The sequence below is a fragment of the Streptomyces sp. NPDC058534 genome, from assembly GCF_042717365.1.
Taxonomy (GTDB): Bacteria; Actinomycetota; Actinomycetes; order Streptomycetales; family Streptomycetaceae; genus Streptomyces.
The window spans coordinates 198556-253899 of record NZ_JBHXNW010000001.1; the positions used below are offsets into that span (position 1 = coordinate 198556).

Sequence of the window (55344 nt, forward strand, 5' to 3'; positions counted from 1 at the left end):
GGCCCCGCGCATCGGGCTCTCGCCCCAGCTGCCCACCACGATCACCCGCGCCGCGTGCCGGGCGGCCGCGGTGATCAGGGCCTGGGCGGGCTTCTCGTCGATGATCTCGACCGTGGTCGGCACCCCCGCCTCGTCGGCCGCCTCCACGGCATGGCGGAGCGCCGTCCGCCCCGCCTCCACCAGCGCCTCGTGGTGGGAGCCGTACTCCTCGCCCATGGCCCCGGGGGCCGCGGCGCCGTAGACGAGCACCAGGGGCTCGCCGAACGCGGCCGACACCTCCACCGCGACCCGCAGCGCGCGCACGGCGCCGGCCGACTCGTCGTACCCGAGGACGACCGACATCTCAGCTCTCCTTGTCCCTCAGGGGCTCGGGGCCGGCCACACCGGGCCGCTCCGACCAGAACGCGGGCGACACGAACCGCCACACGAGCATCACGACCACCCCGACCAGGGCGATGCCGATGCCGATGACCAGCGGGGGACCGAGCCCCAGCCAGGACACCCCGCTGTAGGAGTTGGCGGGATCGGCCATGTCGATCACGGACTCCACCAGCAGCCAGATCAGCAGCCCCGCCCCGACCAGCGGCCCCAGCCCGATCAGCAGCAGGTTGCGCAGGCTCTCGGTGAGCCGGCGCCGGTAGTACACCGCGCAGGCGATGCCCGTCAGGGCGTAGTAGAACGCGATCAGCAGCGACAGCGCGGTGAGCGAGTCGAAGAGGGCGTTCTCGCTGATCTGCCGGACCACGAGGTACCAGACGATGGCGATCCCGGCCACCCACCAGGTGCTCACGTGGGGTGTCCGGTAGCGCGGGTGGATGCGGCCGAAGCGGGCGGGCAGCGCCTGGCGGCGGGCCATGGACAGCGCCGTGCGCGAGGCGGGGATGATCGTCGTCTGGGTCGAGGCCAGCGCGGACGTGGACACCGCGAGCAGCACCACCCAGTCCCAGCCGCCCATGGCCTCACCGGCCAGCAGCGCGAAGATGAACTCCTCTTCCCCCGCGTTCTCGGAGAGGAACAGCGGCCCGGCGTACGCCACCACCGCGAAGCCGACCGCCACGTACGTCACCAGCAGCACGACCGTCGACCACACGGCGGCCCGGCCGGGAGCGGAGGCCGAGTCCCTGATCTCCTCGGTGAGGTTGACCGCCGACTCCCAGCCCCAGTAGATGAACACCCCCAGCAGCAGCGCCGCCGTCAGGGGCGCGCCCCCGGAGCCGAAGGGGTTGAGCCATTCGGCCGACGGCCGGACCGAGGCGAGGGTGCCCGTGTCGGCGTAGACCCGGTACAGCGCCACCACCGCGAAGGCGAGCAGACAGGCGACCTGCGCCAGGATCAGCACGTTCTGCACCCGGGCCGACAGCTCGGTGCCGATCACGCACACCCCGGTCATCACCAGGATGAGCAGCACGGTGAGCAGCTGCCGCACGAACTCGTTCTCCGCCCAGCTGTCCAGCCCGACGGTGAGCAGCCCGAAGGTGACGGCGACGTCCGCGAGCGAGCCGACGACCAGCACGCCGGTCATGGCGATGGCCCAGCCGCCGAGCCACCCGGACCACGGACCCATGGCCCGGGTGACCCACGAGAAGGTCGTCCCGCAGTCCTGGTCGACCTTGTTGAGGTAGTAGAACGCGGAGGCGATCAGCAGCATCGGCACGAAGGACGCGAACATCACGCCCGGCGCGTAGATCCCGACCAGCGCGACGACGGGGCCGATGACCGCCGCCAGCGAATACGCCGGTGAGGTCGCGTTGAGTCCGATGACCAGGGCGTCGACGAAGCCGATCGCGTTGGCCTTCAGTCCGGCCGGGCGGTCGGCGTCTCCCTCGGTTCCCTCGGTGGTGGTGGCCATGGCCCCTCGCTCCGGTGTGCGGGCGTCGGCCGGACAAGGGAATTGTCCCGCTCCCTACCAATATGAAGTGGTTGGGGGTAGATCTCATCCGGACGACGCCCACGGAGCCCCGGCGGGGCCCGGAGGGGGCCCGTGGGGGCTCCGTGGGGGCCCGTGGGGGCTACTCCACCTCGGCCACCGCCTGCGCGAACTGCGCCCGGTACAGCCGTGCGTACGCCCCGCCCGCCGCGAGCAGCGCCGTGTGAGCGCCCTGCTCGACGATCGACCCGTTCTCCATCACCAGGATCGTGTCCGCGTCCCGGATCGTGGACAGCCGGTGCGCGATCACGAACGAGGTCCGCCCGTGCGCCAGTTTGGCCATCCCCTTCTGGATCAGCACCTCGGTACGGGTGTCCACCGACGACGTCGCCTCGTCGAGGACCAGGATCACCGGGTCGGACAGGAACGCCCGCGCGATGGTGATGAGCTGCTTCTCACCGGCGCTCACCCCCGCGCCCTCGTCGTCGATCACCGTGTCGTAGCCGTCGGGCAGCGTCCGTACGAACCGGTCGGCGTGCGCGGCCCGCGCCGCCTCCTCGATCTCCCCGCGGGTGACCTCCCGCGCCGCCCCGTACGCGATGTTCTCCGCGATGGTGCCGCCGAACAGCCAGGTGTCCTGGAGCACCATGCCGATGCCGGCCCGCAGCTCGTCCCGGGACATCTTCGCGATGTCCACGCCGTCCAGCGTGATCCGCCCGCCGGACACCTCGTAGAACCGCATCAGCAGGTTGACCAGGGTCGTCTTGCCGGCCCCCGTCGGTCCGACGATGGCGACGGTGTGCCCCGGCTCCACCTTCAGCGACAGGTCCTCGATCAGCGGCCTCTCCGGGTCGTACCGGAACGACACCTGCTCCAGCGCCACCCGCCCGCGCAGGTCCTCGGGCCTCGCACCCGGGATCGGGTCCGCCGACTGCTCCTCGGCGTCCAGCAGCTCGAAGACCCGCTCCGCCGAGGCCACGCCCGACTGCACCAGGTTCGCCATCGACGCGACCTGCGTCAGCGGCATGGAGAACTGCCGGGAGTACTGGATGAAGGCCTGCACGTCACCGATGGACAGCGAACCCGAGGCCACCCGCAGGCCGCCCACCACCGCGACCAGCACGTAGTTCAGGTTGGACACGAACATCATCAGCGGCTGCATGATGCCGCTGTTGAACTGCGCCCTGAACCCGGCCTCGTACAGCTCCTCGTTCTGCTCGGCGAACTGCTGCGCCGACTCCTCCTGCCGCCCGAACACCTTCACCAGCGCGTGCCCGGTGTACATCTCCTCGATGTGCGCGTTCAGCTGCCCCGTCGTACGCCACTGCCGCACGAACTGCGGCTGCGACCGCTTGCCGACCCGCGTGGCCACCACGAACGACAGCGGCACGGTCACCAGCGCGACCAGCGCGAGGATCCAGGAGACGTAGAACATCATCGCCAGCACGCCGATGATCGTGAGCAGCGAGTTGATCAGCTGGCCCATCGACTGCTGGAGCGTCTGCCCGATGTTGTCGATGTCGTTGGTCGCGCGGCTCAGCACCTCGCCGCGCTGCCGCTTGTCGAAGTACGACAGCGGCATCCGCGACAGCTTCGTCTGCACGTCCTCGCGCAGCCGGAACATGGTGCGGTTGACCGCCCGGTTCACCAGCCGGGTGGCCACCGCCATCAGCAGCCCGGCCACCGCGAACACGGCCAGCGCCAGCAGCAGCACCTGGCCCACGGCGTGGAAGTCGATGCCCTGGCCCGGGGTGAAGTCGGTGCTGCGGAGCATGTCGGCGACGTTGCCCTCACCGCGCTCCCGCATGCTGTCCAGCACCTGTTCCTTCGTGGCGCCGGACGGCATGTCCCGCCCGACGATGCCCGCGAAGACCAGGTCGGTGGCCCGGCCGAGGATCTTCGGCCCGACCACGTTGAGGCCGACGCTGACGACCACGCAGCCCAGCAGCGTGAAGAGGGTCGCCCGCTCCGGCCGGAACCGCGCGACGAGCCGCTTGCCCGACCCCTTGAAGTCCATCGAACGCTGGTCGGGGCCGCCCCCGGCCATCATGCGACCCGCAGGCCCGGCCATCAGGCGGCCTCCGCTTCCGTCAGCTGGGAGAGCACGATCTCCCGGTAGGTCTCGTTGTCCGTCATCAGCTCGTGGTGCCGGCCCACGCCGACCACCCGCCCCTCGTCCAGCACCACGATCCGGTCCGCGTCCCGGATGGTCGCCACCCGCTGCGCGACGATCACCACGGTCGCCTCGGCCGTCTCCCGGCCCAGCTCGGCCCGCAGCGCCGCGTCGGTGGCGTAGTCGAGCGCGGAGAAGGAGTCGTCGAAGAGGTAGATCTCCGGGCGCTGGACCAGCGTCCGGGCGATGGCGAGCCGCTGCCGCTGGCCGCCCGACACGTTGGTGCCGCCCTGCGCGACCGGCGCGTCAAGACCGCCCTCCAGCTCGGTGACGAACTCCCTGGCCTGCGCCACCTCAAGGGCGTGCCACAGCTCCTCGTCCGTGGCGTCCGGGTTGCCGTACCGGAGATTGGTCGCCACGGTGCCCGCGAAGAGGTACGGCTTCTGCGGCACCATCCCCACGATCCGGGCCAGCACCTTCGGATCGACGGTCCGTACGTCCACCCCGTCGACCAGCACCGCCCCGTCGGTGGCGTCGAAGAGCCGGGGGACCAGCCCGAGCAGGGTCGACTTGCCGCTGCCGGTCGAGCCGATGACGGCGGTCGTCTCGCCCGGCCTGGCGACCAGCTCGATGTTCCTGAGCACCGGCTCCTCGGCCCCGGGATAGCGGAAGCCCGCCCCGCGGATCTCCAGATGCCCGTGCCGGCGCAGCTCGGTGACCGGCGCGAGGGGCGGCACCACGCTGCTCTCGGTGTCCAGGACCTCCTGGATGCGCTCGGCGCACACCTCCGCGCGCGGCACCATCATGAACATGAAGGTGGCCATCATCACGGACATGACGATCTGCATCAGATAGGCGAGGAACGCGGTCAGGTCGCCGATCTGCATCCCGCCGCTGTCGATCCGGTGGGCGCCGAACCACACCACGGCGATCGACGACAGGTTCACCACCGTCATCACCACCGGGAACATCAGCGCGAGCAGGTTGCCGGTGCCCAGCGCCACCTCGGTGAGGTCGGTGTTGGCCTTCCGGAAACGCTGCTGCTCGTACTCGTCCCGCACGAAGGCCCGGATCACGCGGTTGCCGGTGATCTGCTCGCGCAGCACCCGGTTGACCGTGTCCAGCCGCACCTGCATCGCCCGGAACAGCGGGCGCAGCCGCCGCACGATCAGCGTGACGCAGACCGCCAGCACCGGCACGACCGCGACCAGCACCCCGGTCAGCGGCACGTCCAGACCGAGCGCCATCACGATGCCGCCGACGCACATGATGGGCGCCGACACCATCAGCGTGAACGTCATCAGGGCCAGCATCTGGACCTGCTGCACGTCGTTGGTCGTCCGGGTGATCAGCGAGGGCGCGCCGAAGTCGCCCAGCTCACGCGCCGAGAAGGACTGCACCCGGTCGAAGACGGCACCCCGCACGTCCCGGCCGAGGGCGGCCGCCGTACGCGCGCCGTAGTAGACGGCGCCGATGTTGCACACCACCTGGGCGAGGGAGATGCCGATCATCAGGGCGCCGTAGCTCAGGATGTAGCCCGATTCCCCCTTCACGACACCGTTGTCGATGATGTCCGCGTTCAGGGTCGGCAGGTACAGCGACGCGCAGGTCTGCAGGAACTGCAGCGCCACCAGCAGGGCGATGGGTTTCTTGTAGGGGCTGAGGTAGGTCCGCAGGAGTCGTATGAGCACGCTGGGTCTCTCGGGTCGGCGACGGGGGGCGGGTGGTTGCCCCTGGCCCCTATCGTCGGACACTCGACCGGCGTTACCTCAACCGATTAACCCAAGAGCGCGGCAAATTCCGGCCTACGAGCGCCAGGGCGCCCCGCTTCAGGTACGCAGCGCGCCCGCTTCAGGTACGCGGCGCGCCCCGCGTCAGGTACGCGGCGCGCCCGCCTCAGGTGCGCAGCGCGCCCGGATGGGTCTGCTCGCGCACCGAGACGAACTGCTGCCGCACGGCCTGCCCCACCGCCAGCTCCTCGCCCGGCTCCAGCACCTGGGCCACCGCGCCCTGCCAGACGGGCGGGGTGCGCGGGTCCAGCGAGCCCTGGGACGCGCCCAGCGCCCAGGCCGCCTGCCGCGCCGACCCGATCGCCGCGTAGTCCGCGGGCTGCGGCACGACGACCTGCGTCCCGAACAGCGCGGGCGCCGACGCCTGCACGGCCGGCAGCTCGGCCGCCGCGCCCAGCAGGAACACCCGGCGCACCTCCACGCCCCGGCCGCGCAGCACGTCGAGGGCGTCGCCCAGACCGCACAGCATCCCCTCGAACGCGGCCCGCGCCAGGTGCTCCGGCCGCATCGACTCGCGCCTGAGGCCCGCGAGGGTGCCGGCGGTGTGCGGCAGGTTCGGCGTCCGCTCACCCTCCAGATAGGGGAGCAGCACCAGCCCGTGCGCGCCGGGCGTCGACTTCATCGCCAGCTCGGACAGGCTCTCCAGGTCCGGCACGCCGAGCAGCTCGGCGGCACCGCGCAGGGTCCGTACGGCGTTCAGGGTGGTGACGACCGGCAGGTGCATGCCGGTGGCGTCCGCGAGGGCGGTGATCATCCCGGACTGGTCGACGAGCGGCTCGGTGTGCACGGCCATCACGGACCCGGACGCGCCCAGCGACACCACCGCGTCGCCCAGCCCGATGCCGAGCCCGAAGGCGGCGGCCTGGGTCTCGCCGGTACCGGCGGAGATCAGCAGCCCCTCCGGTGTCGTACCGGCGGCCTCGGCCGGGCCGATCACCTCCGGCAGCATCACCTGGTGCCCGAGCGCCAGCTCGACCAGATCGGGTCGGTAACCGCCGCTTGCCGCAGACCAGTAGCCGGTCCCGGAGGCCCCGCCCCGGTCGGTGGTCCGTCTCGTCGGCCGCCCGAGCAACTGCCACACCAGCCAGTCGTGGGCCTGGAGCAGGACGGCGGTGCGCGCGGCGGCGTCCGGCTCGTTCCGCGCCAGCCAGCGCAGCTTCGTCACCGGCTGCGCGGCCTGCGGCACCGAGCCCACGGCCTGCGCCCACGCCTCACGACCGCCGAGCCCGTCGATCAGATCGGCCGCGGCCACCTGTGCGCGCTTGTCCCCGCCCACCATGGCCGGGCGCACCGTGTTGCCCTGCGCGTCCAGCGGCACCACGGAGTTGGCCTGCGCCGACACGCCGATGGCCTGCACGCCTTCGAGCAGCCCGCCGCCGGCCGCCTCCCCGAGGGACAGCAGCCAGGCCTGCGGATCGACGTCTGCGGGCCGGCCTCCGCCCTCGGGGCTCTCCAGCGGGTGCGGCGCGTAGCCCTGGCGCAGCACGGCGCCCGTGTCCGAATCGCAGACGACGATACGAGTGAAATCGGGCGAACTGTCCAACCCGGCGACTATCCCCATGCCCGAAATTCTGCCGCACGGGGAGCGGTGTCCGTACCCGGTGGGGGCACGGTGGTGACAGGAGCCTCAGGTGTTGCTGGTGCCCCAGTCGTCCGGGCCTGCGCCGTTCGCGCTGCGTTCGCGCAGGGAGCGGACCCGCTGGGCCACCGAGTCGGGCATCCGGTCACCCACCTTGTCGCTCACCACGTGGTACGCCTTGTCGGCGAAGTGCCTGCCCTGCTGGGCCGCCGACTCGGCGGTGTTGCGCACCGCCGGGTTCTGCGCGACCTGCCGCGCGGACTTCCGCAACTGCTCGTAACGCTCCCGCCCGGCCTTCGTGCCGAGCACGTAACCCACCGCTAGTCCGACGACGAACGTGAGCCGGTAACGCATGGCTGCCACCCTTCTCTTCGCTGGCTCCGAGGTGCCGGAGAGTACCGATTGGCGGAGCACCCCCCTGCTTGCGCTAATGTATGTGTCGCAGCGAGCGCGCGCCCCCTGGCGAATACCCAGGCCGACGCGTTCGATGCGACACGAGACTTTCCTCGGTAGCTCAATTGGCAGAGCAGCCGGCTGTTAACCGGCAGGTTACTGGTTCGAGTCCAGTCCGAGGAGCTCGGTCCTCCGTAGCTCAATTGGCAGAGCAGCCGGCTGTTAACCGGCAGGTTACTGGTTCGAGTCCAGTCGGGGGAGCACGGTGAACGAGGACCCCTCAGGGGTCCTTTTTCATGTCTCCTTCCATGTCCCGGGAACCACGCGGCACGCCGCGGAGTCCTCAAGGTCATGAAGGCGTCGCGGCAGCCGACCATCCGAGGCAGGAGATCGTATGAGCGGCTATGCTGCGGCAGACGGCGCGCACAACGTACGCGACACGCCGTTACGGGGCGGTAGCTCAGCCGGTTAGAGCAGCGGACTCATAATCCGTCGGCCGTGGGTTCGAGTCCCACCCGCCCCACGATGCGCAGGTCACGGAAACGTTCTGACTTGCGGAAACGTCTCTTCGGGTGCCCGCGTGAGGGACTTTCGCCCTACGGAGTGACCCCGTTGGGCGTTACTTGGGTAGACGCCTGGGTCTGCGGTTGTCCTTGGGGCTGTGAGCTGCGGTGATGCTCCCGCGGTCGCGGCAAAGCGGGGGCGAGCCGACGTATGTCTGTGTGGGAGAGGTTGCGGGCATAGCCAACAGTGATGTCCCCCCCCGTGCGCGCACGGCCACACCGGCCCCGGACTTCACCGGCCGCGTGATCCGCCGGCCGGCCACGCCCGTGCATGCTGTCGGCGCTCCTGGACCCCAGGACGGTGGCCGGCTGGGGATCACCTCCCCTCGCGGCGCGCGGGAAGGGTTCTGAACCCGTCAGGGGGGCGGGCCAGTTGCTGTCTGCCCGCCGTGGGTGGGGCCGACTTCGATGTCGGAGTGGTACCAGCGGAACCTGCCACAAACACGCCCGCGCTATTGCTCGCATGCTGCCGCGCACGTGGACGGTAGGGCCGTCGGGCCTCCGAGAGCAGTCGATCCGCGGTTGAATACCGGTGTGGCACGGAAAGTGGTGGGGTTCGGCGAGGACGATCTGCGGGCGGTGGCCGGGGCTCGCTCCTTCGAGCGGGGGCTGGGGTATCTGGACGCGGTGAGCGGTCTGGAGGTGGGGGAGAGCTCGGTCACCGCCGTGGTGCACGGTACGGATGTCTACGAGGTGGAGCTCACCCTTGGCGGGGATGACAGCCCCCCCTCGGGATGGTGTGACTGCCCCTACGGGCAGGAGGGGAACTTCTGCAAGCACTGTGTGGCGGTGGGGCTCACCGTGCTGCGGCGGGCGAAGACGATCCCGCATCAGCGGGCCGCCGCACGGGCACGAGCATCCGGCCTGGAAGCGTGGCTCACGGCACTGTCCCGGGACGAACTCCTGGCGCTGGTGCGGGAGCAGATCGCCGAGGACCGTGGGCTGCGTCGGCGCCTGGAGCTGCGGGCGGCCGCCGCTTGCTCCGATCTCGGTACGGTCCGCGAGCGGGTCCTGGCGCTGATCGATCTGCGGCCTTTCGCCCGGTACGAGTACGCCGATGCCCCGGGGTATGCGCAGCAGGTGGCGGAGGCGGCGGCCGCGCTGTGCGCCCTGACCGCCGACGGCCGGGCGGCGCAGGCGGTCGGTCTGGCCGAGGAGGCGATCCGGGTGCTGGGGGAGGCGTACGGGGAGATCGACGACTCCGACGGGGTGGTGGGGGAGGCCGCCGCCGCGGTGGCTGAGGTCCATCTGGAAGCGTGCGCGGTTGCGTGTACCGATCCGGAGCACCTGGCCGAGTGGCTGGTCGGGCAGGTGCTCGGCGACGGCAACGACGTGACGGACCTGGACCCGCTCGACTACGCCGAGGTGCTGGGGTCGAGCGGGCTGGCCCGACTGCGGCAGTTGGCGGCCGAGGCGCGGCGGCGCAGGCCGTCCGGCTGGGCGGAGCGGTATCTGATGGAGCGCCTGGTCGAGGCGGAGGGCGACGTCGACGCGTTGGTCGCTCTGTACGCGCAGAACCTCGACCCGTCCGGTGCCACGCATCTGCGCATCGCCGAGGAGCTCGAATCGGCGGGCCGCGTGGACGAGGCGCTCACGTGGGCGGAGCGCGGAATTCGGGACCGCGCCGCCGAGACGTACATCGACGGTCGCCTCGTCGACTACGTGTGTGCCCGTTACGCGCAGGCGGGGCGGCCGGTTGACGTGGTCGGCGTGCGCCGGGACCGGTTCCGTGCCGAGCGGTCCCTGGCCGCCTACCAGCAGTTGCGCTCTGCCGCTCAGGCGGCGGAGTGCTGGGAGACCGAGCGCGTGGCCGCGCTGGCCGCTCTGAGGGAAGACGTCCGTAGTGAGCGCGGCGGCTGGTACGGCGGGCCCGTGTTGATCGACGCGCTGCTTGATGACGGCGATGTGGACGCCGCCTGGCGCGAGGCCGCCGGTCTCGCTGACGACCGGCAGTGGGAACAACTCGCCGACCTGTCGCGCGAGACGCGTCCGGCCGAGGCGCTCGCGGTCTACCTGCGGCTGGTCGAGCGGAGGAAGGAACCGACCGGCGACCGTGCCTACGAGCACGTGGCGCGGCTGCTGCTGCGTGCCCGTGACTGCCATCGTGCGCTGGGGACGCAGGAGGCGTTCACCGTGTATCTCGCCGGCCTGCGGGCGGAACTGAGACGCCGGCGCAAGCTGATGAGCATCCTCGACCGGTACGGGCTGTGAAGGGGGTGCGGGCCCGGTGCCCGCTCACCACGTGCCGGGCGGCGCTTCTCAGTCCCTGAGGTCGATCATCCGTACGGGCTGTCCGGTCGTACGGGCGATCGTCTCGAAGTCGCGGTCGTAGTGAAGCAGAGTCAGCCCCGCTTCTTCCGCGGCGGCGGCGATCAGCAGGTCGACGGGACCGGCACTGCGGTGCTCGCCCTTGGCGGTGAGCAGTTCCTGGACGACGCGTGCGCGTCGATAGATGCCGTCGGGCACGGGGCACCAGGCGTAGTGAGCGTTCAACGTGCGCTTCACACGCTCCCGGTCCGCCGCCGAGCGGGCTGAGTAGAGGACTTCCAGTTCGGTGATGTCGCACAGGGCGACGAGCCCCGCTGCGATCCTGTCGTCCCACTCGGCCGTGGTCCGGCCGAGGAGGACGCGGGCGAGGGCGGAGGTGTCGATCAGGTAGTCGGCGACGGTCACTCGTCCGCTCCTGCGTCGCTGACGCCTTCCGGCCCACCGGTGGGCCGGTACGTGCTCTTGTCAAGGAGGATGTCGATGTCCAGGGCGCCTTCTGCGACCAGTTCGCGGGCTTCTCCGAGGGCGCGCAGTCGCCGGTAGCGGGCGGTGACCTCCCGCAGGGCGGTGTTGATGGTGTCGCGCTTGGTCGTGGTGCCGAGCTCCTTGGCGGCGTCCTCCAGTGCCTCGTCGTCGAGATCGATCACGGTACGGCTCATGGCGCCCCCTTATGTATACAGTGTCGTATGTCAATATACATGATCAAGTATGTCTCGTGGTGTGCGTTACTCGTCCGAGCAGCCCAGCGCAAGGATGCGGCCGAAATTGCCGCTGCGGGGGTCTCATCGGGAAGAATGCCAGGACGATGACGTCACGCCCTGCCGAACCGGACCGCGTCCGCCCCGCCGAGGCCGCCGTAGCCGCGGAGTCCTCCACAGCGACCTCGTACGCTCCCTTCGCCCACCTCACCGCGCCCAACGCCGTCCTCTACCGCCAGGTGATGCGCGTGTTCCTGGCGGCCAAGGAGCGGTTCGCGGTGCATCTGCGGCCCGAGGACGTGCACGCCGCGCTGCCGCCGGAGCACCGCCCCGCCGACCCGGACGCCGTCGTCAAGGCGCTGGACAGCCTCGTCGGGTGGGGCAATCTGCGGGCGGACCCGGACACCTCCCGGGTCACCGCGGTCGAGGACTTCTACCGCAAGCGGTTCATCTACCAGCTCACGCAGGCCGGCGAGGCGGCCGAGCAGGCGCTGTCCGCGTACGACGAGGCGCTGGGGCGGCGCGGCGCGCTGCAGGCGGTGGCGCTGCACGACATCGTCACGCAGATGCGCGCCCTGCTCGTGATCGCCGCCGAGGACGAACCGGATCCGGCCAAGGCCCACCTGGCGCTGTCCACACTGACCGGCCGGTTCGAGGCACTGGCGGAGAACGCCCGGGCGTTCATGGGATCGCTGCAGCGCACCATCGACCTGCATGGCGTCGAGGTCGAGGTGTTCCTCGCCTACAAGGACCGGCTGATCCAGTACCTGGAGCGGTTCATCCAGGACCTGATCACCCTCGGCGGGCGGATCGCCCTGCTCATCGGCGAGTTGGAGGAGCAGGGCCGGATCGGTGTGCTGCTGCGGCTGGCGGCGGTGCGGGAGGCGGCCGACGCCGCCCCGGACGAGGCGGAGAGCGCCGAGGCGCGGGGGCAGGCCCGGTGGGCGGCGAAGTGGGTGGGCCTTTCCGCCTGGTTCGTGTCCGCCGACGGCCGTGAGTCCCAGGCCCGGCTGTTGCGCGGTCGCGCCCTTGGGGCAATCCCGCAACTCCTCGCAGTCGTAAGGCAATTGAACGAGCGGCGGGCGGGGCGTTCGGACCGGTCGGCGGACTTCCGTGCCCTGGCCCGCTGGTTCGCCGAGGCCCCCGACGACGCGGCGCGGCACCGCCTGTGGCGCGCCGCGTTCGGTCTGTACCACGCCCGGCATCTCAGCGTCGACGCCGACACCCTCGCCGACCGCGCGGCCCGCCCGGTGGCCGCGTCTACCTCGTGGGGCGAGGCCGAGCCGCTGCGGATCAGCCCGCAACTGCGCCGCACTGGCAGCTACGAACGGCGTGGCAAACCCCGCAGGGTGCAGGACCGCTCCGAACAGCGGCGGCAGCTCGCCGAGATCGCCGCCAAGCAGGCGGAGGAGATCAACGCCGCCCGCGCCCGGCTGGCGACGGACGGTATCACCCGGCTGTCCGCGCTGGGAGAGCTGGACCCGGTGGCCTTCGGCCTGTTCCTGCGGCTGCTCGGCGACGCCCTGGCCACCTGGCGGCCCGGCATGACGACGACCGCCGCCACCAGCAACGACGGCACGATGGAGATCCGGCTGACCGCGCTGACGGACGGTACGGCGGCCGAGATCCGCACCCTGGGCGGGGTGTTCCGTGGCCCCGATCACCTCGTCGAGATCATCGCCCTCACCACCGGCACCCCCGTACGGGAGGCCCGATGACCACACCCCTGGGCGAGGTTCTGGACGGCCGGCGCACCGCCGAGTTCCACAAGGCCGCACGCGCCCTGCTGAAGGAGCCGCTGCTGCTCGCGCACGGCCCGGACGCCGACGCCTACCGCCTGGTCAGGCAGTACGCCGCCGAGCTGAGCGACTGGTTCGACCGCAACACCGGCTGGTCGCTGCGGGTGGACGCGGAGGCCGCCCGGCTGCGCAAGGTGCCCGGTACCCTGGCCGACGCCACCCACCCGGCGCGCGAGGCGTCCCGCGCCGGTGCGCCGTTCACCCGCCGCCGCTACGTACTGCTGTGCCTGGCGCTCGCCGCGCTGGAGCGCGGGGAGGCGCAGATCGCGCTCGGCCGCCTCGCCGAACAAGTGGTGCTGGATGCCGCCGATCCGCAACTGTCCGCCGCCGGGGTGGAGTTCACGCTGGAGCGGCGCGACGAGCGCCTGGACCTCGCCGCCGTCGTGCGGCTGCTGCTGCGCCAGGGCGTACTGCGGCGGGTGGCCGGGGAGGAGGACGCCTACGTCAGCGGGACGGGCGACGTGCTCTACGACATCCAGCGCCGCGTCCTGGCCGGACTGCTCGCCGCCGGCCACGGCCCGTCGACGATCACCGCCGAGGCGTTCGAGGAGCGGCTGGCCCTGCTCACCGCGGAGAGCGCCCTGGACAGCGACGAGCTGCGGTTCCGGGCGATCCGCCAGAGACTCACCCGCCGCCTCCTCGACGACCCGGTGCTGTACTACGACGAGCTGAGCGACGAGGAGCTCGCCTACCTGACCCGCCAGCGCGCCTTCCTCACCGCCCGAGTAGGCGAACTGACCGGTCTGGTGGCGGAGGTACGGGCCGAGGGCATCGCCATGGTCGACCCCCACGACGACCTCACCGACGTACGGATGCCCGAACAGGGCACCCACGGGCACGTCACCCTGCTCCTCGCCGAGCACCTCGCGGCGGCGGGCGGAGAGGTGAGCCGCCAAGAGCTGGAACACCGGCTGCGGGAACTGGCCGTCGAGCACGGCGGGTTCTGGTCCAAGAGCGCCAAGCAGCCCGGCGCGGAAGGGGAGCTGGTCGAGCAGGCCCTGGCCAAGCTGACCGCGCTCGCCCTGGTCACCCGCACGCCCGACGGCGTGGCTCCGCTGCCCGCGCTCGCCCGGTACGCGGTCGGGGAGACCGTCGTAGCAGAGCCGGGCGAACGTACCCCCCGAGGAAAGACCTCCCAGCGAAAGGCTCCACAGCCGTGACCGCCCTGCCCCAGCCCGCCCCCGGCCGCTGGCGACCCCTGCGCATCGGCCTGGTCGACCTCTTCTACTACGACACCGAGGAGTTCTGGTTCCGCGACGGCCGGCTGCTGCTGCGCGGCAACAACGGCACCGGCAAGTCCAAGGTCCTGGCCCTCACCCTCCCCTTCCTCCTCGACGGCGACCTGTCGGCGCGCCGCGTGGAGCCGGACGCCGACCCGGGCAAGCGGATGGAGTGGAACCTGCTGCTCGGAGGGGAGCACCCGCACCCCGAGAGGCTCGGCTACACCTGGATCGAGTTCGGCCGCGTCGACACCGACACCGGGCAGGCCCGCTTCCGCACGCTCGCCTGCGGGCTGAAGGCGGTCGCGGGCCGTGGCATCGCCCGCCACTGGTACGCGGTCACCGACCAGCGCATCGGTGAGGAGCTGAGCCTGCTGGACGCCACCGGCACCGCGCTGTCGCGGGACCGGCTCGCTGAGGCGGTCGCCGGACGCGGCATGGTGTACGACACGGCATCGGCGTACCGCAGGGCGGTCGACGAGGCGCTGTTCGGCCTCGGGGAGCGACGCTACGCCGCTCTGGTCGACCTGCTCATCCAGCTGCGCCAGCCGCAGCTGTCGAAGCGGCCCAACGAGACCGCCCTGTCCCGGGCGCTGACCGAGGCGCTGCCGCCGATGGACCAGGCGGTGGTCGCGGACGTGGCCGAGGCGTTCCGGTCCCTGGACGAGGAGAAGGAGGAGCTGCGGGCCGCCGCCGAGGCGGAGCGGGCCGCCTCCGCGTTCCTGGACCACTACCGCCGCTACGCCCGCGTCGCGACCAGGCGCCGGGCCCGGCTGCCGCGCAGCGAGCACGCCCGCTACGAGCAGCTGCACCGCGATCTGGCCCAGGCTCGCGCCGAGCGGGAGGAGGCCGAGCGGGACCGGGAGGAGGCCGCCGAGCGGGTCGCCGAGCTGGAGGAGACCGCCACCCGCCTGAAGGCGCAGGAGGCGGCCCTGCGCGAAGGCCCCGAGATGCGCAGCGCCCGGGAGCTGGAGCAGGCGGCGGCCGACGCCCGCCGCACCGCCGGGGAACTGGCCCGCACCCAGGCCGACCGGGACGAGGCGGCCCAGGCCCGCTCCCGGGCACTCGGCCGCCTGGAAACCGCCCGGCGACGCCTCGACGCGGCCGAGAAGCAGGTCGCGGACACACTCACCCGCGAGCGGGAGGCGGCAGCGGCGGCCCGTCTCGACCGCGAACTGCGCACCGACGGTGTGCCGGAGGCCGAACTGCGGCGTACGGCCGGGGAGTCGTTGGCCCGCAGGCGCCGCACCATCGAGCACGTGGAGGAGCTGGCGGCCCGCGCCGCCGAGGCCGCCGCCGAACGCCGTGGCGCCGCATGCCGGCTGGACGAGGCAGAGACCGAGGTGGGCCACACCGCCGGGCGACAGGCCGAGGCCGAGGAGCGGGCCGCCGAGGCGGGCCGGGACCTCGTGGCCCGCGTCCGCGCGCATCTGGACGGCTGCCAGGAGCTGGCCGTCGCCGGTCCGGCAGGGCTGTTGGATGCCGTGCAGGACTGGACGGCACACTGTCAGGGGCCGTATCCGGCGAGGGAACGGGCGGGTGAGGTGCACCGCGAGCGGGCGGCCCACCTGGCCGACCGTACGGCCGCTCTCGGACAGGAACGCGCCTCGCTTCGGGCCCGGCGCGCCGAGGCCGAGGGGGAGCTGGCCGAACTGGAGGCGGGCGGCCAGCGCCGGCCGGCGGCACCCCACACCCGTACGCCCGGCGTCCGCGAGCAGGCGCCCGGCGCACCACTGTGGCGGCTGGTCGACTTCCACGAGCACGTCCCGGCTGGCGAACGGGCGAGTCTGGAGGCCGCACTGGAAGCCTCAGGGCTGCTGGACGCCTGGGTGCGCCCGGACGGCACCGCCGTCCACGAGAACGGCCACGACATTCTGCTGTCGCCGGGCGCCCCCCTGAACGGCCCCACGCTCGCCGACACGCTGCGGCCCGCCGTCGACCACGGCCACGCACGGGCACTGGCGGTGGGCGAGGAGGCCGTGACCCGGCTGCTGACGGCCGTGGGCCTCGGCTCCGGCGGCTCCGGTGACACCTGGGTGGCGGCCGACGGCCGCTTCCGGGTCGGCGCGCTGACCGGCAGCTGGTCGAAACCGGCGGCCGTGTACGTCGGCGAGGGCGCCCGCGAGGAGGCGCGCCGCGCCCGGATCGCCGCCCTGCGCGACGAACTCACCGAACTGGCGGGCGACATGAGCCGACTCGATGCCGAGCGCGCCGTCGTGAAGCGGCGGCGCGGCACCCTGGACGCCGAGCTGGCCGCAGTCCCCGACGACGCCGCCCTGCGCCATGCGCACGCCCTCGCCGCCGCCGCCGCGGACGCCGCGCACCGGGCCCGTGCCCGGCGCGAGGAACGCGCGGCCGAACTGGCGGCGGTGGCCCGGCAGGAGGCCGAGGCCGCCACCGAACTCGCCGAGACCGCCGCAGCGGTGAACCTGCCCGCGGGCCGGGCGGGTCTGGCCGCCGTCCGCCAGGCCCTGGCCGACTACACCGCCGTTCTCGCCGCCCTGTGGCCCGCCCTGCGGGAACGGGTCGACGCGGCGCGCGCGCTGGCCGACGAGCGCGCCGAGACCGAGCGGGCCGACTCCCGGGTGGCCGAACTGTCCCTGCGTGCGGAGGAGTCCGCCCGGTTCACCGCCGCCGCGGAGGAACGCCACGCCACGTTGCGCTCCACCGTCGGCACCGCCGTCGCGGAACTCCAGCGACGCCTCGCAGACACCGCCGACGCGCTGGCCGCTTGCGCCGGCGACCAGCGGCGGGCCCGCGAGGACCACACCACCGCGGACCGGCGCGCCCACCTCGCCCAGGGGCACATCGAACGCCTGGAGGTGGACGTACGCGAGGCGACCGCGGCCCGCGCCGAGGCCATCGCCGCCCTCCAGCGGTTCGCGAACACCGGCCTGCTGTCCGTCGCCCTGCCGGAGACCGCCGTACCCCCGCTCGACGCCGGGCCGTGGGCCGCCACCCCGGCCGTCGTCCTCGCCCGCAACATCGAGGCCGAACTGTCCGGCACGGACGACTCCGACGGCGCCTGGGAGCGGGTGCAGAAGCGGCTCAGCGAGGAGTACAAGAAGCTCCAGGACGCCCTCTCCCGCGGCGGCCACAGCGCCTCGGCCCGGATGGTCGAGGACGGCATGGTTGTCGAGATCGTCTACCAGGGCCGCGAGCGGGCCGTCCCCGAACTCGCCGAGGCCCTCGCCGCGGAGGTCGCCGAGCTGACCCGCATCCTGTCCGCGCACGAGCGCGAGATCCTCGAAACCCATCTGCTCACCGAGGTCGCAGGCACCTTGCAAGAGCTGATCGGCACCGCCGAGCGTCAGGTGCGGGCCATGAACGCCGAACTGGAGGAACGGCCCACCTCCACGGGTATGAGGCTGCGCCTGGTGTGGCGCCCCTCGCGCAAGGCCCCGGCCGGGCTCGCCCAGGTCCGCGAGCGGCTGCGGCAGTCCGCCGACGCCTGGACGGCCGAGGACCGGGCGGCGGTCGGCGAGTTCCTGCAGACCGAGATCGCCCGCCGACAGGCCGACGACACGGCCGGCAGCTGGCTGGAGGTGCTCACCGCGGCCCTCGACCACCGCGCCTGGCACGAGTTCGGCGTCGAGCGGCACCAGCACGGAAAATGGGTTCCCGCCACAGGCCCCGCCTCCGGTGGCGAGCGCGTCCTGGCCGTGAGCGTGCCGTTGTTCGCCGCGGCCTCCTCGCACTACGCCACGGCCGCGCCCGATGCCCCGCGGCTGGTCACCCTGGACGAGGCGTTCGCCGGGGTCGACGACGACTCCCGCGCCAAGTGCCTCGGCCTGCTGCACGCCTTCGACCTGGACGTGGTGATGACGTCCGAACGCGAATGGGCCTGCTACCCGCAGGTCCCCGGTATCGCCATCGTCCAGCTCTCCCGCGTCGACGAGATCCCGGCCGTCCTGGTGACCCGCTGGGAGTGGGACGGCACCGCCCGGGGCAGGGGCAGCGAACCAGGTCGCCCGACGAGCGGCATCCCGGCACAGACCGGCTCGCGGGCACCTGCGGACACGGCCGAGAGCGAGGACACGGTGTGGACATGAGCGAGCGGGGGGATACGACCGAGCTCGGGCACACGGGCGGGCTCGGGCACACGGGCGGGCTCGGGGACACCCGCCGGCAGCCCGTGGCACCCGTCGACCGCGAACGTCTGACCCGGTTGCTCGGCGGCCCCGACCTCGCCTGGCTGGTCCATCGCGTCCGCCGGCGTATGGCACGGGACGAACCCCTCACCGGCCCGGTCACCCTGGGCGCCCCCACCGCCGGGCAACGGACCGCCGCCGAACGGCTGCTGGGCCGCGCCCCCGGCGCCGGACACGCGCTGAGCGTCCGTCTCGACACCGTGGACGCCGTCCTGCGCCGCTCCGGCGTCAGCCCCGACGGCCTGGCCGCAGCCGTCACCGCCCTCACCGGACCCGTCGCCCGGCTGGCCGACGTACGGGAGCGGGAGGAGCGCGCCTGGCGGGACGCGTACGCCCCGCTCGACGAACTCGTCCACACCCACAGGCCCGACCTGGGCGACTGGGCCGAGCGGCTGCGTGCGGACGGCCTCGTGCGCCGGCTCGCCCGCACCCCGCAGGCGGCGAAGAGCCTGCTGGGCGACACAGCCAAGGCCCTGTGCCGGCTGCCGGCCGGGCCCGCCGTGACCCTTCCCGCCTTCGCCGCCGGCACCTTCGGCGACGCCCACGCCCTCGACGACGGCACCCCGCTCGCCACCCTCGTCCTGTCCGGCGTCCGCACGCTGACCGGCTTCCCGGAGGGCAGCGGAGCCGAGTGGCGCCGCGAGGCATGGGCGTCGGCCGGGCTTCTCAGGGACGCCCTGTCCTCCACGGTCCTGACCCTGGGCCTGCGCGGTTCCCCCGCCCTCGACTGGTCGGCCGACGAGGGCGAACCCGCGGCCCTGACGCTACGGCAGCTCACCTGGCACCCGCCGCGCACAGCACCCGGAACCACGTACGTCTGCGAGAACCCGGCCGTCCTGGCCACCGCGGCCGACACCCTGGGCGCGTCCTGCCCGCCCCTGGTCTGCCTCCAGGGCCAGCCCTCGGCCGCCGCCCTCACCCTGCTGCGCCACCTGCACGCCCACGGAACCACGCTGCGCTATCACGGCGACTTCGACTGGGGCGGCCTTCGTATCGCCTCCGCCCTGCTGCGCCGCGTCCCCTGGCGCCCCTGGCGCTACGTGGCCGCCGACTACCGCACCGCGGTCGCCGACACCCCCCTGGCCTCGCCCCTGACCGGCACGCCGACCACCGCGGCGTGGGACCCGGAACTGGCCGCGGCCCTCACCGAACTCGGCGTGCGCATCGAGGAGGAGACAGTGCTGGGCGACCTGCTGGCCGACCTCGGCCAGTGAGCGGGACGGCTACGGCGCCGCAGCCGCCTCACCGCGTGTCCAGGCTCCGGCAGGGCCTGGTCGGCGATGGCGCGAACGCTACGACCATCTCGTCGATCCCCTCACCATGTACGACCTTGATGGCTGGTGACGGGGGACATAGGCCATGATCGCTGGTGCGGAACTTCACCAGGCGCTGGTCGACGGTCAGGCCGGTCACCTTCAGGCTGCGGTGGTCGCCGTCGTCCCGGTCGGGGTCGGCGGCCAGTGCCGGGGCACTGGTGGACAGGGCGGCGGCGAGTGCCACCGCGAGAACTGCCTTGCGCATGAGCTCTCCATGGGGTCGAGGCACCGCACAGCCGGGTGCCACCGATTCGACGAATCCGGCGGCGGTCCAGTCAGGCACGTCGAGCGCGGCCGCATCGCTGCGGTCACGTTTCCGGGGCGTCGGGGAGGTGATGGGTCCGCTCTCTTGTGTGCGGCCCAGGCCGGCGCGGAGGAGGTTTGTCGGGAACGAGCCGCTTGAGGCCGTCGGTCGCCGACTCACGCGAGGTCACACCGGATCGCTGCGTACAGCTCGACCTTCGGCATGACGAACTTTCAGGCCCGCAGGGCGCGTCGCAGTCGGCGGCCGAGAACCTCGACGGTGAGGCTGAGTGCCAGTGACGCCAGCAGGATGCCGGCGACGACCGGGAAGTCGAACGCCGCAAGACGTTCGCTGAGGAGTCGGCCCAGGCCCGCGGCGCCGACGACGCCGACGATGGCGGTGTCGCGCACGCAGATCTCGAATCGGTAGAGCGTGTAGGTGACCAGGTGATGGGCGGACGGTGGCCCGACGGCGAGCATGGCTGAGACCGTCCGGGGCAGGCCGGCGTTGCGCAGGGAATCCCGTGGCTGGAGGTCCATGGTCTCCCAGGCTTCGGCGACCAGTCTGCCGAGGATGCCGCCGGTGTAGACCCCCAGCGCCAACGCGCCGGGCAGTACGCCTGGGAAGAGGGCCAGGAGTGCCACGACGGCCCACACGGTCGGGGGGACCGACCGCAGCACCAGGAGCAGCAGCCGGGCCACCGCCCAGACGCCTGTCCGGGCCACGGTCGCGGAGGCGTGCCGGTCGGCGCGCGGGCGGCTGGCCCAGGGGCCCACGACCAGAGTGATCGCGATCGCCACGAGCATGGCGAGGACGGCCATGCTCAACGTGTCGAGGACGGCGTCCACGAGCACCCGCCCACCACCCGCGGGGAACGCGGGCGGCCAGAGGTCCATGGCCAGCCGGCTGCCGAGATCCCGGCTGCGGGCCGAGACGAGGCCGGCCGGCGACAGGCCCACCCACCACCACGCGGCCGCGACCGCCGGCAGCATCATGGCCAGGGACCAGCGGGTCGAGCGGGAAAGACCGCGCGGCGTCCGACCCTCGTCGCGGGTGCGCTCGCGCCCGACCGACCAGTCGGCGCAGGTCACCACCGCGACGTCGCGGCGGACGCGGTTGCTCCACAGCTCGACCGCCGCCGCGAGCAGCAGCAGTGCTGCGACGAGCGTCCAGACCTCGTTCCAGTTGCGGGACTGCAGACTCACGATCAGCTCGAATCCCAGGCCGCCCACACCCGCGATCCCCAGCACGACCGCCGACCGCAGCGCGCACTCCAGACGGTAGAAGGAGTAGGACAGCAGCAACGGCGCCGTGCGGGGCAGAAGGGCGTAGGCGAACGCGGAACCACGGCGGGCGCCGAGGGCGCGCAGCGCACGCAGCGCCGAGTCGGGCGCGGCGTCGAAGGTCTCGCCGAAGACCTGGGCGCTCTGCGCGCCGAAGGGCAGGGCGAGGGCCAGCACGGCGACGAGCGGGTCGAGGCCGAAGACGCCGACGAAGAACAGCGCCCACACCAGCTCGTGGACCGAGCGAACCGTCACCAGCAGGCCCCGGAGCAGAAGTCGACCCGCACGAATCGGCAAAGGCGGGGAACTCCCCCACGCCACGTCGCTGAGGATCAGCCCGCCGATCAGGCCGATGACCAGTGCTCCGGCCGTCCCGAGCAGGGCGAAGGCCAGCGTGGTGGCGGTCGCTTCGAGTGCCACGCCGAGGAACTCGGCCTCGAGGGAGGGATGGAGTGCGGTCGCTGCCAGATCGTCGAGGAGACGCAGCCCGCCTCGGTTGACCAGCGCGCCACCCGGCGGCACGGCGCGATGGACGGCCCATATCAGCAGACCCGTGAACGCTGCCAGTCCTGCCAGTTTGCGGAAGGTCACCCGTCGCCCGCTCACGGCCTTCCGCTCGCGCCGGCCGGCGGCCGGCGCTGTCAGCGAGCGGACACGAGGGAGCGTCATGAGAGTGCGTAGAGATCGTGCAGGGCGGCATCACTCACGCCGGCCACAAGATCGTCGAGAACGATCCGGCCGTCGCGCAGACCCACCATGCGGGCACAGTGCTCCCGGGCCAGTGCCGGCTGGTGCAGGCTCACCACGAGCGTGCGCACCTGCGACGACGACGTTCCGAGCAGACCGAGGGTCTGTGCCGCACGGACGGGATCGAGACCGGAGACGGGCTCGTCGGCCACCACCAGTTCCGGCTCCTGCACCAGAAGCCGGGCGATCGCCACCCGTTGCCGCTCGCCGCCGGAGAGGCGTTCGGTGCGCTCGTGGAGCGCCCAGCTCAGGTCGACACGGGCGAGCGCGTCCCGCACGACGTCCAGTGATCGGGGCCAGACCAGCGAGGCCAGGGCGCGCGGCGTACTCCACTGAGCGAGCCTGCCCGCGTTGACGTTGTGCAGGACCCGGACTTGTTCGATCAGCGCGAGGCGTTGGCTCACCGTGCCGATGCGCCGCTGGAGCAGCCGAAGCCGTGAGGCCGACAGCAGCGCCGGGTTCTGGCCGAAGACCTCCACAGTGCCCGTGGTCGGCGTCAGGGACCCGTTGAGCAGGGCCAGCAGCGTGCTCTTCCCGGCGCCGCTGGTGCCGAGAACCGCCACGCGTTCACCGGCGTGGACGGTGAGGTCGAGATCGCGCAGCGCCTCGTTGGAACCGTAGCGGTGCCCGACCCCGCACAGCCGGAGCACGGGCGAGGCGTTCACTTCAGCAGCCCCAGGTCGCGGGCCACATCCTCGATGCGGTCGTAGGCGGAGTTCTGGGCCCGGACGAACGACCGCGCTCCGAAGAGCCGGAGAATCTCCGCGTCCTCGGAGTCCCGGGGGTCGAGGTTCAGAAGCAGGCCGAGCACCTTCCGCCCGGTGCCGGCCCCGAAGGTCTCGTCGAGATCCGGCCGTGCCAACCAGTGGTAGTCGGCGTAGCCGGGGGTGCGCCACAACTCCCTCACCCCGCTCAGGTCGATCTCGCCGGCCGCGGCGCTCGCCTTCCAGACCTGCTCGTTGACGGCCCCGGCCTCGAAGCTGCCGGTGGCGACCGCCTCGATGGTGGCGTCGTGCGAACCGGAGAAGCCCGGTGTTCCTCGCAGATCGCTCAGTTCGAGCGCTGCCTCGCGCATGAAGAACTGCGGCATGAGCCGGCCCGAGGTGGACGTCTCGCTGCCGAAGGTGAACGTGTGCCCGGCGAGAGAGCGCAATCCGTCGATCGTGTCGAAGGCCCGCAGACCGGAGTCGGCGCCGGCGATGAAGACGCTGTGGAAGTCGGCATCGATGTCACGCTGTGCGATGGCTGTGGCACCGGGAACGCGTACGCGTGCCTGGACGCCGGTGAGTCCGCCCATCCAGGCCAGGTGGATCTCGCCGATCTCGAAGGCACGCACCACAGCGGTGTAGTCGGTGACCGGCCGGTAGGCCACCCGGAGGCCGGTGGCGTCCGCGAACCGTTCGGCAACCGCCGGGTAGAGGCGGTTGAGGAGTTCGGGGTCCTGGTCGGGGATGGCCGAGATCCCGAGCTGTCGGGCATCCGAACCACCTCCGCCTCCGCCGCCACAGGCGCTCAGCACCAGCGTCCCACCGGTGCCGAGGAGGAAGGTGCGACGGGTCAACGGTTGGTTCCTGGCCATTGCTCTCCCTTACCGCCGGCGGATGGTGATGGCGCGCTCGAGATCAGTCGCCGGGTGAGGATCGGTGCCGAGCGCCGGCGACCGCCAGGGCGACCACAGTCGTGGACAACAGGAAGGCCGCCGATGTCGCGGTGCCGCCCAGGAACGGGTCGGTGAAGCCGATCTGGGCGAAGAGGGACAGGGCGGCCGCAAAGCCGACGACTGCCGCTGCTCGTCCCAGCAGGGCCGTGCCGCCGCGTGCGGCGGCCAGCAGCAGTACGCCGACCACCACCAGCACCACACCGCCGGCCAGGTTGTACTGGCCGAGGCCGAGCGACAGGTCGGCCCAGCGCAGCCCGGGGCCGAGCGGGGCGAGAGGATCCCCCGCCGAGCGCACCACGCTGTACACACCCACAACGACGGCGACCGCACCCCAGATCGCTGCGAGACGCCGGGCGGGGAACCCGGACCGCACCGCGTCGACGGCGAACATCCGACCTGCGGAGGAGAACAGGATGGCCACATGGGCGCCGATCATCAGCATGTAGGACCATGGCCATTCGTTCGGTGCGAAGGCGACCGAGAGGCCGATGGCCAGTGACTGGGCCACGCCGAGCGCGGCGGCCACCCTTACCCAGGCGCCGGTCAGGAGCATGACCGCGAGCGCGGTCTCGACGACCAGCACGCCCCAGCCGAAGACCTCGATGTTCGGCAGCACGAGATGCTCCACGACCCAGCTGTACGGGGGGAACACCGGATCGCTCACCGCGAGGGACGTGAAGTGGAAAAGCCCGCGGCCGGACTCCTCCCCGAAGTCCGGGGGTCGCTTCCACGCGACGTTGTCGAGCCACATCAGGCCGAGCAGGACGCGGAGGAAGACCGCGGCGGCGGCCTGTCCGCGGGGGACGTCCTCAACCGCTGGGGCGAAGAGCCAGCGGACGGGACTCTTCCCCCCGGATACGGTCGTCATCGGTGCCTCCTTCGTCTGGGGTGGACCAGTGAGCCCGCTCAGGCACAGCGGAAGACCTCACGACCCGCCCGGGCCGCCGCGTCCTGTACGGCGAGGGTGTCGCGCACCACGCCGAAGACCTCGGCGAGCGGCAGCGGGGCGTCGGCGATGCGCAGATGCGGGTTGGTCACGGCCACCGGGTGCCACCAGGCGCCGTCCGCGGTGAGAGTCGGCTCCGGCTCGAGGCTCTCGAGGGAGACGTGCACTCCCTCAGTCGCGAAACCCTCCTGGGCCACCGGGCGGATGACCCGGTCCTCGGGCGCGATCCCGACATCGTCGAGGCGCCGGTGCAGAGCGGCCACGCCCTGCGGGTCCTCGTCGTACAACGTGGCGGCCACACGCACCCGGAACCCGAGCGAGCGGGCCAGCGCGATGCCGTCCAGCGCCTTCGACCACGAGCCGGCGCCCCGCTGCCGGTCATGCAGTGCGGGCGTGGCCGAGTCGAGGCTGATCTGCAGGACCACATCACGGTCCAGATTCTCCAGGGTGTCGCGGCGGGTGCCCCTGGCATAGATCATCCCGTTCGTCAGAACCGTGCGATCCAGTCCGGAGCCGGCGGCCACCAGTGCACCGAGCTCGGGGTGCATGAACGGCTCACCGCCGGTGAAGAACACCTCGCGGCCACCCTGGGAGCGGAACTCGGCGAAGGCCGCCGTGGCGACGGCGGGATCGAAGCGCCGGGCGACGGCCTTCGGAGAGGATTCGGCGCAGCAGTAGCGGCAGGCGAGATTGCAGTTGAAATTGGTATAGATCCACAGTCGTCGGCCGACCGGCGTCCGCTCGCCCAGGCTGAAGACCGTGTCCGAGCCCGTGGACGCACCTGCCTTGCTCACCGCGAACCACCACGGCCCCTCGGCCGACTCGGCGAACTCGGTCACCACATCGTGCCCGACGAGGTCCGCCCAGGCCGGCAGATCGGTGACCACGCTGACCTCCGCGCTGCGCACACCGAGCAGCTGCCCGGGCTCCAGGCGCCTCATCGCACGGGTGATCAGCAGCAGCAGACCGCTGCCGCAGTCCATGTCACCGCCGTCGACGAGGGCGGCGACGGCACCGAGGGGATTCGGTGACCGATCGGGATCCATCGGCTGAGCCATGCACTCCACGCTAGCGGTGACCTGGCTCGGTGCAGGTCTGATCAGTGATGACGGAACGGTGACGTCACTCGTCCGCCACTGCTGACCGACCCCCGGGGGTCTACTGTCGAAGCCATGACCCACGGCACGGCGCGCCCCGAGGACGCATCAGCCCGCACGACGTTCTGGGAAGAGGTCCATCACGGCAAGGACGTCGACGGAGTCTCCTGGTGGCAGTCGGTCCCAGGGCTCTCTCTCGGCCTCGTCGACCGGACCGGGCTCGGACGCGACGAACCGATCATCGATGTAGGAGCCGGATGGTCGACGCTGGTGGACCATCTGGTGGAACGCGGTTACCGCGACCTCTCGGCAGTCGACCTTTCGGTCACCGCCCTGCGCACCGTCCGGGACCGGCTCGGCCCCGCGGGCGCGGACGTCGTCCTGACCGTCGCCGACGTACTCGACCTGCACATGGGCCGAACCTACGCGCTGTGGCACGACCGAGCCGTCTACCACTTCCTCACCGAACCGGAAGAGCGCGCCGACTACCTGACATCGCTGCGGCGTTCTCTGCAACCGGGCGGCTGGCTCGTCGTGGCGACGTTCGGCCCGGACGGCCCCACCACGTGCAGCGGCCTGCCGATCGTTCGCTACACCCACGCCGAGCTGGCCGCCCAGTTCCCCGGCTTTCAGCTGATCGACACGGCAGGGGAGGACCACCGCACCCCGTGGGGAACCTCCCAGCAATTCACCGCGGTCCTGCTGCGACGCGCGACCGCGGCCCGATGGACACCGAAGCCGGAGCCGGGCCATGAGCACCCGACCGATCGGTGACTACGCCCTGCTGTCGGACTGCCGTTCGGCCGCCCCCGCGGCTCCAGCGAGGTCAGTCGGCTGTACGTGGCGGACACGCTGGTACTCGAGACCACTTTCCGCACACCGACCGGAACCGCGGTCCTGGTCGACGCGCTCGCCCTGGGGTGGCGGGAACGGGGACACGCACTGGGCGCGTCCTCGCCCGGCGTACTGCTGCGCCGGATCACCTGCACCGCCGGCAGTTTGTACTCCGAGGTGAAGGTACGGCGCTTCGGCCTCGGCGCGGGGTCGGACCCGACGGGCTCAGTGCTTGGCATATGGGGCGGTTCTCCTGTCGTGCCCTCTCAGGCTAACCCCGCAGAGCGGGACGTCTCACCCAAGGCTGACAGAGAGGGCCCTCCCCCTCCCCCTCCCTCACCCCCCACACTTGGCCGCTCACTTGGCGCCGCTGCTGTCCAGGCGGACGAGCATCTTGCCAGTGTTCGCGCCGCTGAGGACGCCCAGGAACGCGGCCGGGGCATGGTCGAGGCCGTGCACCACGGTCTGCTCGGTGTGCAGGGTGCCATCGGCCAGCCAAGCGGCGCCCTGCTTGATCCAGTCGGGGAAGAGGCGGAAGTACGAGTTCACCAGCAGGCCGCGCAGGCTGAGCTCCTTGGTGTACGCCTGGAAAAGGTTGGTCGGGCCCGGCACCGGGGCGGTGGCGTTGTACGCGCTGATCGCGCCGATCAAGGCGAAGCGGGCGCCGGGGCGGGCGGCGTCGATGGCCGCCTCCAGGTGGTCGCCGCCGACGTGGTCGAGGTAGATGTCGATGCCTTCGGGAGCCGCCTTCGCCAGCTGCTCGGCGATGGGGGCGGCCTTGTAGTCCAGGGCCGCATCGAAGCCGAAGTCGTCGAGCAGCTTGGCCGTCTTGGCCGGGCCGCCCGCCGAACCGATCACCCGCGCGGCGCCGAGGCGGCGGGCCAGCTGCCCGGCCACGCTGCCGACGGCGCCGGCCGCGGCGGAGACGAACACCACGTCGCCCTCCTGCACCGGCGCGACCTCGGTGAGGGCGGCGTACGCCGTCAGACCGGTGGTTCCCAGCGCGCCCAGGTACGCCTCGGCAGGGGCGAGCGCCGTGTCGACCACGGAGACCGCGGCGGCGTCCAGCACTGGGTACTCCCGCCACCCGGCGAAGTGCGACACCGTGGCGCCGGCCGGGACCGCCGGCGCCCGGGAGGCGACGACCTCGCCCACCGCGCTGCCCTCGAGCGCGACGCCGAGCTGGAACGGCGGGATGTAGGAGGGGACGTCGGTCATCCGGCCGCGCATGTACGGGTCGACCGACATCCAGTCGTTGCGGACCAGGATCTCGCCGTCGGCCAGGTCCGCCGGTATGTCGGCGTGGACCAGGTCGAAGTTCTCGGCGCCGGGGGCGCCGGTGGGCCGCGAGGCCAGGCGGATCTCGCGGCTGGTGCGGGGGATGGGGGCGGGGGTGCGCGTGGGGGTGGTCATGAGTGGCTCCTTGAGGTAGTTCCAGAAGTTCCCCGCAGCAGCACGAGGGCGAGGACAAGGGCCGCCGCCACGAAACCGGCGGCGGTCAGGAAGGCCGCGTGATAGCCCTCGAGCAGCGCGGACCTGGCGGCCTCGCCGCCGGATCCGAAGCTGTCCGCGCTGCCCGCTTCGAGGCCGCTCGTACGGGCGGTGACGACCGCGCTCATCACGGCGAGGCCGATGGCGCCGCCGATCTGCTGCGTGGTGTTGAACAGGCCGGAGGCGATGCCGGACTCCTCGGGGGCGACGGCGGCCATGCCGAGCCCCATCATGGCGGGCGCGGCCAGGCCGAAACCGATGCCCATCAGCAGGGACGCGGGCAGGAAGTCCACCGCGTACGTGCCGTCCGCTCGGCTGAACGACAGCAGCACGAAGGCCGCCGTGATCAGGACGAGCCCCAGGTACAGTAGCGGCGTCTGCCCGAACTTCATGATCAGGCGGGCCGAGAGGCCGAGCGAGATCACCGCGATGACAGCGGCGACCGGCATGAAGCCGAGCCCCGCCGCGAGCGCGCTGTAGCCAAGCACCTGCTGCAGATACAGCGTCCCGAAGAACAGCAGCCCGAACATGCCTGCGATCACCATGAACTGCACGGCGTTCGCCGCGGTCAGCCGCCGCGAGCGGAACAGCCGCAGCGGCAGCAGCGGCCGCTCGGCGCGGGCCTGCCGTACGACGAATCCGGCGAGCAGCGCGAGGGCGAACACGCCGAGCAGCAGGGTCCGGGCGGAGGCCCAGCCGGCCTGCTCGGCGTCGACGATGGTGTAGACGAGCAGCATCATGCCGGCCGTGGCCAGGGCGGCACCGAGGAAGTCGGTGCCCTTGTCCAGGCCCTGCGACTCGTCCTTACGGATCGTACGAAGGCCGACGGCGATGACCGCCGCGCCGATCGGTGCGTTGATGAAGAAGATCCAGTGCCAGCTGAGCAGGTCGGTCAGGACGCCGCCGAGCAGTGGCCCGACCGTGCCACCGCCCGCGGAGGCGAAGCTGTAGGCGCCGATGGCCTGGGCTTGCCGGCGCGCGTCGGTGAACTGGGTCGCAACCATGCCAAGAATGCAGGCCGAGGCGATCGCGCCGCCGACGCCTTGCAGGAACCGGAAGCCGATCAGCGTGGCCTCGCCGGTCGCGAATCCGCAGAGCAGCGAGGCCGCGCTGAAGAGTGCGACGCCGACGAGGAAAACCCGCTTGCGCCCGATCAGGTCACCGAGTCGGCCAGCGAGCATCAGCAGCCCGCCGAACGGGACGACGTAGGCGTTGACCACCCAGACCAGGTTCTCCGCGGAGAAGCCGAGGCCGCGCTGCACGGTCGGGAGGGCGACATTGACGATGTTCTGGTCGATGACGATCATCACTTGCCCGAAGCAGAGCACGGTGATCGTCAGCCAGGGCGATGTGGCTCGCGGCCGCTCGGCCACGGCCTTCGCGGTGACCGCCTGCCCGGTCACGGTCTGCCCGTGAAGGTACGGACGTAGTGCTCGGCGATCTCGTCGCTGGTGGCCGTCCACACGCCCGGGTGGTTCACGACGTATTCCAGCGCCTGGTCGAGGTACTTGGTCCGGAACGCCTGACCGATGACGAACGGATGCAGCGCCAGCGCCATCACCCGGCCGCCGGCGGCCGAATCATCGTGCAGCTGGTCGACCTGGTCCTTGACCAGCTGCACGACATCGGGCCCGGTCATGCCGTGCATGGTGAAGAGTCCGAGGTCGTTGAGCTCGACCGAGTACGGCACGCTCAGCATGCCAGGGATGTTCAGCGGGTACGGCTGATCGTCATTGGTCCAGTCGAGCACGTAACCGAGGCCGAGCTCGGCAAGCAGCGTCGGCGTCCGGAAGGTCTCGGTGAGCGCCGGGCCGAGCCAGCCGCGCGGCCGCTGCCCGGTGGCCTTCTCGATCGTCTCGACGACGTCGGTGAGATAGCCGCGCTCGTCCTCCTCCGTCATCCCGGCCTGCAGGGTGGAGTTGTCGCGGCCGTGCGCGAGCCACGCCCACTTACGGGCCAGGCCGGCCTCGACGATCTGCGGATAGTGCTCGCAGACGGCGGAGTTGAGCAGCGCGCTGGCGCGTACGCCGTGCCGGTCGAGGGCCTGCATGACGCGCCAGATGCCCACCCGGACGCCGTATTCGCGCCAGCCGTGGTTCAGCGGGTCCGGGACGAGCGCGGCGGTTGCCTCGTTCAGACTGGTCGAGGGGGTGCCGAGCTGGAAGTGCTCGATGTTCAGCCCGACGTAGAACGCCACCCGGGCACCGCCGGGCCAGCTGAAGGGCTCCCGCTCGGTGATCGGACTGTAGTCGTAGAGCTCGTTGTCCATAGGCATGGCTTACATGCTGTCTGCCGACGCCTGCCGGAACGAGAGCGACCTGCTCTACGATCGGTGCGCGAAGCTCACCAGTCGGTTTCACGGGGCGGGGCACGGGGGTGATCAGCGATGCTGGAGCGGCATGAGATCGAGGCCTTTCTGGCCGTAGCCGAGGAGCTGCACTTCCGCCGCGCCACCGAGCGGCTCGGGCTCGCCCAGGGCCGGGTGAGCCAGATCGTCGGCCGGCTCGAACGCCGCCTGGGCGTCGCGCTCTTCGCCCGTACGAGCCGCAAGGTAACCCTGACCCCGGCGGGGCAGCGCCTGTACGACGGCCTGGCCCCGGCCCACCAGGAGATCCAGGAGGCGGTCGCGCAGGCACTGGCGACCGGCAAGGGCATCACCGGCACGCTGCGCGTGGGCTTCTCCTCGGCGTGGGCGGGCGACATGGTGTTGCGGACCGCCGAGGCCTTTCGCCGCACCCACCTCGGCTGCCTGGTCGAGATCCAGGAGATCCCGCTTTACGACACCTTCGGCCCGCTGCGCGCCGGCGTGGTGGATCTGCAGCTCACCGAGTTCCCGGTGGAGGAGCCCGACCTGGTGGCCGGCTCGGTGATCTTCTCGGGAACCCGGGCGATGATGGTGCCCGCAGACCACCCGTTCGCCCGGCAGGAGTCGGTCTCCGTGGAGGACCTGGCCCGCGCCCCGCTGATCGGCGTCACGGGCGACAGCCCGCCGTACTGGCGCGAGTACATCTGGCCCAGCAAGACGCCGCAGGGCAAGCCGATCCCCCGGGGCCCCACCTTCGTGTACTGGCTGGAAGTCCCCCCGCTCGTCGCCTCCGGCCGCGGCATCTCCGTCGCGTCGCTGCTCGCCGCCCGCTACCACGGCCGCCCCGGCCTCACCTACGTCCCGTTCTGCGACGCTCCGCCCATCGACTACGGCCTGATCTGGCGCCGCGACGGCTTCACGTCCCGGGTGCAGGCGTTCACGGACACGCTGTGCCGCATACGCGCGGGGCGGCCGTAGGGCCTCCTTTCGGATCTTGTCGGCCGGCACGGGGAGGTGTCATCCGGCACGCCGGTCACCCCCCGGGGCCAGCCAAGTGCTGTGCCCGGCGAAGAAGAACGTCGCCGGAACGATCGACCTCAGCCTCCGGCTGCAAGAACGCCTCAGCCCGCCGGCCGACGACAAGCCGGAGACATACAGCGAAGGCGCCCCCTTCCGCCTCCACGACCGCGTCCAGCAGATCCGCAACAACCCCCGCCGCGGTGACGACGGCGTCTTCAACGGCGCGGCGGCACGAGATCGAGGTGTTCCTGACGCTTGCCGAGGAATTGCACTTCGGTCGCGCCGGCGAGCGGCTGGGGATTTCCCAGGGGCGGGTGAGTCAGACCGTGCAGCGGTTGGAGCGCCGCTTCGGCCTGCTGCTGTTCCAGCGCGCCAGCCGCCGGGTGGCGCTCACACCGGCCGGCGCCCGCTTCCGTTGACGAACTGGTGCCTGCCCACCGGCAGCCGCCGACGCCGTGCTCGTGGCCTCCCAGGTGTTCGAGGCCGGCCATCCGGACTGCCAGGTTCGTATGCGCGAGATCCAGCTCGCCGACCCGCTCGGTCCGCTGCGGGAGGGCGTGGTCGATCTCCAGGTGACGGAATTCCCCGTCGACGAGCCCGACATCACGATCGGCCCGGTGGCGCTGTCCCAGCGGCGCGGGATGATCGTCCCGTCCGGGCATCCGTTCGCGAAGCGCGACTCGCTGAGCGTCGAGGATTATGCGGACGCGGTCATGATCCCGCTCGTCGGCGACGCCATCCCGCAGGCGTGGCTCGACCACCGCTAACCGCGCAGCACGCCCTCCGGCCGCCCGATCCCGCGGGACAGGCCGGCCACCTTCTGGGCGGAGGTGCTGGCGCGGGTCGCGGCCGGGGAGGGGGTGTCCCTGGTGAGCATGGGCGCCGAGCCGTACGTCTCCCGGCCCGGCCTCGCCTTCGTCCCCTTCCGGGACGGCTGGCCGATGGAATACGGGCTGATGTGGCTCACCGCCGCCGAGAGCGCGCTGGTCCGCGCCTTCGCGGAGGCGGTGTGCGACACGGCGAAGTCCCTGCCCTGACCGGGCAGGGACCCCGCGGTCCACGGCTGCCAGATCCTGCCCGCGGCTTCGCCCGCCCTGCCCGGCGCTGTGCACGACATCAAGGCCGCCCGAACACATGGCATCATCGACGCCCTCACCGAGGCGGGCCTGGCCTGTTGGGCGGACAAGGGCTATCAGGGCTCGGGCGGCACCGTGCGGGTGCCCTGCCGCAGCCGGTGGGACCGGCTCTCTACAGGTCAACGCGCGGTCAACGCCGCGCACGCCCGCATCCGGGCCCTCGGCGAGCAGGCCATGGCGACCTTGAAGACCTGGCGCCTGCTGCGGAAACTCCGCTGCAGCACCACCCGAATCCCAGCCACGTCCAAGCTGTCCTCACCTTCCACCTGACCTGCTCAAACTGAGGTTGGCAAAGGCTCAGTGAGTAAGCGGGCGCGGCCTGCGCCTGAATGCCGCATCGAGCGCGGCGGGTTGGGGCATGCTGGGGGTGCGCTCACGCGCTCAACTTCGACGCAGGGGGCCGGTCGGTGTTACGCATTCACTTCACGGCCGAAGACCTCGCCCGGACACGGGTGGCCGCAACGATCGGCGTCGCAGCGGAGGTCTACTACAGCCTGGAGCTGCTGAGGGAGAACCGGGAGCTTCCGCACTTCCGCACGTGGCGGTCAGCGGTCGCGGGCCGGATGGGAGCGGACACGCGTCCCCTGACGTGCCTGGTTCCGGTGCGCGGTCCGGGGCTTGATCTGCTGGCACTGATGGGCGATGTGCCCTCTTTGGACCACGCCGTGGACAACTTGCTGCACGCGCCGGTGTCCCGGCTGCGGCGCGAGTTCGAGGGTCTCGACTTCCACCCCGGCCACCTGCCATGGGCCAGGCAGGTGTCTGAGGGCGACCGCGAGGCGCGACAGCAGCTCGCCGAGGCCGTGCGCGCCTGCCATCGGCTGACCGTGGAGCCCTACTGGCATCGAGGGCGGTCCGAACTGGTCGCGCTGTCCACCCGTTGCGCGAACCTGATGTTGGAGGGCGGCATCGATCTGCTGCTGCGTTCGATCTGCGCACCGCTGGTCCGCTGGCGTCCACCGGTGCTCGAAGCTCCCTACCCGCGCCGAGTTGAGGTGCGTCTCCAGGGAAGGGGACTGATCATCACGCCCACGGTCTTCTCGAAACACCCGGTGAGCTTTCTGTGGGACCCGCTCGATCCCGCCCAGCCTCCCCGACTGACCGTGCCAGCTCTGCGCCGGTCGCTGACCGGCAGCGAACCGGCAGAAGCCGACGGCTCCGCCGTGCGGGACCTGGAGTCTTTGCTCGGCCGCACGCGAGCTGCCGCCCTGCATGTGACAGCGGAAGGCTGCACGACGAGCGAACTGGCCCGCCGCCTCAACGTCACGGCTGCAGCGGCCAGTCAGCACGCGAGAGTGCTGCGGAACACGGACCTCATCACCACCAGCCGCCGAGGCGGGTCCGTACTGCACTTCATCACCCCCCTTGGCCTGGCCCTGCTGCGGACCGGCGTTCTGAGGGAACCGTGAAACCCCGGGGGTGCCGCCGCGCCAGATTGGTGGGCGCCGCCCTGGACGGCTGCCACCGGATAATGGGGGCCAGGTGCGCGAGGCGCCGCGCCGGACGTCTCCCCCCCTTTAAGCCGTGACTTAAGAGGTAGGCCACAGGCGGTCTACCCGCCCAGGATGTGAAGCCGCAACCGGCTCACCCCAACCTGGAGATCGCATGAGGACTCATCTCGCCGCCGCCCTCGGTTCCGCCGTGCTCATCGCGGGCACCCTGCTGGGCGTTCCCGCCGCCGGCGCACAAACCGCCGCCGGCGCAGAGACCGGCGCCAGCCTGCCCACCACCTTCCACGTCCCCGTCGGGAACACATGGACGAAGGGCACGGTCACCTGGTACAACCGATCGATCGAGGTGACGGGGACGCACAAGTCGGTGAGCGCGGCCGGTCAGGCATACTGCCGGCGCACCTGGGCGTACACCTACGACGCCCACGACAACAAGATCGGCTCGGCCGGCTCCGTCTCTTCCGACACGGCGTGCGGCAACACCAAGAGCTACCGCTTCACCGTGCCGGCCGACGTCGTCGGAGGAGCCGCATTCGTACGCGTCTGCCTCGACGACGGCAATCTCAAAGACCTGCTCTGCACTCCTCCCCTCCGGCGGCGCTGACCAACCCCCTCGCAGCTGCCCGGCACCCGCGCCTGGGGAGGCCGGCGCGGCCCCGCAGGCCCCCTCCCCTCCGGTTCACGCTTGTGGCGGTCAGGGCCTGTGGCGGCGGCCTAGCCAGTGCCCTGTTCCCGGACCCGCGAGGGTCGGGAAACAGGGCACCAGCGTGCGTTTCCTACTGCCGCGTGCCGTTTGGCTCGTGGCGCTGGCCGGAGGCGAACACGGCCTGGACTCCGCTCAGTGCGGAGAGATCACCGAGCGGGTCACCGCGTCCACCAGGAGGAGATCCGCGCGGTAGCCGGGAGCGACCTTCCCCGTGATGTCGCCCAGGCCCAGGGCGGCGGCAGCCTGTGAGGTCGCCATGTCGATGATCGTGGCGTTCGGCGGACCCAGGTGCGAGGAGAACGACAGGGCCTGAACAAGCCCGTCGAAGCCGGCGCGCTGCACGCCTGCGTCCGTCCCTGCGATCAGGCGGACCCCGGCATCGGCCATCTGCCGCACCAGATCGAACATCGAGCTGGCTCGCTCCTCGCCGAAGAAGCGCGGGAGTATCTGCCAGTGCGGGCTTACGGCCGGGCAGACGGTGATGTTTTTCGTGATGATCTGCTGGACTACGTCGGGCCGGAAGTCCAGGCCATCGCTCGACATCCAGGTGCAGTGCTCGATGGTGTCGACGCCTGCCTCGACGGCGGAGGCGATGCCGTCGGCACCGTGGGCATGGGCCGCGACGGGCACGCCCGCCTTGTGGGCTTCCTCGACCAGAGCGGCCAGTTCCTCCGCCGTGAACTGCGACTGATGGCTCTTGGGGCCGTCCTTCGTCAGACCGCCACCGGTGACCATCGCCTTGATGACCCCGGCCCCGGCCGCGAGGTTGCGCCGTACGAGGTCGCGGATCTCGGTCTCGCCGGAGACTTCGCCGCCGAGGAAGTGGCAGTGCCCACCCACGGTGGTCGCCGGGGTGGCCGCGGAGACGATCCTCGGTCCCGCCGTACGGCGATCGTTGATCTCCGCAGCCAGACGAAGCGCCAGGCCGCCGCGGTCACCGAGATCCCGGACCGTGGTGACGCCGCTGTGCAGGAGCTGTTCGCCGCGACGCCGCATGTCCTCGAACAGGGCTTCATCCGTCGAATCCTGGAGGGTGGACACCGGATCAGGCCCGCCGTCGAAGGCCAGGTGAACGTGGGCGTCGATGAGCCCCGGCAAGACGGTTCCGCCGAACTCGAACCGGGGCACGTCGGCCCCGGCCCGCTCCTCGATCTCCGCACGCGGCCCAACGGCCGCGATCGATTCGCCCTCGATGAGAACGGCGCCCTCTTCCAGGTAGGTGCGAGGTCATGCGGCTGCGCGCAGTTCGTCGGATACCGCAATCAGTTGTTTCACGTCCGACTCGCGGTCGCTGCCCAGGGCCATCGCGAGGGGAACCGCACGGCGGGGCGCGGGGACCCCCTTCTCGCCCCGGGCGGAGGCCCGGCGGAGCCGGGCGGCAAGCTCGGTGGAGTCGATGTTGAGGGCTGTGCTGTCGTCACCCTCGTCCAGCAGGTACGGGCTGATGTCCACCAAGCCGTCGCGGCATTCCACGATGCGGCGGTGGTAGCGCCGGTGCACGCCGCGGGCCCGCCACCGGTCCAGCGCCGCCGCGGACGCCGGCCGCAACACGTTGTCCGGGTACGTCTCCGCCAGCAGCTCCCACAACGGCGCGAGGCGGCGGTGATCGCGTCGGTGCTGAAGCCAGAGGCGGAGGGACGAGATCCGGGCTCGGGCTCCGGAGTACGTGATGCCCGCCGCGAACGTGAGGATGGACGCCACCAGGAGGAAGGCGACGGCTGCCATGAGCGGTTTGGATACTTCTACGTCGGCCGCGCGAACGGCGACGATGACGGCGCGGATCGCGCAGGCCACCGCCATCGCCCCCACACCCACGGCGGCCATCCAGAGCCCGGTGGAATGCGGGCGCCGGGACATGCGGGCATAGCGGCGAGTCCACCGGCACGCCATGCCGAGCGCGTACATCAGGTAGAGGCCGGCGCCGCCGTAGAAGAACGAGATCTGCGGAGTCGTCATGTCGGCCGTGCTGAAAGAGCCGGCGAAGACCTCGTGCGGCACAGACTCGGCAGCCACAGTGATGGCCACCGCGACGACCGCGACAACGACGGCTTCCTGCCGGGCCCTGCGTCCAGCGGTAGCCGCACACCAGAAACCAGCGGAGCGGCTTGCGGTGACCGCTGCGGGGTGCCACTTGTTGGTGGGACGTTCGGGAGATCGTCGGACGCCGGGGCCGGCGGGCGGCGTAGGTTGCCGGTCATGGCCAGTCATGCCCTGTCGGCGCGACGACGTGTCGCTGTCCGTTTCCCCCCGGCCGGCCCCTATACCTTCAAGGGCGCGGGAGACCCTCGGCAGGCTTGAGGTCTCAGGATTCGGATTCCGAGGTCCAGGTGCCCAGGGCGATCTCGGCGGTGATGCCGGGCCCGAAGCCGGCCATCAGGCCGCGGTGGCCGTCAAGGGCTGATGCCTCGTCGAACATGCGGGCCAGGGCATCGAGTACCACCGCGCTGGCTATGTTGCCGTACTCGGTGAGCGTGGCGCGGCTGAAGCGGAACGCCTCGGGCGGCACGTCGAGGAAGAGGCTCAGGTCGTCCAGGATGCGCGGGCCGCCCGCGTGGATGATGTAGAAGTCCATCTTGCTGGCGTTCCATTGGTGCTGCTCCGCGAGGGCCTGCAGGGCCGGGGCGAGCGGCTCCATGGTCCCGGGCACGCGCTTGTCGAGCTGGAAGTGGAAGCCGGTGGAGCGGACCGCGTAGGAGATCCACTCCTCGGTGCTCGGGATGATGTACGAGCCGTTGCGTTCCAGGCGGACCCCGGTGCCGCCGTTGCCCCGGATCACGGCCGCAGCGATCCCGTCGCCGAACAGACCGTTGGACAGCAGGGATCCCACGCCGAGATCGGTGGGCTGATAGCACAGCGAGCAGAACTCGCAGGCGATGACGAGCGCGTTGGCGTCGGGGTACGCCGTGCAGAAGTCGTGTGCTCGGTTGATGGCCGCACCGCCTGCTGCGCAGCCGAGTTGGGCGATCGGCATCTGCCGCGTCTCCGGCCGGAAGCCCATCGTGTCGATAAGCCATGCAGTCGGCGGAGGCATCATGAAGCCGGTGCAGGACACGTAGATGATCATGTCGATCTGCTGCGGCTCCAACTCCGCCTGGTCGAGAGCCCGGCGCACCACGGCCGGCACGCGGGCCTTGGTGTGCGCCTCGTAGGTGGTGCTGCGGGCGTCGACACCCGGGTGCTGCAGCACCTTCTCGATCGGCTGGATCAGATGCCGCTTCTGTACCCCGGTGTGCTCGATCAGGCTGAGGACCAGATCGAGCTGCGGATGGTCGCCGTGCAACCGTTGCGCCAGCTCGAGGGTCTCTTCGTTGGTGATGACGTACTCGGGTACTTCGATGGCCGGCTTGCAGAGAACTGCCATGGAATGCCTCCCAGCGGACGTGGTCCACACAGCCGGGCCGTGACCAGATGCGGGCTGTTCTCCTCCGGCGGGAGCCACCCCGGATCCTCCGCGCGGAAATCGTGCGGAACAGATCCTTGGTGGGCTCCGGCGCCGGTTCGATACCCCTGGCACGGGCGCGGTCGGGCAGACCGTCGAAGACTGAGTTCTCCCCGTTCGGGCGGACGGTGATCCGCCACGGCTTGGTCAGCCGTCTGACCCACGCTACGACGGGAGGGTGAAGGCCGCATGTCGAGCGCAGCGCACGAGGGACGGCCTGGGTCACAGCGGGCCGTGGCCCTCGTGGCGACGCATTGTTGATGACAGCCTTGTTCCCGGCCACGGTCGAGGCGGCGATTCATAACCCGGCGCCGCCGAGCCTTGCCCGACGCACGCCCCGCGGCGAGGCGGGGCGCGGTGGGCGGCAGTCATCCGAAGGCCTACAAGTGGGCCTCGGACGCACGGACTCCATGCGCATCCGGGGGCGCCGCGGTCACCAGGTGACGGGGAGCGAGATCGGATAGCGCCAGATCGATGTTCTGTTCCAGCGCACTTCTTCGGCCGGCTTCGCCAGTTTCAGGTCGGGGAAGCGTTCCAGAAGGGTGCCGAGTGCGACTTGGAGTTCCGTGGTGGCGAGCGGAGCGCCGAGACAGTGATGTCCACCCCAGCCGAAGGTCATGTGAGACGGACCAGAGCGTTCCAGATCCAGCTCGTCAGGCCGGTCGAACTTGCGTCTGTCACGGTTGGCCGTCAGATAGGAGACGTGCACGATGTCCCCTGCCCGGATCGTCACCCCGCTCAGTTCCAGGTCTTCCAGGGCGACGCGGGGAATGCCGACTCCTTTACGGAAGGGGATGAAGCGCAGCAGTTCCTCGATGGCCTGCGGGAGCATCTCAGGATCGGCGCGCAGCGTGGCGAGCTCTTTGGGACGGGTGAGCAGGGCGTAGGCGATGTTCCCGATCTGGTAGGTGGTGGTGTCCTGTCCGGTGATGAGCAGGACCATGGCCATAACGGCCAGTTCCTGGTCGTTGAGGATCTCATCTCCATCGCGAGCCGTGGCCAGCGCGCTGATCAGGTCGTCGCCGGGGTTCTCGCGCCGGCGCCCGGTCAACGTGTGGAAGTAGGCGCGGAGATCGGCCTTGGCCCGTACGGCGTCGTCCCGGTTGTCGATGCCGGTGTCCATCATGGTCCGTGCATGAGCGCGCAGTTGGGCCCGATCGGCCTCGGGGATGTCGAGGACCTCGCAGATGGTGGCCAAGGGCAGAGGGTCGGCCAAGTGCTCGGTGAGGTCCGCGGGAGAACCGCGCTCCGCCATCCGGTCCAGCAGTTCGTTCACGACATGCTGGGTGCGGACCCGCATGCGTTCCATGTGACGAGGCGCAAAGCCTTTGGAGATCAGGCTGCGCAGGCGGCTGCTGTCCGGTGGGTCCATCACGTTGATCGCCTCGTCCTGAACGATTGGTTCAGGGGTCATGCGCGGAAAGTTCCGGCCGATGATGGCGCGGCGGCTGAAACGCCGGTCGGTAGTCACCGTGCGCACATCGTCGTAGCCGGTGACAAGCCATGCTTCCCCCTCGCCGTGGGGCAGCCGGATGCGGGAGACGGGCTCTTCGGTCATCAAGTACTTGAGTATGGGGTCGAACTCGAGGGCCTTTGCGTAGTCGAACGGACAGTTCCGCGGCATGCCGACTGGTTCCATGCGGACTCCCGATGATGGATCCGATGAGTGATTCCGAGATGTACGGGGTCGAACGGCACATGGGTGCCCGATCACCTAGAGAGGCACGCACCACTCCGTCCATTTGGCCTAGAAACCCGCCCGCGCGGTTCCAGGTCGCCACTCACAGGCGACGCCCGCGATGTGCGGACCGCTGGTCACCGGCCAGCTGGAACCGTTGAGGCCAACAGGTCCTAACCGGCGGGCGGTCCCGGCGAGCGGGGCGTAGCACGACACCCACGCGCGGCCTCGCGCAGCTGCTGGTAGCCATCGTCGAAGTCCCGGATCTTCAGCAGCGTTCGTTGCCGAGCAGCTGCTGACGCCTCGGATGAGCCCCGCGGGCACCTCTGCTGTATCTCTCCGGGGCTGTCGCTACGCGGCGCCCGCCACTGTCAGGACCGCGACCGGCAGGAGCAGCATCCACTGCGGCAGCCGGAGCAGTGGCTTCGGCCAGCCGACCGACAGCGTGACGACCAAGAAGGCGACTGCGTACGCGACGAAGTGCGCAGCCACGAACCACGCCATCAGGCCGGTCGCTGACGTATCGTCCGCCAGCGCGAGGTAGACCAAGGCGGCTGCGGAGAGCACCAGGTCGACGCTCACCATGTGCCACACGGCATGAAGGACGCGCTTGGGTTCGTCAGCGAGTCCGCAGGACAGCAGCGGGCGCACCACATCCCGGTGCCCGCCGACGATGTGCGCTGCGGCCACACCGAACGCGGTGATGCCCGCTGCGAGAAGCCAGCCGTTCATCGGATCTCGATTCCCTTGGCTATGACAGCAGCCAGCCGGCCGGCCAGCTGAGGGCCGGGATGTTCCCCGACCAGACCGACGCGGAAGAACACGGCTCCGGCCAGCGTGTCCAGGACCAGGTCCACGGGCGTGTCGCCCGCGATCTCTCCGCGCGTCACGGCACGCTCGAAGACGATCAGCAGCCGCTCCTTCGACGGGCCCAGGAAGTCGCTGCGGATGCGCGCCTTCAGCACCGGATCGGCGGCGAAGTCAGCGAGCAGCCCCGGGAGCGCCGCTGCGGCGGCAGGAGCGTGGAACTCGTCGACCAGGCCCCACAGCAGTGCGGTCAGGTCCCCGGCCAGCGTTCCGGTGTCTGGGATGAGCCGCGTGGCGTACGCCTTGCTGGGCCACGGCGTTGCTTCAGCTTCAAAGAAGGTCAAACGTGTAGGGAAAGAGGCAGGGGCTCGACCCAGCCAGAGCTGATCTGCTCGGGGACGGTGGCCCCGGGAAGGGCCGTCGGTACCGGAGGTGACATGAAAGGGGAAAGCGGCTGAAGCCATGTCAACCACCCCAGGCCGCGCGGGCCCATGATCCAGGCCAAACCGACACAGAGCCCGTCGTCTCCTTGCGATCTGGGGATTTGTCCCGGGTCTCGGGTCCGGTAGGAGACATCGCTGCGTGGCAGGGCGGCCCGTACCGTGATGCGCTCCGCGCCAGCCGGGGTCCGCTGTTCTTGCGCGGGTCCGGCGGTTGGCTCCAGCCGCTCGAGATCGAGCGATGGTGTGCCCGCGCGGATCTCGTTGATCTCACGGTCCTGCACCGATGCGTTGGGCCGGTGCTTGACATCGGTTGTGGCCCCGGACGGCTGGTCACTGCTTTGCGCGGGCTCGGGCACTCAAGTCTCGGCATCGACGTGAGTCAAGAAGCCGTCGCCCGCACTGTGCGAAGGGGTGGCAGGGCTCTGTGTCGCAGTGTGTTCGACCCTCTGCCGGACGAGGGATGCTGGCAGACCGCGCTACTGATCGACGGCAACGTCGGTATCGGCGGCGACCCGCGTGCCCTGCTGGAGCGCATTGCTCAGGTCATGGCGGCCGGAGGTCTGGTGTTGGTGGAGACGGCGTCTCGGGACGTCGACGAGCGGCTACTGGTACGTGTGGACGACGGGCAGAGGAGCTTTGGTGCGGCGTTTCCGTGGGCCAGGCTCGGTGTGCCGGCGTTGTTGCGCGTGGCCCGGGAGACGGGCTGGGCTGCTACCGAGCAGTGGAGTACCCGGCATCGCTGTTTCGTCGCCTTGCGCCGCGCTGCCTGATAGCGGCGCGCCATTGGGGGCGCCCCCACCGCCGCGCAGCGGGCCGCCGCCGTCATCGCCGTTACCGAAACCCGGGGTTCTGCCACCGTGCTACAGCAGGCCGAGCTGGTCATTGAGGGTGTCGATGACGGCCTCGGCCGTGCGCGCGCCGGTACGAGCGGTCGACAGCCCGGCCGTACGGAGTGGTGTCGTGCGGTTGTCCGCGCGGGCGACGTCGGCGAGGCCACGGTCGACGCGGCCGTATGCAACGTGCTGCGCCCGCCGCCCGCGTCGGAGCTCTCGAAGGCGCCGAGCCGGCAAGGGTGGGCCGGTCGGCCCGTCGTGTCGTCAGGCGGTTTCGGCATGTGGTCGGGGGCGGGGTAGCCGAACACGACTGCCGCGTACCGGGGGCGAATCGGCAGCCGGCCGCCGGCGCCGTGGGTACGGTGCCGGTCGGTGGCGGGGAGCGGTCCGGCAACCGCTCCCCGCCGGTGCCCGTGCGCATCGGGGTTGTGGCGCACGGGGGTCGTGGGTGACCTACGCGGGGACGAATGTCCAGCGCTGTGCCGGGACGCCCTTGTCGGGCTGCTGGACCAGACGGCCCCTCTTGTCCGCGACGGTCACTACGAGATCACCCGTGGCGACCAGGGCGTACCCGCCTTCCGGAGCGCGTATCACCCGGAACTTCTGGGCGTCGCCCGGCCCGCAGCGGTGCTGGACGATCTCGGCGCCGCTCTTGGTCACCTTTCCCTGGACCTGGAGGCACAGGTCGCGGGAGACGCTCTTGACGCGGTAGCTGCCGTCCGTGTTCTCGGTGAAGACGAACTTCTGGCTGTCGACCGCCTCCTTGGCGGTGACGTTCAGCTGCTTGCCCCTGCGGGCGGCGTTGACGGCGCCGCCGTCACTCCGGCTCAGGATCTGGTAGGTGCTGCCCGAGGCGATGGGGTCGGCCGGCTTCTCACCGGCGAGGCGCAGCCAGTCGAAGTCGACCGTCACCGGCCCTCGTGTCTGCTGCGGACCGATGGCCATCACGCCGAACCGCGGTGCGGGCACCTCGTTGGTCACCGTGCCGAGCGACTTCCAGTCGGTCCCTCCGTCGCTGATCTCGCCGGTGTAGGTGTTGCCCGTCTTGGTCAGCCGCAGGTGCCACCAGCCGCTCTCCGGAAGGGAGACGGCTGTCGACCGGTTGCCACCCTGACCGAACACCCCGGCGTTCTCGGAGACGAGCTCCGCGTGGAGCGACGGGGCCGAGCCCGGTGAGTTGAACGCGGCCACGTCGAACTTCACGTAGTCGTCGTCGTTTCCGTGGACCATGAGGCCGGCGAGCTGGAAGCGCTCCTTCAGATCGCCGCGCATCCGTGTCTCGACGACCCAGTCGCCGTCCGGCGCGTCCTGCAGGACGAGGTTCTCCGGGTCGTCGTTCGCCGAACCGTTGATGTCGCCCGGCTCGGTGTCGATGCTCAGCGCGCCGTCAGCCATCCGGATGGTGTTCAGGTCCGGGCGGGTCACCGCGTCCCAGCGGCAGCCGTCGATCCGGTCGCTGTTGAACTCGTCGCTGACGGAGATCGTCGGGTCCGGCGCGGTGCACGTGATGGGAGGCATGGGAGCCGGGCGCACGGTCACCTTCGCCGAGGCCTTCTTGGCCCGGCCGGCCGAGTCGGTGACAGTGACCGAAGCGGTGTAGGCGCCGGCCTTGTCGTAGGTGTGGGACGGCTTGGCGCCGGTTCCGGTCTTGCCGTCGCCGAACGTCCACGCGTACGTGAACGGGGTGTTGTTCTCCGGATCCGTGGCGGTCGCGGTGAAGTCGACGGCCAGGGGCGCGGATCCGGAGGCCGGGGTCGCGGACACGGTCACGTGCGGGGCCGCGTTGGCCGAGACGCCCTTGCCGATGAAGTCGAAGGAGTCGACGGTGAACTGGTTGTCGGCGGTGGTCTTGAAGACGGCGTGGAGCTTCATCGTGCCGCCGGGGTCGGTCACCTCCGTCTCGGGCAGGGTGGCGTAGGTGTCGAGTCCGCCGGTGGCCTTGACCGGCAGGGTGGCGATCAGCTTTCCGGTCGGTGAGTCCTGCCGCAGCTCGATGGACCCGCCGGCCGAGGCCGAGGAGACCTGTGCGGTGACCTTGTCGATGTTCGTCAGGTTGACCGGGTCGAAGCTGATCCAGTCGCCGTTGCCGATCTCGCCGACCCGCTTGCCGGTCTCGGCACCCGCGTCGTTCTGCACGGTGACACCGGTGGAGTCGGAGAAGAACTCGGCCTGCTTGTGCTTGGGCTGGATGACGGTGATGTCGCGGCCGGTGAGCGGCGGCTGCCCGTTCGCGCCCTTGTCGGTGTAGCCGGCGTCGATCGAGTAGAAGATGTCGGCGTCGGCGTGGCCCTCGTCGAACAGGGTGGTGAACTCGCCCGAGCACGCCTTGATCGGATCGATCGGGTGGGCATGGGCGTCGTGTCCGAGGGCGGGCTGGACGACGGCCTTGGCGCAGTCGGCGGTGCCGTCCTCGGGGTCGGTGATGTCCAGGTCGAAGGGGATCTTGTCACCGAAGTCGAAGAACCCGCCGTGCGCCGGGGTCTTCATGGTCACCTTCGGCTCCGTGTTGCCCACGGTCACGCTGACGTTCGCGGTGCCGGTCTTGCCGGACGCGTCGCTGACGGTCAGCTGGACGTTGCGGACGCCGTTCGTGGCGAACGAGTGGGAGGGGTTGGCCTCCGTCGAGGTCTGGCCGTCGCCGAAGTCCCAGGCGTAGCTGATGTCGCCGCCCTCGGGATCGGCGGAACCGGCGCTGGAGAACGTGACGTTGAGCGGCGCCTGTCCGGACGACGGAGTCGCCGTGGCCTTGGCCACAGGACGGCGGTTGCCCTGCGTGTAGTCGATCCGGTAGACGCCCGAGTCGGGGTTGTCGCGTCCGTAGCCTCCGCCCCACTCCACGAGGTAGAGCGCGCCGTCGGGTCCGAACTTCATGTCCATCGGGGCGAGCGGGTTCAGGCTGGTGAACCAGGGGTCGATCTTGAGCAGCTCGCCCTCGTCGTCCTGGGAGAAGGTCCAGAGCTTGTTCCGGGTCCAGTCGGCGAAGAACGGCTTGCCGTCGTAGAACTCGGGGAACTTGACGTCGGACTCGAGATCGGGGTCGTACTCGTAGCGCGGGCCCGCCATGGGCGCCTCGCCGCCGTCGCCCATCTCCGGGAACTTGTTGCCGTTGCTGCCGTTGCCGTACCAGACGGTGGCCGGCTGGGCGGCGGGCAGCTCGGTGAGACCGGTGTTGTTGGGCGAGTTGTTCACCGGCTTGGCGCAGTCGAACTTCGCGCCGGAGGTGTTCGCGGCGAAGTCGAAGTCGTTGTACGCGGTGTTGTCGCCGACGCAGTACGGCCAGCCGTAGTTGCCCGGCTTGTCGATCACGTTCCATTCGACGAGGCCCGCCGGCCCGCGGGAGGCGTTGTCGCTGCCGGCGTCCGGCCCGTAGTCGGCCATGTACAGCGTGCCGTCGGAGGCGACGTTGAAGCGGAACGGGTTGCGGAAGCCCATCGCGTAGATCTCGGGCTTCGTCCTGGCCGTGCCCGGAGCGAACATGTTCCCCTCGGGAACCGTGTACGTGCCGTCGGGCTCGGGGTGGATCCTGAGGATCTTGCCGCGCAGGTCGTTGGTGTTGGCCGAGGTCTTCTGAGCGTCGAACAGGTCCCGGCCGCTGCGCTCGTCGATCGGCGCGTACCCGCTGGACTGGAACGGGTTGATGTCGTCACCGACGCCGATGTAGAGGTTGCCGTTCGGTCCGAACTCCAGGTAGCCGCCGGTGTGGCCGGGCTCCTCGCGCCGGGAGGCCGGCACTTCGAGGACGGTGACCTCGGAGGCGGGATCTATCGCCTTGTCGTTCACCGTGAACCGGGACAGCCGGTTGACCTCCTCGTCCCCGGGCGGCGAGTAATAGACGAAGAGGTGCTTGTCCGTCGCGAAGTCCGGCGAGAGGGCGAGGGAGATCAGTCCGTCCTCGCCACCTGAGTAGACGGGCTTGCTGAGCGCCGTGGCGGTGGTCCTGGTCTCGGGGTCGTAGACCTTGATCTCGCCGAGCAGCTCGGTGTAGAAGACCTTCCCGTCGGGAGCGATGTCCAGCGAGGTGGGGGCCTTGGTGTTGTCGTCCAGCGTGACCTTCTCGAAGTTGGAGTCCACCGTGGCACCACAGTCCGCGGGGACGGCCCCGGCGGCGGTCCTGATCCCGCCGAGCACGTGCTTCACGAAGTTCGGCTCGGTGTAGTCGGCCGCGTTGTGGCCCATGCCCGTGGCCCAGACCCGGCCGCCTTCGGCGTCACGGCACCAGGAGATGGGGTGGTCGGTGCCCATCTTCGAGGGTCCCGGGTCGTAGGTGGACTCGTCGACCTCGACCAGGGGGTGGACCTTGCCGCGCATCCCGGCGGTGAAGTTGTACCACTCCTCCTTTCGCTGCCACCGGTCCGGCAGGTGCTTGGTGGACTCGTGCACCTCGTCGATCTGGTAGGCGGTGCCCTCCTCGCCGTTGGCCGAATGGGCGGTCATGTGGACGCCGCCGTTGACGAAGTCGTCCCACCAGGGGAACGACGACTCGATGTTCATGTCCGTGGCGTTGTGGATCGCCACGATGCCGCCGCCGTCGCCCGCGTACTTCTTGACGGCGTCGCGCTGTGCGTCGTTGTCCCAGACCATGCCGCCGTTCTGCAGCATGATGACGACGTCGAACCGCGCGAGGTCGGCGTCGTTGAAGACGGCCGAGTCCTCGGATTTCTCGACCGCGAAGTGGTTCTCGGCCGCGAGCTTCTCGACCATGGCGGTGCCGGCGTCAATGGAGTCGTGCCGGTAGGAGCCGGAGGCGACCTCGGTGAACAGCAGCGCCCGGAAATCGTCATGGGCGGCGGCGGGTGTGGGCGTCAGGCCCATGACAACGGCACCGGCCACGCCCAGACCGAGTGCCGTACTGCGGAAGGATCTGCGGGTTCTCATCAATCTCGCTCTTCCTGACTGGAGTACGTCGCGGCGTGCCGGCGCCGACGCTGCACGTGCTCATCCCTCGGATCCCTGCTGGGCGATCACCCCCCGCAAGAACGCCAGCCCGTCGGCGGCGAGCGCGTCCTGGCTGGAGGCGAGCGGGCGCCAGACGGAGGCGGCGGTCGCGATGCTCGCGTTCTGCGCGGTGAACGACTCGATGCACAGCGGCCCCGTGTAGTCCGCGTCGGCGAGGGCGGCGAGGAGCGACGGCCAGTCGATGTGGTCGGCGCCGGGGGCGCCCCGGTCGTTGCCGCAGACCTGGACGTGGGGGGGGGGGGCGCGCGGGCGGGGGGCCGGCGCCGCCGAGGGGCCGGGGGGGGAGTGGTGGGTGGGTGGGGGGGGGTCGGGGGGGCGCCCGGGTCGGTGCGGCCCGCGGGGGGGGTTGCCACCCGCCGGGGCGCGCCCCCCACCGCGGAAGCGATGTCCCGTTCCTCGATGTTCTGGTGGTAGACGTCGAGCGCGATGCCGCAGCCGCCCGTCGGCAGGCCCTCGATGGCCTCAAGGGTCTGCGCGACGGTGTTGAGCAGGCTGGTCTCGTAGCGGTTCAGCGGCTCGACCGCCACGGTCACCCCGGCCGACCGCGCATGGTCGACGACCGGTGCGAGCGCGTCGCGCAACTCCGCGTAGCGGGCCCGCCGTTCGTCCGCCGTCATCCGCCAGGTCCGGCCGACGGACGCGTAGGCGGGGCCGGCGATCGCGGGCGAGCCGACCTGCGCGGCGACGTCCACGACGTGCCGCAGGTAGTCCTGGGTCGCGGAGACGGTGTCCCGCGCGGCATCGACGAGTTCCCGTCCGGGGGGCATCACCAGGCACACGCTCGCGCCGAGCCCGTGATCGGACAGTACGCGCGCGGCAGCGGCCGGATCCCAGTCGCCCGGGTTCTCCACCGGCAGCTCGAGCACGTCGAAGCCCGCTTCGGCCGTCTTGGCGGCGAGTTCGACGAGGTGCGCGTCATCGAGCGGAGAGGTCCATACCCAGGTGTTGACACCGATGGTGTGCACCGCGTCACTCCTCGTCCCGGTCACTTCCAGGGAGCCGGGTAGCCGGGCATGTTCTCGCAGCCGCACATCGCGTAGTGCAGGGGCGGCAGGTCCTCCTGGACATACCTGTCGACCTCGTCGGCGCCGATCGACGGCTGCGGCAGCACCCACTCCTTGGGCACCTGCTCGCCGTCGAGGATCTTCAGCGCGGCGAGGACCGGCGTGCGCCACTGGTACGTCGGGTACGTGGGGGCGATCGCGGTCAGCTCGTCCTCGGCCCAGATCCGCAGGAAGTCCTGCTGGTCCTCGCCGACGATCGCGGGGACCTCGGCGCCGGCATCCTGGAACGCCTCGACGGCGGCGACAGAGGTGGCGCCGGCGTCCATCCAGACGCCGTCGATGGTGCCCTCGCGCTGGATGTAGTCGCTGACGACGCTCTTGGTCTTGGCCGCGTCGCCGTCGGTGAACTCCACGCCGACAACGTCCAGTTCACTGCCCTTGAAGATCTGGTCGGCCGCGGCCCACCGCTGCTCCAGGACGTCGACACCCGGCAGGATGCGCAGCGCGAGGATCTTTCCGCCCGGCTTCACCTTGTCCTTCAGGAACTCGGCCCCGTCCGCGCCGAACGCGAAGCCGCCGATGGGGTGGATGAAGGTGACCGGGCACTCGGTCTTCACCCCGCGGTCGAAGACGATCACCGGGACACCGGTCTCGCAGGCCGACTCGACGGCCGGTGTCAGCGTCGCGGTGGTGTTCGGTGACACGATCAGCGCGCTGCAGTCCTTCGAGGCGAACGACTGGATGTCGCTGATCTGCTTGTCGTCCTTGGCCTCGGCGTCCAGCACGGTGAACTTGGTTATCTCCGGGTGCTGCTTCACTTCCTGCTGCATCGTCTTGAAACCGACCTGCCGCCAGGGGTTGTCCACCGCGGCGTTGGAGAAGCAGAGGTGATGGTTGCCACCGGGCTTGGCGTACTTGGCGGTGTCGGTCATCTCGGGGGCGAGCATCTGCTCCCACGGCTTGCCCTTGGGGCCCCGAGGGTCGGTGGTACGGAACGCGAGCTGCCGCTCGTACTCGGCCTTGTCGAAGAACTCCGACGTCGACGGGGCGTCGTCCGCAGTGGAGGACGCGGCGCCGGTGGCGCCCTTGTTCTCGGCGGGCAGGTCGCTGGAGCACCCTGCCAGGGCGAGGACGCCCACCACGGCCGCGGCGGGCCATCTCCGATTCATGTTTCTCTCCTTGTTGGGCACAGAGTTGAGGACGGGCTACGGCGGTCGAGGTGTCAGTGCGGGGCGGGCGCCACGCCCGCGACATCGCGTCGCCCGCGCACACGCAGCCGCTCCCCGGAACCGAGCGACGCGTAGGCGACCGCCGCGATGATGATCGCGCCCTGGACGGCCGACTCCAGCGCCCCGGACACGCCGAGGAGGTTGAGCAGCGAGAACAGCGCCTCCAGCGACAGGGCACCGGCAGCCGCCGCCACCACCGATCCCCGGCCACCGCCGAGCAGCACACCGCCGAGCACGACGGCCGTGATGGCGCGGAACTCCAGGCCCTGGCCGACCTGTGCGGACACCCCGGCGAACCCGCCGAGCACGATCGCGGCGACCGCCGCGAGCACGCCGGACAGCACGAAGGCGAGGAGCCTCAGCCGCGCCACCCGGCCGCCGGCCAGATGCACCGCCGTCTCGTTGTCACCGATCGCGATCAGGGTGCGGCCGGTGCCGCTGCGCATGAACAGCACCGCGCCGGCGAGGACCACCAGCAGGACGACCACCGACCACGGCAGCGTGCCGATCAGCGGCAGATCGGCTCCCTCGCGGCCGAGGACCCTGAACCCCTCCGACAGAGCGCCGCGCGGGGCGCCGCCCGACCACAGGAACACCGCTCCGTCGAGTACGAGGAGCATGCCCAGGGTCACGATGAACGAGGGGACCATCAGCTGGGTCGTGATCAGGCCGTTGACCAGTCCGACGAGTGCGCCGAGGCCGAGCAGCAGCATCAGCACCCAGGCGGTGGCGGACTCCTGACCGTCGATCAGGCGGGCCGCGATCACCACCTGCGCGGTGACGAGGGAGCCGACGGACAGGTCGAAGCCGCCGGAGACGATCACGAAGTACTGGCCGATCGCAAGGATCACCAGGGGCGCGGCACGCTTGAGCAGCGCGAGCCAGCCCGCGGGCTCGGAGTAGGCGGGACCCGCGAAAGCGAGGGCGAGGAGGAGCGCGACGAGCACGACGAGAACCGGTGCTGTGCCCGGGGCGAGACGGGGCCGCCAGGTCTTCGGTGCGTTCACGTCGTCCTCCTGGACATGCGTCGGCGGGCATAGAGCGCGACCGCGACGATCAGGACCACACCACGCACCACGTCCTTGAAGAACGGGTCCACGGAGAGGTCGTCGAAGACGGTGTCCAGGGTCGCGAGGATGAGGACTCCGCCGATGGTTCCGATGACTCCGCCGCGGCCACCGGCGAGAAGGGTGCCGCCGAGCACGACGGCGGCGATCGACTCCAGGTCGTAGCCCGCGTCGGTGCCGACGTACGGCGCGCCGGAACCGAGCCGGCTCGCCAGGAACACCCCTGCGAGGCCGGCGGCCACCGCACAGAGCACGTGTGCGGTGACGATGGTGCGCCGGGTGCGCACTCCGGACAGCCGGGCGACGTCGATGTCGCCGCCCACGGCGTACATGTGGTATCCGCCGCGCGTCCGGGTGAGGTACCACCAGGCGAGAGCGGCGATGACCAGCATGATGACGGCCGACAGCGGGACGGGCCCGATGCGGCTGAAGCCCAGGTGCTGGAAGACACGCGGCACACTGCCCGCGGGACCCGTGTAACGGTCCTCGAGGTAACCGCGCAGGATGAGCGCGACACCGAGGGTGGCGATGAAGGCGTTGGCCCGGAGCACTGTGATGACCAGGCCGTTGACCAGGCCGACGAACGCGGCGACAGCGAGGGCGAGGAGGACGCCGGGGACCATCATGCCGTCCTGCCCGGCCATGGTCTCGGCGGTGACGAGGGAGCACAGTCCGACGACGTACGCGACGGACAGGTCGAGTGAGCCGGTGACGATGACCATGGTCTGCCCGATGGCGACGAGTCCGAGAACGGTGCTGCGGGTGAGGATGTTCTGTACGCCGCCCTGGTCGAGCAGTACGCCGCCCTGCATCCCCACCAGGAGGCTGCCTGCGAGCAGCAGCACCACCAGAGCGAGATAGACGGTCACGGTGGGGGTGAGCGGCAGTCTCCGCGCGCCCACCGGCGCTGCGGGGGCCGCCGTGGCGGGGACCGGATCCCTCAGAACGCTCACGCCGCTTCACCGGTCCCGTGACCGGTGGCGAGGCCCATGACGGCCTCCTCACCGGCGCCGGCGGGCAGTTCGCCCGCGAGCACTCCCTCGTGCATCACGAGTATGCGGTCGCTCATGCCGATCAGCTCCGGTAGTTCCGACGAGATCATCAAGATGGCCACTCCGGCACGGGCGAGGTCACGCAGGAGGGCATGGACGGCCTGCTTGGCACCGACGTCGATGCCGCGCGTCGGTTCGTCGACGATCAGCACCCGGGGTCCGATCGCGAGCCACTTGGCGAGCACCACTTTCTGCTGATTGCCTCCGGACAGGAGGCGCACCTCCTGGTGTTCACCGCGGGCGACCACGGTTACGGACCGCAGGAGTTCCCCGATGTCCTCGTGGACGCGGGAGGTGCGGCCGCTCAGCGCGGCCCGGCGCACCATGAGGGTGTTGTCGCGGACCGACTGCCTCAGGGCGAGCCCTTCGCTCTTGCGGTCCTCGGTGACGAAGGCGATGCGGTGGCGGACGGCGGCGCGGGGGCTGCGGATGCGCTGCGGGTGGCCGTCCAGCAGGACTGTGCCGCGGGTGAGCGGTTCGACGCCCCAGATCGCGCGCGCGACGGCGGAGCGTCCGGATCCCTGGAGCCCGGCCAGGCCGACGATTTCGCCCGCGCGGATCGCGAAGTGCAGGCCGCGCACTCGTCCGTTGGCCGCCTGGCGCAGCTCGAGGCGCACCTCGCCCAGGTCGGCGGGCACGGCGCGGTCCGGGTACAGGTCGTCGAGCGGACGGCCGACCATGTGCCGTACGAGCTGGTCGGGGGTGAGGTCGCCGGCCGGGGCCGTGGCGACGAAGGCGCCGTCCTTGAGCACGGTGATCCGCCGGCTGAGGTCGTACACCTCACGCATCCGGTGCGAGACGTAGAGAATGGCGATGCCCCGTTCGCGCAGTCGGCGGATGAGGTCGTAGAGCAGTTCGACCTCGTGGTCGGCGAGTGCGGCTGTCGGCTCGTCCATCGCGATGACCCGGGCGTTGGTGGACAGCGCCTTGAGGATCTCGACGACCTGCTGCTGGGCCACCGGCAGTCCGCCGACCGCGGCGTCCGGGCTGATGCCTTCCTCGCCCAGCCATGCGAGCAGGGCGGCGGTGTCCGCGGTCATCTTCTTCCGGTCGACCTGGCCGCGCCGCACGGGTTCGCGGCCCAGGTAGACGTTCTCGGCGACGCTGCGGTGCGGCAGCAGGTTGAACTCCTGGTGGATGATGGCGATTCCGGCGCGCTGTGCGTCGAGCGGCGCCGAGAACGTCACCTCCGTGCCGTCCAGTTCGATGGCGCCGCCGTCGGGCCGGTGCACTCCGGCGAGCACCTTGAGCAGGGTGGACTTGCCCGCGCCGTTCTCGCCCATGAGTGCGTGCACCTCGCCGGCCCGCAGTTCGAGGTCGACGCCCCGCAGGACCGGTACGCCCAGGAAGCTCTTGGTGATGCCGGTCAGCCGGACCACGGGCTGCTCCTTCATCCGGACCACGGGCTGCTCCTTCATCCGGACACCTCCGTCCACGCGCCGTCGGCTGTGGCCGAGGCCAGCACGGCCTCGGTGATCCGGGCGGCGCGGAGCCCGTCAGCGAAGGTGGGGAGGCCGTCGGGCGTGGCGTCGCCGCGTACGGCGCGGTACGTGTCGGCGATGAACGCGTCGAAGCAGTCCTGGTATCCCTGGGCATGGCCGGCGGGAAGCCGGGCGTAGCGGGCCGCCGCCGCGGACATCGAACCGGGGTCGCGTACGAGGATCCGACTGCCGTCCCGCCGTCCGAGCCAGAGCCGTTCGGGGTCCTCCTGATCGAAGGCGAAGCTGGCGTCCGTACCGGAGATCTCCATCTGCAGCCGGTTCTTGCGTCCCGCCGCCACCTGGGAGACGACCAGCGTGCCCAGGCGTCCGGCGGCAGTGCGGAACTGCACGGAGGCGGCGTCCTCGGTGGCCGCGCCCGGTCCGCGAGCGGTGCGCTCATGGACGACGGAAGTCTGCGCGGACAGCCGTGCGACGCGGTCACCGGAGACGAACTCGAACAGGTCGCACCAGTGTGATCCGATGTCGGCGAACGCCCTGGAGGGGCCGCCCGTCGCGGAGTTGACCCGCCAGTCGTCGTCGGAGCGCCGGGACAGCCAGTCCTGGAGGTAGCTGCCGTGCACCGCGGAGATGATCCCGGCCTCGGCTGCGGCGAGGCGGTGGCGCATCTCCCGGACCATCGGGTGGAAGCGGTACACGAACGGCACCGTGGCCACGCGGCCGGCGGCCGCGGCCAGGTCGTTCAGCGCGGCGGCCTGCCGGACCTCGGTGGCGAGCGGCTTCTCGCACACCACGTGGACGCCTGCGGCCAGCGCCGCGTGAGCGGCCTGTGCGTGCAGGGCGTTGGGCGTGCAGATGTGGACGACGTCCACCGAGGCGTGGGTGAGCAGGCCGTCGAGGTCCGCGTATCCGCGCTCCGCACCGACTGTCCGAGCCGCGGCGTCCGCGTTCTCGGGCCTGCCGGCCATGGCCGCCACGACCCGGGCGCCTGCCCGCCTTGCTGCCTCGGCGTGCACCCGTCCCATGAATCCGGCCCCGACGACCGCTGTGCGTAAGGGCGGGGGCGCGGACAACTCTTCTACCTCATTGGTGAGGTGAGTCACCGTCATGCACGGCAAGGTAGGGGGACTATTGGCGGCTGTCAATCAAAAGTTCAGAGGTTAGCTACAGAAGTCCGGGTCAATGCGTCAGAACGTCCAGACCATTCATCGGGTCTGGTTCAATTGCCTGATGCACGCAGACGTCCCGGCGTCGAACGCCGCACCCCTGGGTGAGCTGCTCCGTCTGTTCCGCGACGGCCGGCCGCGCACCCGTGCCGAGCTCACGGCAGAGACCGGGCTGGCCCGTTCCACGGTGCGCGGCCGCCTGGACGCTCTTCTGGACGCCGGGCTTGTCTACGACGCGGGCAGCGGCGCCTCCACCGGTGGACGGCCCGCGGAACGATTCGTGTTCAACTCCCGCGCCCGCGTGGCCCTCGCCGCCGACGTGGGCGCCACACACGCCACCCTGGCGGTCACGGACCTCACCGGCATCGCACTCGCAACGAGGAGGCTGACGCTGGACATCAGCGACGGCCCGGACGTGGTGCTGCCGCAACTCGGCGACATCTGGCGCGAGTTGCTGGCGGACGCGGGACTGGACCCACTCCCGCTGGCGGGGGTCGGCGTCGGTCTGCCCGGCCCCGTCGAGCACTCCACGGGCAAGCCGCAGAACCCGCCGATCATGCCGGGCTGGGACGGCTACGACGTGCCCGGGCGCCTCGCCGCCGACTTCGGTGTGCCGGTCCTCGTGGACAACGAGGTCAATCTCATGGCGCTGGGCGAACACACCACGCGCTTCGCCGACGCCGAGAACCTCATCCTGGTCAAGGTGGCCACCGGCATCGGCGCCGGCATCATCAGCAACGGCAGGCTGCATCGCGGAGCGGTCGGCGCGGCCGGCGACATGGGCCACATCCTCGCTCCCCAGGGGGGCGAGGCACCGTGCCGCTGCGGCAACAAGGGGTGCCTGGAAGCGGTCGCCAGCGGGGCGGCCATCGCCGCGGCCCTGCGTGAACAAGGCCTTGAGGCGCACAGCAACTCCGATGTCGTCGCGCTGGTTCGCGGAGGCAACGTGGTCGCGGCCCAGGCGGTCCGCCAGGCCGGCCGTGACATCGGGGAGGTGCTGGCCGGCTGCGTCAGCATGCTCAATCCGTCGCTGGTCGTGGTCGGCGGATCCCTCGCCCAGGCAGGCGAGATGCTGCTGGCCGGAGTCCGTGAGGCCATCTACGGACGGTCGTTGCCCATGGCCACCCAGCAACTGAGCATCGTCGCCTCCCGCGCGGGCGCCGCTGCCGGGATGCTCGGTGCCGCCGCCATGGTGGTCCAGCACGCCCTGTCGCCCGCCGTTCTCGACAACGAACTGGCCCGCCCGGCGCGAGTGGTGTCCGTCGGCAACTGAGTGCCGTGGCAAAGGCGGCGACGGCCGGCGCACATGGGCAACAAGGCGCTGGCCGTCGATGTCTCTCTCACCCGAACAGGAAAGCGGGAGGGTCTTCAACTGTTGGGGCTTTCGCTTAAACAGGCCGAGCAACGCTATTTATCAGATGTGTGGTTGATCCGCAGAATTTCGTGCCACTTTCATCCGATTGAATGCGTTTCCTACTGATTCTGGTGGGCTGGTGGTGCGGGGTCCGTAGGTTGTCGGGCATGGAGCTTCTTCGGTTGTCGGTGGCCGCGCGT

Annotated in this window: 44 protein-coding genes, 3 tRNA genes and 3 pseudogenes (1 of these 50 only partly in view); 18 read left to right on the plus strand and 32 right to left on the minus strand. The window is 70.9% G+C overall.

Going from position 1 to position 55344, the window contains the following annotated elements:
* The 6 genes from ACFWR9_RS00830 to ACFWR9_RS00855 all read right to left on the minus strand — a co-directional run.
* Nucleotides 1-342: the 5' portion of a universal stress protein gene (locus ACFWR9_RS00830; protein WP_383833396.1), read on the minus strand. Its footprint begins 75 nt before the window's first position; only the first 342 of its 417 coding nucleotides appear in the window; it begins with the start codon at nucleotides 340-342; its stop codon lies beyond the left edge, outside the window.
* A gap of 1 nt (nucleotide 343) precedes the next feature.
* A complete protein-coding gene (locus tag ACFWR9_RS00835) occupies nucleotides 344-1849 on the minus strand; it encodes an APC family permease (RefSeq protein ID WP_383833400.1) in 1506 nt (501 codons plus the stop codon).
* 160 nt (nucleotides 1850-2009) lie between these two features.
* Complete coding sequence (locus tag ACFWR9_RS00840; RefSeq protein WP_383833403.1) at nucleotides 2010-3938, minus strand: ABC transporter ATP-binding protein; 1929 nt, start codon at nucleotides 3936-3938, stop codon at nucleotides 2010-2012.
* The gene (locus ACFWR9_RS00845; RefSeq protein WP_383833406.1) at nucleotides 3938-5671 is read right to left on the minus strand and encodes an ABC transporter ATP-binding protein; all 1734 of its coding nucleotides are present in this window, start codon (nucleotides 5669-5671) and stop codon (nucleotides 3938-3940) included. Before ACFWR9_RS00845 ends, ACFWR9_RS00840 begins: the two co-directional genes overlap by 1 nt.
* Before the next feature lie 205 nt (nucleotides 5672-5876).
* A complete protein-coding gene (locus tag ACFWR9_RS00850) occupies nucleotides 5877-7331 on the minus strand; it encodes an FGGY-family carbohydrate kinase (protein WP_383833409.1) in 1455 nt (484 codons plus the stop codon).
* Between the two features lie 66 nt (nucleotides 7332-7397).
* Nucleotides 7398-7703 (minus strand): YtxH domain-containing protein, encoded by a 306-nt coding sequence (locus tag ACFWR9_RS00855; protein WP_383833412.1) that lies wholly within the window; start codon nucleotides 7701-7703, stop codon nucleotides 7398-7400.
* Nucleotides 7704-7852: 149 nt separating this feature from the next.
* On the opposite strand from ACFWR9_RS00855, the gene ACFWR9_RS00860 reads away from it, so the two are divergent.
* The 4 genes from ACFWR9_RS00860 (at nucleotide 7853) to ACFWR9_RS00875 (ending at nucleotide 10516) form a co-directional block, all read left to right on the plus strand.
* A tRNA-Asn gene (locus ACFWR9_RS00860) sits at nucleotides 7853-7925 on the plus strand.
* 5 nt (nucleotides 7926-7930) lie between these two features.
* Nucleotides 7931-8003, plus strand: a tRNA-Asn gene (locus ACFWR9_RS00865).
* A 188-nt stretch (nucleotides 8004-8191) separates the two neighbouring features.
* Nucleotides 8192-8265: transfer RNA gene (locus tag ACFWR9_RS00870), tRNA-Ile, on the plus strand.
* 574 nt (nucleotides 8266-8839) lie between these two features.
* Complete coding sequence (locus ACFWR9_RS00875) at nucleotides 8840-10516, plus strand: SWIM zinc finger domain-containing protein (protein ID WP_383833415.1); 1677 nt, start codon at nucleotides 8840-8842, stop codon at nucleotides 10514-10516.
* A gap of 48 nt (nucleotides 10517-10564) precedes the next feature.
* Here the strand turns inward: ACFWR9_RS00875 and ACFWR9_RS00880 are convergent, their stop codons facing one another.
* Nucleotides 10565-10978, minus strand: a complete 414-nt coding sequence (locus ACFWR9_RS00880; RefSeq protein WP_383833418.1) for a PIN domain nuclease — start codon at nucleotides 10976-10978, stop codon at nucleotides 10565-10567.
* The gene (locus ACFWR9_RS00885; protein ID WP_383833421.1) at nucleotides 10975-11232 is read right to left on the minus strand and encodes a type II toxin-antitoxin system VapB family antitoxin; all 258 of its coding nucleotides are present in this window, start codon (nucleotides 11230-11232) and stop codon (nucleotides 10975-10977) included. Before ACFWR9_RS00885 ends, ACFWR9_RS00880 begins: the two co-directional genes overlap by 4 nt.
* A gap of 146 nt (nucleotides 11233-11378) precedes the next feature.
* On the opposite strand from ACFWR9_RS00885, the gene ACFWR9_RS00890 reads away from it, so the two are divergent.
* The 4 genes from ACFWR9_RS00890 to ACFWR9_RS00905 are packed head-to-tail and all read left to right on the plus strand — an operon-like array spanning nucleotide 11379 to nucleotide 19655.
* The gene (locus ACFWR9_RS00890; RefSeq protein ID WP_383833423.1) at nucleotides 11379-12989 is read left to right on the plus strand and encodes a TIGR02677 family protein; all 1611 of its coding nucleotides are present in this window, start codon (nucleotides 11379-11381) and stop codon (nucleotides 12987-12989) included.
* On the plus strand, nucleotides 12986-14230 hold the full coding sequence (locus tag ACFWR9_RS00895; protein ID WP_383833426.1) for a TIGR02678 family protein: 1245 nt from the start codon (nucleotides 12986-12988) through the stop codon (nucleotides 14228-14230). Before ACFWR9_RS00890 ends, ACFWR9_RS00895 begins: the two co-directional genes overlap by 4 nt.
* Nucleotides 14227-18342: a TIGR02680 family protein gene (locus tag ACFWR9_RS00900; protein ID WP_383833429.1), complete on the plus strand. Its 4116-nt coding sequence runs from the start codon at nucleotides 14227-14229 to the stop codon at nucleotides 18340-18342. Before ACFWR9_RS00895 ends, ACFWR9_RS00900 begins: the two co-directional genes overlap by 4 nt.
* A complete protein-coding gene (locus ACFWR9_RS00905) occupies nucleotides 18339-19655 on the plus strand; it encodes a TIGR02679 family protein (RefSeq protein WP_383833433.1) in 1317 nt (438 codons plus the stop codon). The genes ACFWR9_RS00900 and ACFWR9_RS00905 overlap by 4 nt, the downstream gene beginning before the upstream one ends.
* Before the next feature lie 28 nt (nucleotides 19656-19683).
* Here the strand turns inward: ACFWR9_RS00905 and ACFWR9_RS00910 are convergent, their stop codons facing one another.
* The 6 genes from ACFWR9_RS00910 to ACFWR9_RS00935 all read right to left on the minus strand — a co-directional run bounded on the left by ACFWR9_RS00910 (nucleotide 19684) and on the right by ACFWR9_RS00935 (nucleotide 25695).
* Entirely contained in the window at nucleotides 19684-19962 is a 279-nt protein-coding gene (locus ACFWR9_RS00910; RefSeq protein WP_383833436.1) for a hypothetical protein, read from the minus strand.
* A 272-nt stretch (nucleotides 19963-20234) separates the two neighbouring features.
* The gene (locus tag ACFWR9_RS00915; protein WP_383833439.1) at nucleotides 20235-21953 is read right to left on the minus strand and encodes a PhnE/PtxC family ABC transporter permease; all 1719 of its coding nucleotides are present in this window, start codon (nucleotides 21951-21953) and stop codon (nucleotides 20235-20237) included.
* Nucleotides 21950-22696, minus strand: coding sequence for a phosphonate ABC transporter ATP-binding protein (locus tag ACFWR9_RS00920; RefSeq protein WP_383833442.1), 747 nt, complete (start codon nucleotides 22694-22696; stop codon nucleotides 21950-21952). The genes ACFWR9_RS00915 and ACFWR9_RS00920 overlap by 4 nt, the downstream gene beginning before the upstream one ends.
* Nucleotides 22693-23592, minus strand: coding sequence for a putative selenate ABC transporter substrate-binding protein (locus ACFWR9_RS00925; RefSeq protein ID WP_383833445.1), 900 nt, complete (start codon nucleotides 23590-23592; stop codon nucleotides 22693-22695). The genes ACFWR9_RS00920 and ACFWR9_RS00925 overlap by 4 nt, the downstream gene beginning before the upstream one ends.
* A 61-nt stretch (nucleotides 23593-23653) precedes the next feature.
* Nucleotides 23654-24559 carry a hypothetical protein gene (locus ACFWR9_RS00930; RefSeq protein WP_383833448.1) on the minus strand — a complete coding sequence of 302 codons (906 nt, stop codon included), beginning with the start codon at nucleotides 24557-24559 and terminating at the stop codon, nucleotides 23654-23656.
* A gap of 38 nt (nucleotides 24560-24597) precedes the next feature.
* On the minus strand, nucleotides 24598-25695 hold the full coding sequence (locus ACFWR9_RS00935; RefSeq protein ID WP_383833451.1) for a radical SAM protein: 1098 nt from the start codon (nucleotides 25693-25695) through the stop codon (nucleotides 24598-24600).
* Between the two features lie 114 nt (nucleotides 25696-25809).
* Here ACFWR9_RS00935 and ACFWR9_RS00940 point away from each other — a divergent pair, with 114 nt between their 5' ends.
* Complete coding sequence (locus tag ACFWR9_RS00940; RefSeq protein WP_383833454.1) at nucleotides 25810-26508, plus strand: class I SAM-dependent methyltransferase; 699 nt, start codon at nucleotides 25810-25812, stop codon at nucleotides 26506-26508.
* A 417-nt stretch (nucleotides 26509-26925) separates the two neighbouring features.
* Here the strand turns inward: ACFWR9_RS00940 and ACFWR9_RS00945 are convergent, their stop codons facing one another.
* The 3 genes from ACFWR9_RS00945 to ACFWR9_RS00955 are packed head-to-tail and all read right to left on the minus strand — an operon-like array spanning nucleotide 26926 to nucleotide 30334.
* Entirely contained in the window at nucleotides 26926-27981 is a 1056-nt protein-coding gene (locus ACFWR9_RS00945; RefSeq protein ID WP_383833457.1) for an NADP-dependent oxidoreductase, read from the minus strand.
* Complete coding sequence (locus ACFWR9_RS00950; RefSeq protein WP_383833460.1) at nucleotides 27978-29462, minus strand: DHA2 family efflux MFS transporter permease subunit; 1485 nt, start codon at nucleotides 29460-29462, stop codon at nucleotides 27978-27980. Before ACFWR9_RS00950 ends, ACFWR9_RS00945 begins: the two co-directional genes overlap by 4 nt.
* The gene (locus tag ACFWR9_RS00955) at nucleotides 29459-30334 is read right to left on the minus strand and encodes a polysaccharide deacetylase family protein (RefSeq protein WP_383833462.1); all 876 of its coding nucleotides are present in this window, start codon (nucleotides 30332-30334) and stop codon (nucleotides 29459-29461) included. Before ACFWR9_RS00955 ends, ACFWR9_RS00950 begins: the two co-directional genes overlap by 4 nt.
* Before the next feature lie 111 nt (nucleotides 30335-30445).
* Here ACFWR9_RS00955 and ACFWR9_RS00960 point away from each other — a divergent pair, with 111 nt between their 5' ends.
* The 7 genes and pseudogenes from ACFWR9_RS00960 to ACFWR9_RS00990 all read left to right on the plus strand — a co-directional run bounded on the left by ACFWR9_RS00960 (nucleotide 30446) and on the right by ACFWR9_RS00990 (nucleotide 34575).
* Entirely contained in the window at nucleotides 30446-31342 is an 897-nt protein-coding gene (locus tag ACFWR9_RS00960; protein ID WP_383833465.1) for a LysR family transcriptional regulator, read from the plus strand.
* A gap of 242 nt (nucleotides 31343-31584) precedes the next feature.
* Nucleotides 31585-31803 carry a LysR family transcriptional regulator gene (locus ACFWR9_RS00965; protein ID WP_383833467.1) on the plus strand — a complete coding sequence of 73 codons (219 nt, stop codon included), beginning with the start codon at nucleotides 31585-31587 and terminating at the stop codon, nucleotides 31801-31803.
* 36 nt (nucleotides 31804-31839) lie between these two features.
* Nucleotides 31840-32151 (plus strand): LysR substrate-binding domain-containing protein, encoded by a 312-nt coding sequence (locus ACFWR9_RS00970; RefSeq protein ID WP_383833469.1) that lies wholly within the window; start codon nucleotides 31840-31842, stop codon nucleotides 32149-32151.
* A 102-nt stretch (nucleotides 32152-32253) separates the two neighbouring features.
* Nucleotides 32254-32421 (plus strand): hypothetical protein, encoded by a 168-nt coding sequence (locus ACFWR9_RS00975; RefSeq protein ID WP_383833472.1) that lies wholly within the window; start codon nucleotides 32254-32256, stop codon nucleotides 32419-32421.
* 45 nt (nucleotides 32422-32466) lie between these two features.
* A pseudogene (locus ACFWR9_RS00980) lies at nucleotides 32467-32804 on the plus strand (transposase family protein); the annotation flags it as partial.
* Between the two features lie 168 nt (nucleotides 32805-32972).
* On the plus strand, nucleotides 32973-33929 hold the full coding sequence (locus ACFWR9_RS00985; protein WP_383833474.1) for an ArsR/SmtB family transcription factor: 957 nt from the start codon (nucleotides 32973-32975) through the stop codon (nucleotides 33927-33929).
* A gap of 196 nt (nucleotides 33930-34125) precedes the next feature.
* On the plus strand, nucleotides 34126-34575 hold the full coding sequence (locus tag ACFWR9_RS00990) for a hypothetical protein (RefSeq protein WP_383833477.1): 450 nt from the start codon (nucleotides 34126-34128) through the stop codon (nucleotides 34573-34575).
* Nucleotides 34576-34809: 234 nt separating this feature from the next.
* Here ACFWR9_RS00990 and ACFWR9_RS00995 read toward each other — a convergent pair whose 3' ends face one another.
* The 7 genes and pseudogenes from ACFWR9_RS00995 to ACFWR9_RS01025 all read right to left on the minus strand — a co-directional run bounded on the left by ACFWR9_RS00995 (nucleotide 34810) and on the right by ACFWR9_RS01025 (nucleotide 40945).
* Nucleotides 34810-35775 carry an amidohydrolase family protein gene (locus ACFWR9_RS00995; protein ID WP_383833480.1) on the minus strand — a complete coding sequence of 322 codons (966 nt, stop codon included), beginning with the start codon at nucleotides 35773-35775 and terminating at the stop codon, nucleotides 34810-34812.
* Between the two features lie 72 nt (nucleotides 35776-35847).
* A pseudogene (locus ACFWR9_RS01000) lies at nucleotides 35848-35892 on the minus strand (hypothetical protein); the annotation flags it as partial.
* Between the two features lie 12 nt (nucleotides 35893-35904).
* The gene (locus ACFWR9_RS01005; RefSeq protein ID WP_383833483.1) at nucleotides 35905-36885 is read right to left on the minus strand and encodes an MAB_1171c family putative transporter; all 981 of its coding nucleotides are present in this window, start codon (nucleotides 36883-36885) and stop codon (nucleotides 35905-35907) included.
* A 94-nt stretch (nucleotides 36886-36979) separates the two neighbouring features.
* Nucleotides 36980-38038 carry a type III polyketide synthase gene (locus ACFWR9_RS01010; protein WP_383833486.1) on the minus strand — a complete coding sequence of 353 codons (1059 nt, stop codon included), beginning with the start codon at nucleotides 38036-38038 and terminating at the stop codon, nucleotides 36980-36982.
* Nucleotides 38039-38549: 511 nt separating this feature from the next.
* A complete protein-coding gene (locus ACFWR9_RS01015) occupies nucleotides 38550-39755 on the minus strand; it encodes a cytochrome P450 (RefSeq protein ID WP_383833489.1) in 1206 nt (401 codons plus the stop codon).
* A gap of 390 nt (nucleotides 39756-40145) precedes the next feature.
* A complete protein-coding gene (locus tag ACFWR9_RS01020; protein WP_383833492.1) occupies nucleotides 40146-40526 on the minus strand; it encodes a hypothetical protein in 381 nt (126 codons plus the stop codon).
* Nucleotides 40523-40945 (minus strand): TetR-like C-terminal domain-containing protein, encoded by a 423-nt coding sequence (locus ACFWR9_RS01025; protein ID WP_383833495.1) that lies wholly within the window; start codon nucleotides 40943-40945, stop codon nucleotides 40523-40525. Before ACFWR9_RS01025 ends, ACFWR9_RS01020 begins: the two co-directional genes overlap by 4 nt.
* A 395-nt stretch (nucleotides 40946-41340) precedes the next feature.
* Between ACFWR9_RS01025 and ACFWR9_RS01030 the strand changes: the two genes are divergently transcribed.
* Nucleotides 41341-41814 carry a class I SAM-dependent methyltransferase gene (locus tag ACFWR9_RS01030; RefSeq protein WP_383833498.1) on the plus strand — a complete coding sequence of 158 codons (474 nt, stop codon included), beginning with the start codon at nucleotides 41341-41343 and terminating at the stop codon, nucleotides 41812-41814.
* Nucleotides 41815-41904: 90 nt separating this feature from the next.
* Here the strand turns inward: ACFWR9_RS01030 and ACFWR9_RS01035 are convergent, their stop codons facing one another.
* The 8 genes and pseudogenes from ACFWR9_RS01035 to ACFWR9_RS01070 all read right to left on the minus strand — a co-directional run bounded on the left by ACFWR9_RS01035 (nucleotide 41905) and on the right by ACFWR9_RS01070 (nucleotide 53733).
* On the minus strand, nucleotides 41905-42114 hold the full coding sequence (locus ACFWR9_RS01035; protein ID WP_383833501.1) for a hypothetical protein: 210 nt from the start codon (nucleotides 42112-42114) through the stop codon (nucleotides 41905-41907).
* 216 nt (nucleotides 42115-42330) lie between these two features.
* Nucleotides 42331-46752, minus strand: coding sequence for a ThuA domain-containing protein (locus tag ACFWR9_RS01040; protein ID WP_383833504.1), 4422 nt, complete (start codon nucleotides 46750-46752; stop codon nucleotides 42331-42333).
* A 60-nt stretch (nucleotides 46753-46812) separates the two neighbouring features.
* Nucleotides 46813-47798: pseudogene (locus tag ACFWR9_RS01045) on the minus strand (sugar phosphate isomerase/epimerase family protein).
* A gap of 20 nt (nucleotides 47799-47818) precedes the next feature.
* Nucleotides 47819-49006 (minus strand): substrate-binding domain-containing protein, encoded by a 1188-nt coding sequence (locus ACFWR9_RS01050; RefSeq protein ID WP_383833506.1) that lies wholly within the window; start codon nucleotides 49004-49006, stop codon nucleotides 47819-47821.
* A 53-nt stretch (nucleotides 49007-49059) separates the two neighbouring features.
* Nucleotides 49060-50073, minus strand: coding sequence for an ABC transporter permease (locus tag ACFWR9_RS01055; protein WP_383833509.1), 1014 nt, complete (start codon nucleotides 50071-50073; stop codon nucleotides 49060-49062).
* Complete coding sequence (locus tag ACFWR9_RS01060) at nucleotides 50070-51086, minus strand: ABC transporter permease (RefSeq protein WP_383833512.1); 1017 nt, start codon at nucleotides 51084-51086, stop codon at nucleotides 50070-50072. Before ACFWR9_RS01060 ends, ACFWR9_RS01055 begins: the two co-directional genes overlap by 4 nt.
* Nucleotides 51083-52603: a sugar ABC transporter ATP-binding protein gene (locus tag ACFWR9_RS01065; RefSeq protein ID WP_383833515.1), complete on the minus strand. Its 1521-nt coding sequence runs from the start codon at nucleotides 52601-52603 to the stop codon at nucleotides 51083-51085. Before ACFWR9_RS01065 ends, ACFWR9_RS01060 begins: the two co-directional genes overlap by 4 nt.
* Nucleotides 52600-53733: a Gfo/Idh/MocA family protein gene (locus ACFWR9_RS01070; RefSeq protein ID WP_383833518.1), complete on the minus strand. Its 1134-nt coding sequence runs from the start codon at nucleotides 53731-53733 to the stop codon at nucleotides 52600-52602. Before ACFWR9_RS01070 ends, ACFWR9_RS01065 begins: the two co-directional genes overlap by 4 nt.
* Before the next feature lie 121 nt (nucleotides 53734-53854).
* On the opposite strand from ACFWR9_RS01070, the gene ACFWR9_RS01075 reads away from it, so the two are divergent.
* Entirely contained in the window at nucleotides 53855-55063 is a 1209-nt protein-coding gene (locus tag ACFWR9_RS01075) for an ROK family protein (protein WP_383833521.1), read from the plus strand.
* Nucleotides 55064-55344: the final 281 nt, after the last annotated feature.

Coding starts and splice junctions, on each gene's coding strand:
- ACFWR9_RS00850 (WP_383833409.1), bottom strand. CDS start 7,331: ATGGGGATAGTCGCCGGGTTGGACAGTTCGCCCGATTTCACTCGTATC.
- ACFWR9_RS01015 (WP_383833489.1), bottom strand. CDS start 39,755: ATGGAACCAGTCGGCATGCCGCGGAACTGTCCGTTCGACTACGCAAAG.
- ACFWR9_RS00915 (WP_383833439.1), bottom strand. CDS start 21,953: ATGACGCTCCCTCGTGTCCGCTCGCTGACAGCGCCGGCCGCCGGCCGG.
- ACFWR9_RS00890 (WP_383833423.1), top strand. CDS start 11,379: ATGACGTCACGCCCTGCCGAACCGGACCGCGTCCGCCCCGCCGAGGCC.
- ACFWR9_RS01010 (WP_383833486.1), bottom strand. CDS start 38,038: ATGGCAGTTCTCTGCAAGCCGGCCATCGAAGTACCCGAGTACGTCATC.
- ACFWR9_RS01075 (WP_383833521.1), top strand. CDS start 53,855: ATGCACGCAGACGTCCCGGCGTCGAACGCCGCACCCCTGGGTGAGCTG.
- ACFWR9_RS00930 (WP_383833448.1), bottom strand. CDS start 24,559: ATGACGACCGTATCCGGGGGGAAGAGTCCCGTCCGCTGGCTCTTCGCC.
- ACFWR9_RS00935 (WP_383833451.1), bottom strand. CDS start 25,695: ATGGCTCAGCCGATGGATCCCGATCGGTCACCGAATCCCCTCGGTGCC.
- ACFWR9_RS01050 (WP_383833506.1), bottom strand. CDS start 49,006: ATGAATCGGAGATGGCCCGCCGCGGCCGTGGTGGGCGTCCTCGCCCTG.
- ACFWR9_RS01005 (WP_383833483.1), bottom strand. CDS start 36,885: ATGACTGGCCATGACCGGCAACCTACGCCGCCCGCCGGCCCCGGCGTC.
- ACFWR9_RS00855 (WP_383833412.1), bottom strand. CDS start 7,703: ATGCGTTACCGGCTCACGTTCGTCGTCGGACTAGCGGTGGGTTACGTG.
- ACFWR9_RS00840 (WP_383833403.1), bottom strand. CDS start 3,938: ATGGCCGGGCCTGCGGGTCGCATGATGGCCGGGGGCGGCCCCGACCAG.
- ACFWR9_RS00955 (WP_383833462.1), bottom strand. CDS start 30,334: ATGCCTATGGACAACGAGCTCTACGACTACAGTCCGATCACCGAGCGG.
- ACFWR9_RS01065 (WP_383833515.1), bottom strand. CDS start 52,603: ATGAAGGAGCAGCCCGTGGTCCGGATGAAGGAGCAGCCCGTGGTCCGG.
- ACFWR9_RS00945 (WP_383833457.1), bottom strand. CDS start 27,981: ATGACCACCCCCACGCGCACCCCCGCCCCCATCCCCCGCACCAGCCGC.
- ACFWR9_RS01020 (WP_383833492.1), bottom strand. CDS start 40,526: ATGAACGGCTGGCTTCTCGCAGCGGGCATCACCGCGTTCGGTGTGGCC.
- ACFWR9_RS00885 (WP_383833421.1), bottom strand. CDS start 11,232: ATGAGCCGTACCGTGATCGATCTCGACGACGAGGCACTGGAGGACGCC.
- ACFWR9_RS00895 (WP_383833426.1), top strand. CDS start 12,986: ATGACCACACCCCTGGGCGAGGTTCTGGACGGCCGGCGCACCGCCGAG.
- ACFWR9_RS00960 (WP_383833465.1), top strand. CDS start 30,446: ATGCTGGAGCGGCATGAGATCGAGGCCTTTCTGGCCGTAGCCGAGGAG.
- ACFWR9_RS00940 (WP_383833454.1), top strand. CDS start 25,810: ATGACCCACGGCACGGCGCGCCCCGAGGACGCATCAGCCCGCACGACG.
- ACFWR9_RS00905 (WP_383833433.1), top strand. CDS start 18,339: ATGAGCGAGCGGGGGGATACGACCGAGCTCGGGCACACGGGCGGGCTC.
- ACFWR9_RS00835 (WP_383833400.1), bottom strand. CDS start 1,849: ATGGCCACCACCACCGAGGGAACCGAGGGAGACGCCGACCGCCCGGCC.
- ACFWR9_RS00910 (WP_383833436.1), bottom strand. CDS start 19,962: ATGCGCAAGGCAGTTCTCGCGGTGGCACTCGCCGCCGCCCTGTCCACC.
- ACFWR9_RS00990 (WP_383833477.1), top strand. CDS start 34,126: ATGAGGACTCATCTCGCCGCCGCCCTCGGTTCCGCCGTGCTCATCGCG.
- ACFWR9_RS01070 (WP_383833518.1), bottom strand. CDS start 53,733: ATGACGGTGACTCACCTCACCAATGAGGTAGAAGAGTTGTCCGCGCCC.
- ACFWR9_RS01040 (WP_383833504.1), bottom strand. CDS start 46,752: ATGAGAACCCGCAGATCCTTCCGCAGTACGGCACTCGGTCTGGGCGTG.